Raw genomic sequence first — 57,671 nt, forward strand, 5'->3', positions numbered from 1 at the left:
ACCGCGAAACCGAAGTACTGCGCGCCGCGAAGGCCGGCGCACCCGTTGCAGCTATCGCCGCCGAGCTATTCCTGTCAGCCGGCACCGTTCGCAATCACCTGTCGTCCGCGATGGGGAAGACCGGTGGTGCAACGCGCGGAGAATCTGCCCGAATCGCCGAATCCAACGGTTGGTTATAAGAAGAGCAGGGTCCCCACATAGAGTCCCGTATCCGGCAATTCCGTCGCAATTAATGCCAATCCCTCTCCCGCCTGCAGTTCTGACGCAAATCTTCACGTATCCTGTTACCTGGTTCCACAGCAACACGTTGCGGAACCAAGTAGCGGAGTACCGACCCACCTTTGGTTACCTACCAGTTATCAGATGGTTGAGCGGACAACACAGGGGGAAGGCTCATGGCGAGATTCAGCCAACGATTGAATGCGCTGTTCGAGTCCGCCCCCAATCACGTCACCAACGCCATGGTTGTGCGCAGCATGACCGAAGACGGTTGTCGCATCTCGACTCCCTACTTGTCGCAACTCCGCACGGGTGTCCGAACCAATCCCTCACCCGAAGTTGTCTCCGCCCTCGCCCGATTCTTCGAAGTGACTCCGGACTATTTTTTCAACCCCGACCAAGAAGTGCCATTTCTTGCAAGCGGCGATTCCGACCATATTCTGCTCGCACAGCTTCACAATGATCGCCTACGCAATCTCACGTCCCGGGTCGTCGACCTTTCTCCGGCATCACAGGCCCTGCTTGTCGAAATGGCAGAAAATCTCCGATCATCGGAAAATCTTCCCCGCGTCCCTCCCGACTCCAACTCGTACTCGTGGCGCGCCTAGCCCGTCGACCGAAGGCATACAGGCACTCCTTTTCCTGCTCCGACGCTCGTGGCCCTATGCTGGGCAACGCAGCTGGTTCGCCCGGCGCGGTCATGAGGAGCCCCGAAGACCGTTCCTGGCGTCGAAGCTCCGTCAGCCCAGGCTGACGGAGTGAGAGGGAACCCGGTGAAAATCCGGGACTGTCCCGCAGCGGTAAGCAGGAACGACCGCCGTCTACATGCACTGGGCATCTTGCCTGGGAAGCGACGGCCAGTAGGTTCGATCACCACGATCGAGAGCCCGCGAGTCCGAAGACCTGCCGACTGTGTCGGGCACGCCGTGCCCGACGGTCCACCGCCTCGTGGAATGGGCGCGTAGATCTCGAGAAGTGGTCGCATGTTTGATCGCGGCCTCATGAGGTGTACCCGTCTGCCGGCAGTGGCCATCAGTGCAATGGCAATCTGGAGAAACTCCGTGACAACAACATTCACCGCGACCGTGCTGGGCTCTCCGCGCATCGGTCCTCATCGCGAACTCAAGCGGGCCATCGAAAGCTACTGGGCGGGGCGTATCGACGCCGACGCCTTGGCGCGAGTAGCTCGTGACCTCCGTCGGCAGGGCTTGGCCGACCTTCGTGACCAGGGTCTCGACTCCATCCCGGTCAACACTTTTTCCTTCTACGACCAGATGCTCGACACGGCAGTGCTTCTCGGGGCGTTGCCCGAGCGGGTCGCCTCCGTCGCCGATCCGTTGGACCGCTATTTTGCGGCCGCACGCGGCACCGACACCATCGCACCGCTCGAGATGACGAAGTGGTTCGATACCAATTACCACTATCTGGTCCCCGAGATTTCACCGTCGACGACTTTCGCGCTCGACGCCTCCAAGGTGCTCGGCGAACTGGCGGAAGCACTCACCGACGGAATTCCCGCTCGCCCGGTTGTTATCGGACCCGTCACGTTCCTTCTCCTCTCGAAGGCTGTCGGAACCGAAGAACCTCTTCTGACGCGGATCGATGAACTGGTTCCGCTGTACGCGGACCTTCTCGGCAAGCTCGCCGAAGCCGGGGCCACGTGGGTACAGATCGACGAACCGGCGCTCGTCGGCGACCGCACCGACGAGGAGATCGAGGCCGCGCGGTCGCTCTACGAACAGCTTTCACTGTTGTCGAACCGACCGGCAATTTTGCTGGCGTCGTACTTCGGCTCGTTGGGCGATGCACTGCCCGCCCTGGCGTCCACCGCAGTCGACGGTTTTGCGATCGACCTTGTCGCAGGACATGATTCGATAGGTTCCGTCTCAGACCTCGCCCGAAAATTGGTAGTCGCCGGAGTTGTCGACGGTCGTAACATCTGGCGAACGGACCTGGATTCGGCGCTGTCCACGCTTGGCGGGTTGCTCGGCAGCGTCGAGAGGCTTGCCGTCTCCACGTCGTGCTCACTCCTGCACGTTCCGTACTCGCTCTCGCAGGAACCTGATCTCGACAAAGCCCTTCGCTCCTGGCTTGCATTCGGCGCCGAAAAGGTGCGGGAAGTGGCAACACTTGCCACCGCACTGACCCAGGGTCGCGAATCCGTCGAGGACGAATTCGGCCTCGCTCGCGCCGCCGCGTCGACTCGCAGGGACGACAAGCGACTCAACGACGCACGCGTGCGTGGGCGTCTTGAAGCCGTGCTGAATTCGGCGACCAACCGCGCACCGGCAGCAGAGCGCCGTAAAGCTCAGGCCGAATTGCTGTCGCTTCCTCCCCTTCCGACCACCACTATCGGTTCGTACCCGCAGACATCCAAGATTCGGGTGGCTCGTGCGGCATTGCGCAAGGGCGAGATCGACGGAGGCGAATACATCTCGCGCATGCGCGCCGAGATCGCGGATGTGGTTGCGCTCCAAGAGAAGTTGGACCTGGACGTGCTCGTGCACGGAGAACCCGAACGCAACGACATGGTCCAGTACTTCGCCGAACAGCTCGAGGGATTCTTCGCGACCGCGAATGGTTGGGTGCAGTCGTACGGAACGCGCTGTGTACGTCCGCCGATCCTTTACGGCGATGTCTCCCGACCGAAGCCGATGACGGTCGACTGGATCACCTACGCGCAGTCACTGACCGACAAGCCGGTCAAGGGGATGCTCACGGGACCGGTCACGATTCTGGCGTGGTCGTTCGTGCGTGACGATCAGCCACTTGCCGACTCCGCCAATCAGGTTGCACTGGCGATTCGGGACGAAACCGTCGACCTACAGGCTGCCGGCATCGGCATCATCCAGGTAGACGAGCCCGCACTTCGTGAGCTGCTCCCGTTGCGAGCCGCCGATCAGTCGGCATACCTGGACTGGTCGGTCGGGTCGTTCCGACTGGCAACGTCGGGCGTCGCGGATTCCACGGCGATCCACACCCATCTCTGCTACTCGGAGTTCGGTGCCGTGATCGGCGCGATCGCGGGACTGGATGCCGATGTCACCTCGATCGAGGCGGCCCGCTCGCACATGGAGGTTTTGGACGACCTCAGCGCCGTCGGGTTCGACCTTGGCGTCGGCCCCGGTGTGTACGACATTCACTCTCCGCGGGTGCCGAGCGTCGACGAGATTGCCGGCTCGCTGCGTGAAGCAATCGAGGCTGTCCCGGTGGAACGGTTGTGGGTCAATCCTGACTGCGGCTTGAAGACACGAGGTCCGGTCGAGGTAGAAGCGTCGCTGCGTAACCTCGTCGAGGCGGCAAAGCTGGTGCGAGCGGAGTTGTAGGGGGCTCCGCCCCCCTGTGCGCCTTTTTGGTAGTGGGCACTACTGGAAAGGCGCACAGGGGCCGTAGGCCCCTTTTAGTACATTCATATACAAACGTGCCTCTTGATCGCGCTAGAGTGACGCCATGGAAGCCGCAGCAGAAGAAACTCAGGGAACGGCCGGAGAGCTCAATTTTTGGTCGTTCATCGAGTTGGCGAACAAAAGACTGTCCGACGAGCACGGCTTTCGCCACCACCTCGCCACCGAGGTTCTCCTGACACTCAACCGCGCATCCAACGTGGTCACGTATGACCTCGAGTCGTCGATACACCGACCACGCGGCTGGTCGTGGTCATCCTTCCGCCTGATGTTCGTGACCTGGCTGGCCGGGCCGATCGAGCCGAAAGCCGCTGCCGAGCTCACTGGAATGAGTCGGGCGGCCGTGTCGAACCTGTCCAAATCACTGCTGGCCGACGGCCTGATCGATCGTCGCCCTACCGAGAACGACGGCCGTTCGGTGCAGCTCTACCTGACCGAGATGGGCAGAGACGCGATGGTCGAGGCGTTTCGCGAGCAGAACGAGCGCGAACACGCGTGGGTCAGCGTCCTCAGCGAAGCTGAGCAGCGGATTCTTGTGATGCTCCTGGACAAACTGATCAGCAATCGCAGCCAGTTCGACGTGCGCGGACGGAACTAACAACACAACCCGCACCCCCTGAAGGGTTGCACCTGTCACATCATTTTAGTTAATGTGTTTACTATCTGGTCAACGTGAGTCAGACGGAAACAGCACAGAAGGAGGCCGGACATGGCGTTCTACCGACAACTCGGCAATGTCCCCCCGAAGCGTCACACTCAGCACCGTGACGAAGCAGGAAACCTCTACTACGAGGAGTTGATGGGCGAAGAAGGATTCTCCTCCGACTCGTCGCTCCTGTACCACCGTGAGATTCCGTCGGCGATCGTCGACGCCACGCTCTGGGAACTGCGTGACCAGAGCACCACGCCCAATCACCCACTCAAACCGCGACATCTGAAGCTTCACGACCTGTTCCCGGAAAGTATCTGGGCCGAAACGGATGTGGTGACCGGACGGCGCCTGATCCTCGGCAATGCCGACGTCCGCCTGTCCTACGTCATTGCCGGTGCTGCATCGCCCCTGTACCGCAACGCAATCGGCGACGAGATGGTCTACATCGAATCCGGTGAAGCCACTGTCGAAACGGTATTCGGCGCACTCGAAGCACGCGAAGGCGACTACGTCCTCATCCCGATGTCCACGACGCATCGCTGGATCCCCAAGGGCGACAAGCCACTACGCGCCTACACGATCGAAGCGAACAGCCACATCGTTCCGCCCAAGCGTTACCTCTCACGATTCGGCCAGTTGCTCGAGAACGCACCGTTCTGCGAGCGCGACCTACACGGACCCACGGCTCCCCTGATCGCCGAAGGTACCGATGTGGAGGTCTTGGTCAAGCACCGGACGTCGGCCGGCATCGTGGGAACCCGCATGGTCTACCCGACGCATCCCTTCGACGTGGTCGGCTGGGACGGTTGCCTGTACCCGTACACGTTCAACATCTCCGACTACGAACCCATCACCGGCCGCGTTCACCAGCCGCCGCCGGCGCATCAGGCATTCGAGGGCAACAACTTCGTGATCTGTAACTTCGTGCCACGCAAGGTCGACTACCATCCACTGTCGATTCCTGTGCCGTACTACCACTCCAATGTCGACTCCGACGAGATCATGTTCTATTGCGGCGGCGACTACGAAGCACGCAAGGGTTCCGGCATCGGCCAGGGTTCCATCTCGGTTCATCCCGGCGGACACGCACACGGCCCGCAGCCAGGAGCGTACGAGCGCAGCATCGGTGCAGAGTTCTTCGACGAGCTGGCCGTCATGGTCGACACGTTCCGGCCGCTCGAACTCGGCGAAGGCGCGTTGGCATGCGAAGACGACAACTACGCCTGGAGTTGGGCCGGACGGGGGCCTGCACAATGACCGTCATCTCCCCACTCCTGCGCGGTCTGTGCGACGACGCCGCCCTCTTCCCGCCCGGCAATGCGCCTCTCGCCGAAGCAGTTCCGTCGCATCAGTCGTACCTCGAAGCCGGCTACTCCGCATTGGTCGGCCCCTTCGTCTTTCCCGCACCGCGATTGGACGAACTCTCCGCTCACATCTCTGCCGATCATCCTGTGGCACTGAGCCTCACAGTTCCTGCCGGTCCGGACGCCACTGCGGCGGCGGTGGCGAAGGCCCTGGCCATCCCGGGGGTCGATGTCGTAGCGGTGGAGGTTGGAACACCTTCCGGCGTAGCGGCCGATCATGCTTTCGACGAGCTGGCGCGCATTCACGCCGCGTATCCCTACATCGACATCTTTGTCGAGGTTCCCCGCGACGATCGACGCGACAGCTACATTGCCGCGCTGGAAAAGGCCGGTTACAGCGCGAAGTTCCGCACCGGCGGCGTTCAGGCCGAGGCGTATCCCGACGAGAACGAACTCGCTGACGCCATCATTTCCGTTGTCCGCGCTGGTATTCCGTTCAAGGCCACGGCAGGGCTGCATCATGCCGTCCGGAACACAGATCCCGACACGGGTTTCGAGCAGCACGGCTTCCTCAACATCCTGTCGGCAGTCGGCGCTGCGGCGACCGGCGCAGATCGGTCCGATGTAGTTGCCGCACTGGCAGAACGGGACGGAACCGCTCTCGCACACAGCGTGTCCGAACTCGATGACCAGGACGTGCGTCGACGCTTCCTCTCGTTCGGCACCTGCAGCATCTCGGACCCACTGACCGAACTCGAAGACCTGGGACTGATCAACCGGTCCGAGAAGACAGAAGGAACACTCGCATGACCATGACGACCATCAACATTCCCGCCGACTCGCTCTTCGGGCTCGACAATCTGCCATACGGTGTGTTCTCCCCCGCAGGCGGCGCTCCGCGTGTCGGCGTTCGAGTGGGTGACTCTGTCATCGACCTTGCAGTGGCACTGGGCGATTCCGTCTTCTCGGAACCGACATTGAACGCGTTCATGGCACAAGGCCGCGATCGCTGGGTATCCGTGCGCAACCAGATCACCGAACTTGCAACCGGAGAAATCCCCTCCGACGCAGTCTTTTCCATCGACTCCGTCGAGATGCATCTGCCGATCACAGTGGCCGACTACGTCGACTTCTACGCGTCGGAGAATCACGCCACCAACCTCGGCCGTCTCTTCCGCCCGGATTCCGCTCCCCTGATGCCCAACTGGAAGCACCTTCCCGTGGGCTACCACGGGCGTTCGAGCACCGTCGTCGTATCCGGCACAGACATCATTCGTCCCTGTGGCCAGCGCAAGAGCCCTGACCAGGCGAACCCGGATTTCGGACCGTCGCGCCGCCTCGACATCGAGGCCGAGATGGGATTCATCGTCGGAACCCCTTCGAAGATGGGCGATTCCATCACGCCTGACGAATTTGCCGACCACGTCTTCGGAGCCGTTGTCGTGAACGACTGGTCTGCCCGCGACATTCAGGCGTGGGAATACGTCCCGCTTGGCCCCAACCTGGGCAAGAGCTTTGCCACGTCCATCTCCCCGTGGGTCGTCCCGCTTCTCGCTCTCGAAGCTGCCCGCATCGACACTCCCGTCCAGGATCCCGAACCCCTCCCCTACCTGCGCGGCGAGGAAAAGTGGGGACTCGACATCGACCTCGCTGTCGAATGGAACGGTCACGTCGTCTCCCGTCCGCCGTACGCGCAGATGTACTGGTCACCCGCGCAGATGTTGGCCCACACCACCATCAACGGGGCGGTCGCGAGTACCGGCGATCTCTTTGCGTCCGGAACCATCTCGGGCCCCGAGAAGAACCAGCGCGGCGCCTTCATCGAACTGACCTGGGGCGGAAAAGAACCCGTCGCTGTCGGCGACGAGACTCGCACCTTCCTCGAAGACGGAGATGTCATCTCCATCTCGGCCACCGCACCAGCAGCCGGCGGTTCACGCATCGGGTTCGGTGAGGTCAGCGCACGTATCCTCCCGGCCACGCAGGCAGATCGATAAGCACAACCACATAGCTCGACTCGACGCCGCACAGGTCCCCGCTATTTCGGTGGGACTCCTGTGCGGCGTCGTCGTCGTTCCGGTCGCACCGAGCTCTTCGTTCGCCCCTGGGAGATTCCAGCGGGACCCCCTGACAGCTGCCGCATCCACCTTAGGTAAGGTTCGCCTAACTCACAGGGAGTACACAGCTGGTTCCCAGGTCTCGGACGACTGCGCCTGCTGTGCCGACTCCGTTGGCCGACACCGAGAACGGATTGACGATGACGCTTCTCCAGCGCAGTAGGACTTCACTTGCCCGCACGGTTCTGGGTGAGGACAACTACCGCCGTGTGCTCCGAGTAATCAATGATCGGCGACAGAAGCCGCGCGTCGGCAAGGTGCGTTTCGGCGACCTCCGAAGGATCGAGCCGATCTGCCGTGAATACGGTTTCGAGCGTGGACGTCCGATCGATCGCTTCTACATCGAGAACTTTCTCGAGACGAACAGCCACCTGATCACCGGATCCGTGCTGGAGATCGGCGAGCGGACCTACACCGAGGCTTTCGGTGAAGGTGTCACCCGTTCGGACATGCTGCACGTCGCAGACGTGGAAGACGCGACCTACGTCGCCGATCTCACCGACGCACCGAACGTGCCGAGCAACACCTACGACTGCATCATCCTGACGCAGACGCTGCAGATGATCTTCGACACGAACGCCGCAGTGGCGACGCTCCATCGCATTCTCAAGCCTGGCGGAGTGGTGCTGTGCACCGTGCCCGGCATCAGTCAGATCGCCGACCCGGTGTGGAACTCGACCTGGTACTGGTCGTTCACGGAATTGGCCGTGAATCGACTGTTCGACGGCCCCTTCCCCCGCGAGAGCGTCGACGTGCGGGCGTTCGGCAATGTGCTGTCGGCTACAGCGTTCCTGCACGGCATAGCCGACCGCGAACTGAAGAGGCAGGAACTGAACGTCTTCGACCCCGAGTACCCCGTCATCGTGACGGTCGCGGCACGCAAGGGCGACGATGTCGAGGCGTGACGCCCTCGCCCGGATGCTCCGGCTACACGCCCGGAAACAACGGCGCCGCGGCGGCATCCTGATGTACCACTGCATCAGCGAGGAAACCTACGACCCCTGGGCAATCTGCGTCTCCCCGAACGCATTCGACGACCAGATGGCAGTACTCGCCCAAGCGCGTGCCGCCGTCGACCTCGCGAACTTTGCGGGCAGCGATGCCTATACGCGCACCGGTTCCCAGTTGGCCGTGACATTCGACGACGGTTACGTCGACAATCTTGTCGCCGCATTGCCGGTACTCGAGCGTTACGAGATTCCGGCGACCATCTTTGTCATCGGAAACGCCGTCGGTCGCACCCGCGAATTCTGGTGGGACGGTTTGCAACGCGCCGTGCCGAGCGGTGAACCACTACCGGATCGGCTGGATTTTCCGTTCGGAAAAGGCCGGCGAACCTTCACGCTGAACGAGCGCCCCGGCGACAGCGCGACGAATGCGCGCTGGCGTGCCGACAGCGGCGAGATCACAACCTCCCGTCAAGCGTTGTTTCGCGCGCTCTGGGACGCAATCGTCGTGCTGGAGCCGACCGAGCAGGACGACGCGATCGATCATGTGCTGGCCTGGGGAGGTCGAATGGCGACGACGCCAACGTCGCGAGTGGCCCTCGACGCGGAACAGTTCGCGCAACTCGCAGATCACCCGCTGATCACCCTCGGCAGTCACACGCTCGACCACGTCTCGTTGACAGACCTTCCGGCCGATCGACAGCGCACGCAGATCAGCGCCGGACACCGCAAGATCGAGGAGCTGTCCGGCCGTCCGATCACTCGATTCTCCTACCCGTACGGGCGTTTCGACGACACTGCCCGGGCTGCGGTCCGCGAACTCGGCATCGACGTCGCGTGCACCAGCGTGCCCATGCCTGCGATCGGCAGTGACGACCCCTGCGCCTTACCGCGGGTACAGGCCACCGAGATGGACGGCGACAAGTTCACCCGATGGCTGCGCGAAGACTACGGACTTATCCGAGGGCAGCTGCTCCAGTAACACGATCGGCCGCAGCCGGAAGTACTTACGGCTCGATCACCACCAGCAAGTCACCACCCTCCACCTGTGCCAACGGTGCAACGGCGAGCCTGGCCACCGTACCGGCGCATGGCACGGTGATCGAGGCCTCCATCTTCATCGCCTCGATCGTGGCAACCGTGTCACCAGCCGAGACCTTCTGCCCCGGTTCGACAGTCGTTGTCACCACTCCGGCAAATGGTGCGGGAACGTGCCCAGGAATGCTCCGGTCAGCCTTCTCTGCAGCCGGAACGGTGTCGGCGATGCTCCGGTCTCGCACCGAAACCGGCCTCAGTTGACCGTTGAGGATGCACATCACCGTCCGGAACCCGCGCTCGTCCGGCTCGGAGATCGCTTCGAGTCCGATGATCAGTTCCACGCCAGGTTCGAGTTTCACGCGATGTTCCTCGCCGCGGCGCAAACCGTAGAAGAACTGATTTGCGGAAAGCCTCGAGGTGTCGCCGTAATGCTCGAGGTGTTCCAGGTAGTCCCGTGTCGGACCGGGGAACAACAACCGATTCAACGTCGACCGGACTTCCCCGGATTCTCCGTCAAGCGCTTTCGTATCCTCGACGGACAGCTTCACCTCGGGCTTTGCCGGACCACGGCCTTCCAATGCCCTGGTACGGAACGGCTCCGGCCAACCGGCCGGCGGAGTACCCAATTCGCCACGCAGAAAGCCGATCACCGATTCGGGGATAGCGAACTTCGCAGGATCTGCAGCAAACTCATCGGCGCTCACTCCCGCACCCACCAGGTGAAGAGCCAAGTCGCCGACCACCTTCGATGACGGCGTCACCTTGACGAGACGCCCCAGCATCCGGTCTGCCGCCGCATACTTCGACTCGACATCCTCGAAACGTTCACCTAGACCCAATGCCGTTGCCTGGGTGCGTAGATTGGACAGCTGGCCACCGGGAATCTCGTGTGTGTAGACCCGGCCGGTCGGCGCCGGAACACCGGACTCGAACGGTGAGTACACCTTTCGCAATGACTCCCAGTAGGGTTCCAGGTTGCACACGGCCGCAAGATCAATTCCAGTGTCGTACTCGGAGTGAGCCGCGGCAGCCACGATCGCCGACAACGCCGGCTGACTGGTGGTTCCGGCCATCGGAGCAGAGGCGCCGTCCACCGCGTCGGCGCCGGCCTGCCACGCCGCCAGGTAAGTCGCGAGCTGTCCGCCCGGAGTGTCGTGGGTGTGGACGTGCACCGGAAGGTCGAAGTTGCTCCGCAGTGCGGAAACGAGAGTCGCGGCGGCAGGTGCCCGAAGCAATCCTGCCATGTCCTTGATCGCGAGAACGTGAGCTCCCGCTTCCACGATCTCCTCCGCGAGGCGGAGGTAGTAGTCGAGCGTGTAGAGCTTCTCCGCAGGATTCGACAGGTCACCGGTGTAACTGAGCGCCACCTCCGCGACTGTCGTGCCGGTCTCGCGAACTGCGTCGATGGCCGGTCGCATCTGATCTATGTTGTTGAGAGCGTCGAAGATTCGGAAGATATCGACGCCGGTACGGGCAGCTTCCTCCACGAACGCGGTGGTCACCTTTTCCGGATACGGCGTGTACCCGACGGTGTTACGGCCACGCAGCAACATCTGTAAGCAGATATTCGGAACTGCTTCACGCAACGCCGCGAGCCTCTCCCATGGATCTTCCTTCAAGAAGCGAAGCGCCACATCATAAGTTGCACCACCCCAAGCCTCGATGGACAACAGTTCCGGAGTCATCCGAGACACATGGCCGGCCACCGCGAGGAGACCGCTGGTACGAACCCTGGTCGCGAGAAGTGACTGATGCGCGTCACGGAATGTGGTATCCGTGACGGCCACGGCATTCTGCTGACGCAAGGCAGCAGCAAAACCGGCCGGACCCAACTCCACAAGTCGCTGCTTGGAACCGTCTTTCGGTGTCGTGGTCAGGTCGATTTTCGGGAGTTTGTCGTGCGGATAGCCCTGCGACGGCCGCTTTCCGTTCGGCTGGTTCACCGTCACGTCGGCGAGATAGGTGAGGATCTTCGTTCCCCGGTCTGCCGATACCCGCGACGTGAGAAGCCGGGGACGTTCCTCGATGAACGATGTTGTCACCTCGCCCGCACGGAAGTCCGCGTCGTCTAGAACTGCTTGCAGGAAGGGGATATTGGTGGAAACTCCACGAATGCGGAATTCGGTGACTGCGCGCCTGGCCCGCGAGATGGCTGTGGGGAGATCGCGTCCGCGGCAGGTCAGCTTCACCAACATGGAATCGAAATGAGCGCCGACTTCCGCACCGAGTGTCGTGCCGCCGTCGAGGCGGACCCCGGCACCACCCGGTGTGCGGTAAGCGGTGATGCGCCCGGTGTCCGGCCGAAAGCCGTTTGCCGGGTCCTCGGTAGTGATGCGCAATTGAAGTGCGGCGCCGCGCAGAACGATCGACTCCTGCCGAAGTCCCAGATCGGCGAGGGTCTCACCCGAAGCGATTCGGAGCTGAGCCTGAACCAGATCGACGTCCGTGACTTCTTCGGTGACAGTGTGCTCCACCTGGATTCGCGGGTTCATCTCGATGAACACGTGGTTGCCACGAGTGTCGAGCAGGAACTCGACAGTGCCGGCACACGAGTAGTTGATGGCTTTCGCAAAGGCCACGGCATCGGCACAGATCTTCTCGCGCAGTCCGGCCGGAAGGTTTGGAGCAGGCGCAATTTCTACGACCTTCTGATGGCGTCGTTGCACACTGCAGTCGCGCTCGAACAGGTGGATGACGTTGCCCTCGCCGTCAGCGAGGATCTGCACCTCGATATGGCGAGGGTCGACCACTGCCTGCTCGAGAAATACCGTAGCGTCACCAAACGCCGACTCAGCTTCTCGGGCAGCAGCTTCGATCGATTCCCGCAACTGTGAGCGTTCGGCAACGCGGCGCATCCCCCGCCCGCCGCCGCCAGCGACTGCTTTCACGAAAATCGGGAACTCCATCGACTCCGCAGCTTTCATCAGCGCGTCGATGTCGGTGGACGGTTCGGAAGACTCGAGAACCGGCAGTCCCGCTGTTCGCGCTGCTGCGATTGCGCGGGCCTTGTTTCCCGTCAACTCCAACACCTCGGCCGACGGCCCCACGAACGTAAGACCCGCCTCGGCACATGCTGCCGCGAGTTCAGGGTTCTCCGAAAGAAATCCATAACCCGGATAGACGGCGTCGGCGCCCGCCTTCTTCGCTGCTGCAACCACTTCCGACACTGACAGGTACGCACGAACAGGATGCCCCTTCTCCCCGATCTGATAGCTCTCATCGGCTTTGGACCGGTGGATCGAGTTCCGATCCTCGTACGGGAACACAGCCACCGTTCCGGCACCTAGTTCGTAGGCAGCGCGGAACGCGCGAATGGCAATTTCGCCTCGGTTGGCGACAAGCACTTTGGAGAACATGAAGAAGAAAACCTCGCTGTCGAGTGTGGTTCGGTACCGCGAAATGCGCATAGCCCGCACGGAAATGTGCGGGCCATGCGTGGAGAAGCGTCGACGAGGCCAGGAGACGGTGATGCCAGAACCGAACCTCACCGACGCAGTCTGAAGGTGTCAGGCCACGACCGTTCGCTGCGGCACGCCGGAGTACTGGCTCAGCGGCCTGATCAGGGCGTTGGACTGCCCCTGCTCGATAATGTGCGCCGTCCACCCGGTGATTCGACTCATCACGAAGATGGGAGTGAACATCTCGACGTCGAAGCCCATGAGGTAATAAGCGGGACCCGTGGGGAAGTCGAGATTCGGCTTGATTCCGGTGGCGCTGACCATCGTCTTCTCGAGGATGTCGTACATCTGCACCCACTTCTCGCCATCGGTGACCGCAGCGACCTCGATGAAGGCGTCCTTCATGGTCGGAACCCGCGAGTCACCGTTCTTGTAGACACGGTGTCCGAAGCCCATCACCTTGTCCTTGGCGGCCAACTTGGCCGACATCCATGCCTCCGCACGATCAGGATCGTCGATCTCGAGCATGTCGTGCATGACGGCTTCGTTTGCACCGCCATGCAACGAGCCCTTGAGAGCACCGATGGCCGCCGTGACAGCGCTGTAGATATCGGACAGCGTCGAGGTCACGACACGAGCCGCAAACGTCGAGGCGTTAAAGCTGTGCTCTGCGTACAGAATCAGGGATACTTCGAAAGCCTTGACGATTGCCTCGTCCGGTACCGCGCCGAAGCACATGTTGAGGAAGTTCTCGGCGAAACCCAGTTCGGACTGCGGCGGGGTGGGATCCTGGCCACGACGACGACGGAAGTCGGCTGCGACAATCGTCGGCAGAACTGCCGTCATTCGAAGCGCCTTCGCAAGATTCTCTGGCGCCGAATTGTCGTCCTCCGCTGGATCTTCGGCCCCGAGATAGCTGATGGCAGTGCGGACCACGTCCATCGGATGACAGTTGTCCGGCATCTTCGTCAGCAGTGACAGAAGTGACCGATCAGCGCGACGGGCCGCACGCTCACGTAGACACAGCAATTCGAGTTGCTCCGGAGTTGGCAGTTCGCCATACCAGAGCAGGTACGCAACTTCTTCGAAGCTGCAGTTGGCGGCAAGATCCTGCACCGCATAACCGCGATACGTCAACGAATTCGTCTCGGGCACCACCTTGGAGATCGCCGTCGTGTCAACGACAACTCCCGCCAAACCCTTGTAGATCGTCGGAATCTGTTCGGTCATGTCCTACTCCCCTCCAAGCTGAAATTGAAAATGCCACTGTCGAATTCGTTGTAGCGTTCGTACTCGAGAAGCTCGTAGAGACGGCTGCGGTGCTGCATCTCACCGAGCAGGCCTTCCTGAGTGCCTTCTGCATGAATCTCGCGAAGTCCCTTTTCGATGGCGAACATCGCCAGCCGGAGGGTGGTCACGGGGTAGATGACGGCGTTGAAGCCGATCTCTTCCAACGTCTTTGCCGAGATGAGATTCGACTTTCCGAACTCGGTCATGTTGGCGAGCAGCGGAACGTCGACTGCCGCGCGAAACTTCTCGAAGTCGGCCTCGGTGGCGAGAGCCTCCGTGAAGATCAGATCGGCGCCGGCATCGGCGTAGGCCTTGGTACGCTCGATCGCGGCATCGATACCGTCGATTCCCGCGGCGTCGGTTCGGGCGCAGATCACGAAGTTCGGATCACGGCGCGCAGACACGGCCGCCCGAATACGTCGCACCATGTCCTCGGTAGGCACGATTGCCTTGCCGTCGAGGTGCCCGCAGCGCTTGGGGTTGATCTGGTCTTCGAGGTGCAAACCGGCTATGCCGTCGTCCTCGAAGATCGTGACCGTGCGGGCCGCACTCATGGGTTCACCGAATCCGGTGTCCGCGTCGATGAGCGTCGGAAGATCAGTGACTCGGGCAATTTGCTTGCTGTGGCCGGCCACCTCGGTGAGCGTGGTCAGTCCGATATCGGGAAGCGCCAGCCCGGCAGAATAGGCCCCGCCGGAAACGTAGACACCTTCGAACCCGATTTCCTGAATGAGCTTGGCCGTCAACGGATTGATGGCACCAGGTAGTCGCTGAATCTTACCCGACGTCAAGCCTGCCCGGAAAGCGATACGCTTGTCCGCGGCGGACGTCGAGGCTGCGATGAGGCCCGTCATCAGAAGATCCCCTTGGTGACCTTGGGTGCCCGAGCGAGTACGTCGTCGGAGACCGTGAAGGTGAGCTGGTTCAGCTCACCCGCCTTCAGCTCTGCAGTGCGCTGCGCAGCGTCGAGGAAGCGGTCCTGCTCGCCCGGCTCGATGACGCCCTCGGCGAGGGTGCGGAACTTTGCGATGTACTGATCGCGAGCGAAGGGACGCGCGCCCAACGGATGTGCGTCGGCCACGGCAAGTTCGTCGATGATGACCTCACCGCTCTCGAGAGTGATCTCGGCGCGGGCACCAAATGCCTTCTCGTCCGGATCGATCGAGTGGTAGCGGCGGGTCCATTCGGGGTCTTCACGCGTGGAGATCTTGTTCCACAACTCGATCGTGTCCGGGCGCTGTGCACGCTCGGGAGCATAGGAATGCTCGTGATGCCATGTACCGTCCTGCAAGGCCACAGCGAAGATGTACATCACCGAGTGGTCAAGTGTCTCACGCGAAGCAGTGGGATCGAACTTCTGCGGATCACCGGAACCCGTGCCGATCACGACGTGCGTGTGGTGACTGGTGTGCAGGACGATCGACGCGATCTGATCGAGATCGCCTACGCGGGAACGCATCCGACGTGCGAGGTCGATCGGAGCCTGGCTCTGGTACTCCGCGGAATGTTCCTTGGTGTAGGAATCGAGGATCGCACGCTTCGACTCACCGGTACCGGGCAGCGGAACGTGGTATTCCTTCTCGGGTCCGCCGAGCATCCACGCAATGACGCCGTCTTCGCCTTCCCAGATCGGCGAGGGGGCACCTTCCCCGCGCATCGCACGGTCAACAGCTTCGACGGCAACCTTGCCGGCCAACGCCGGGGCGTATGCCTTCCAGCTGGAAATTTCGCCCTTGCGGGACTGACGGGTGGCCGTCGTCAGGTGCAGTGCCTGACCGATCGCCTGGTAGACCGTCTCGGTGCCGAGACCGAGCAGGGTTCCGATACCGGCGGCGGCAGAGGGGCCGAGGTGAGCGACATGGTCGATCTTGTGCTCGTGCAGGCAAATTGCCTTAACCAGGTCGATCTGGATTTCGTATCCCGTTGCAAGTCCGCGGATCAGGTCCTTGCCGTCGCGCCCCGTGTGCTGGGCCACCGCGAGGATCGGTGGAATGTTGTCACCGGGATGCGAGTACTCAGCGGCGAGGAAGGTGTCGTGGAAGTCGAGTTCACGAACTGCGACGCCATTGGCCCACGCTGCCCATTCCGGTGAGAAGGTGCCACTGACACCGAAGACCGTAGCGCCGGGGGTATAGGGATGAGCCTGTGCCTGCGCACGGGCATTGACGACCGGACGGCGCACCAGGGAGGCCGCGGCGACGGATGCATTGTCGATGATTCTGTTGACGATCATGTCGGCAGTCGCATCGGCAACCTCGACGGAATCTGTCGCAACTTCCGCGATCTTCCACGCCAGATGCTCATCCTTGGGGAACTCTTCGGCCGAGCGGCGAGTGCGTACGAGATGCGTCTTCATGATCCTCTTTCCACGTGTTTCGGTATCTATTTGCACGCTACGCAGCGCGGAGGACCCCACAAAAGGGCTTGCATATGCCGATTTGTGCAACAGCGACCTTGCAAAGTTGCGAACGTTGCGAACTTCGCCTCGGTAGTGTGATCTTTCATCAGTACCGAGGAGATTCGATGAAAAAGATGTATGCGGGTGCCCGTCTACGACGCCTCCGCGACGAACGCAACCTGTCACAGTCCGCACTCGCCAAGGTGCTCGAACTCTCCCCGAGCTACGTCAATCAACTCGAGAACGATCAACGCCCGCTGACCGTCCCGGTTCTGTTGAAACTCAATTCCGAATTCGACCTCGATGTCCAGTTCTTCGCGTCGGACTCCGATGCGCGTCTGGTTGCCGATGTCCACGAAGCTCTCGCCGAGACATCGGAATCCGGTGAGGTATCCCTGGCCGAAGTGGACGAGTTGGTAGCCCGGATGCCGGCCGTCGGACGTACGTTGGTGATGCTGCACAGACGATTGCATGCCGCTACGGAGCAACTCGATCAATTCTCGACACAATTGTCCGGTGATGCAGTACCCGAGACCGCCCTGATGCCCATGCCGTACGAAGAGGTTCGCGATTTCTTCTACGATCGCCGCAATCACATCGCAGCCCTCGACGACGCCGCGGAAAAGCTGTTTGTCGACAACAAATTGACCATCGGAGCACTCGATCTTCAGCTGGCTCGACTGTTGCGCGATCAGCATGGCGTCACAGTCCGCATCCGCACTGACGAGCCGGACAAGTTGGGGCCCAAACGGTTCTACGACGCCGACAAATCAATTCTCACCCTGGCCCGCCGCCTCTCCGCCGGGCAACGCGCATTCCAGATCGCGATGCAGTTGGCCTTCTTCACACAGGCAGAACTCATTGATTCCATTGCAGCAGAAGATGAGTCGCTAACCGCGGAGTCCGCTGCTCTCGCGCGCGTCGGGCTGGCCCACTACTTTGCCGGTGCGCTACTACTCCCCTACAGCGTATTCCTGAACTCCGCCGAGACCTTGCGATACGATATCGAACTTCTGAGCCTGAAGTTCGAAGTCGGGTTCGAGACGATCTGCCATCGCCTGTCCACTCTGCAGCGACACGGCCAGCGAGGTATCCCGTTTTTCTTCGTCCGCACCGACCGCGCCGGAAATATATCGAAGCGTCAGTCCGCCACAGCATTCCACTTCTCACGGGTAGGCGGTAGCTGCCCACTGTGGGTGGTACACGAAGCATTTGCCAGCCCGGGCCGCATCCTGACTCAGGTCGCAAAGATGCCGGACGGGCGTACGTATCTGTGGATTGCGCGCACGACGCACAGCGGCGGGTTGGGATATCTTGCCCCCGAACGTAATTTTGCCATCGGACTTGGTTGCGACATCACTTACGCCGACCGCATGGTCTATTCACGCGGCATTCAGACGGACGACCCGGCCACGATCGTTCCGATCGGAGCAGGATGCAAGGTGTGTGACCGCCCGTCGTGCGCTCAACGCGCGTTCCCTCAGTTGGGCCGACCGGTATCGGTGAGCCAGAACAGCAGCAGCCATCTACCCTATCCGCAGGAATGATCGTCACAACAGTTTGATTCACGCTGATCCGATGTCCGAAATTCCTTGCCACAACATCCTTAACGGATAAAACTAGGGCTCACCATCTTCGAGCGATCGAGAGTCCTGGCTCCCTGACGTCGCAGCAACCCCCTCTGCCGAGGTGTGGGTGCTTTCTGCCAGGTCCGATGGAGGATTTGTGGACGCCGACCGACCCCGTACGTCTGTGGGCGATGCTGCAGTCATCGTGATCGTCGGCGGCGGTCCTCGCGGCACCGGAGTACTCGAACGCATCCTCGCGCAAGAAGCGGTAAACGCAGACCCGACGCCACTCGAGATTCACGTGGTCGACCCGTATCCAGCTGGCGCCGGACGTATCTGGCGTAGCAGCCAAGCCCCTCTCTTGTGGATGAACTCCACCACCGCCGACGTCACGATGTTCACCGACAGCACCACAATCGTCGACGGTCCGATCGTGCCGGGTCCAACTCTGGCCGAATGGGTCGCCGAGAACACTGAAGAACTTGGTTCATTTCCCGAAATTGCCGACGAGATTCCGACCGTCACACCGGCGTCGTTCGCGTCGAGATCCTTGCAAAGCCGCTATTTGCATTGGGTGTTCCAGTCGGCTGTCGACTCAGCACCGCCGCACGTCGTCGTTCGAATTCATCGCCGATCGGTGATCGAGATCGATGACACAGAGGGCGGGCAAAACGTCCGTCTCGACAACGGTGACGTGATCGAAGCAACGAGTGTCTTACTGGCCCAGGGGCATCCGGACGCCTTGGCTGCCCCAAGGGAGATTCAACTGAGCGACTTCTCCGCCGAGCACGGGTTGACCTACGTCGGTCCCGGATACACCGCAGACCTCGACGCCGATGTCATTGCCGAAGGTGAGCCGGTGCTGATCGCGGGCCTGGGACTGGCGTTCATCGACTGGATGGTGCTCCTCGCGGAGAGTCGCGGTGGTGTCTTCGAACGAGCCGACAACGGCAACCTCGTGTACTCGCCGTCAGGGAGGGAACCACTTCTGTATGCGGGATCGCGTCGAGGAGTTCCCTACCACTCCAAGATCTCGTACTCGATTGAAGACGCTCGACCGCCGCTACCGAGGTTCTTCACCGCAGATCTGGTGCCTGGCGATGGCCCACTGAACTTCCACGAAGATATCTGGCCGTTGGCCTCGAAGGAACTGGCGGGCGCGCACTATTACGAACTTTTTGCTGCACATCCGGAACGGACCGTGGGCACGTGGGAAGAGTTCGACTCCGAATTTGCCTCACTGAGTTGGGGATCGCCGCGCCTGGACGAATTGATCGAGAACGCCGTGCCGAAAGCGGAAGACCGAATCGACCTGGAGCAGCTCAACCGTCCGCTCGGCGGCGAACGTTACGACGGATTGGACGCAGTTCAGAAACGGATCGGTGAGTACATTGCCGCCGATATCTCGCGCAGATCGGATCCATATTTCAGCGCCGATGCCGCGGTCTTCTCGGCACTGCTGTCCTCGTACATGACCGTCGGAGAGTTGTTGCGCCGTGGCCGAATTCCGGCCGAATCTGTCGCCAAGGACGTCGAGGGCTGGCTGCATTCCTTCTTCAGCTTCATCGCCAGTGGTCCGCCGCCGGAGCGACTCGAGCAACTGCTGGCGCTCAATGAAGCAGGCGTAGTGCAGTTCCTGGGCCCCGATACCGTTTTCTCCACCGAGATAGATCCGTCGACCGGAGACGGATTGTTTGTCGCGCGCAGCGCGTCCCATACCGACATCGTGGCTACGCGCACCCTCATCGAAGCGCGCTTGCCCGTTGCCTCCATCAGTGCAAGCGGCGACGCACTGCTGCGTTCCCTGCACCGGCGCGGCGAGGCAGTTGAACTACGGGCCACCGTTGACAGCGCAGCAAAGCTGGCCGTGGACGGGACGTCGCGAATCTGCCGCGCCGACAACACAGTCCATCCCCGTCGATTCGCTGTCGGACCTTGGGTTGCCGGCCACAACTGGTCTGCGGCCTTCCCCCGTCCGCGCACCAATGCGGGGTTCTTCCGGCACAACGACGCGCTGGCAGCGGAGATCTTGGGCGCAGCGCGCCTGTGCGCCTTTCCGGTAGCGTCCACTACCAGAAAGGCGCACGGGGGCGAAGCCCCTAGCTGAACACCAACTCACCCTCGTCAACCGCGACGGTGATGCTGCCGCCCTCTACGAGAAGATCGTCGAGCAGCATGTCGGCGATCTTGTCGTCGACAACCCGCTGGATCGAGCGGCGAAGCGGCCGGGCCCCGAACTCCGGCTGGTGACCGTGTTCGGCAATCCAGTCCACCGCGTCAGCTGTGAACTCGATCTCGATACCCTTGGACTGCAACCGCTTACGACTGTCCTCAAGCAGCAGGTCCGTGATCCGGTGCAATTGCTCGGTGTCGAGCTTGCGGAAGATCACGATCTCGTCGATACGATTGAGGAACTCAGGTCGCATCGACTCGCGCAGCCGAGCCATCACACGATCACGCAGCGGCTTCTCAGCCGACTCTGCGTCACCGGTGATGAAGCCGAGTCCACCGGACTTGCTCGAGATGATGTCCGAGCCGAGGTTGCTGGTCATGATCACGACGGTGTTCTTGAAGTCCACCGTGCGACCCTGGCCGTCGGTCAGACGTCCGTCGTCGAGCACTTGGAGCAAGGTGTTGAATACGTCCGGGTGCGCCTTCTCGATCTCGTCGAGCAGGATCACCGAGTACGGGTTACGACGCACCTGTTCCGTGAGCTGTCCGGCCTCGCCGTAGCCGACGTATCCGGGAGGTGCACCGACCAACCTGCTGACCGTGTGCCTCTCGCCGAACTCACTCATGTCGAAGCGCAGCATCTTGTTCTCGTCACCGAAGAGTGTGGCAGCCAAAGCTTTTGCGAGCTCTGTCTTACCGACACCGGTGGGTCCGAGGAACAGGAAGCTACCGACGGGGCGATTCGGGTCGCTCATACCGGTACGGCTGCGACGTACGGCGCGTGCAATTGCGCGCACAGCATCGTCCTGACCGACCACCCGGCTGTGCAGTTCCTCTTCCAGCCGACGCAGGCGATCCTTCTCTGCCTGAGTCATCTGGCTGGCCGGGATACCCGTTGCGCGAGCGACAACTTCGGCAATCTGCTCCGCAGTCACGTCCGGTGTTTCCTCCGCAACGGGAGCCTGGGTCCCCGCCTTTTCGAGACGCTGTGTGACATTGTTGATCTCGTCACGCAGCTGCGACGCCTTCTCGTACAATTCGTCGGCGACGGCTTTCTCCTTGTCGCTCTCGAGCTGCTCGAGACGTTGCTGCAGAGCAGCGGTGTCCACGGTGGCCGTCTTCAAACGAAGCCGGGCGCCGGCCTGGTCGATCAAGTCGATTGCCTTGTCCGGCAAGAACCTGTCACCGATGTAGCGAGCCGACAGTTCCACCGCAGCCGTGATCGCCTCGTCGGTGTAGTGCACCTTGTGGTGATCCTCGTAGCGACTGCGCAAGCCACTCAAGATCGCGATAGCGTCCTCGATCGACGGCTCCCCCACCTGAACAGGCTGGAAGCGACGCTCGAGAGCCGGATCCTTCTCGATGTGCTTGCGGTATTCGTCGAGCGTGGTGGCACCGACGATGTGCAATTCACCGCGAGCGAGCTTGGGCTTGAGGATGTTTCCGGCATCCATCGCACCTTCGGCGCCGCCGCCGGCACCTGCAATGGTGTGCATCTCGTCGATGAACACGATCAGCTCGTCCTTGTTGGCGGTGATCTCGTCGATGACCTTGGTGAGGCGTTCCTCGAAGTCACCGCGGTACCGAGTGCCCGAGACCATGCTGGACAGTTCGAGCTGGACAATTCTCTTGCCCACCAACGAGTCCGGCACTTCACCGTCGACGATGCGCTGAGCCAGACCCTCCACGATGGCGGTCTTACCGACACCGGCTTCGCCCACCAGAACAGGGTTGTTCTTGGTGCGACGCGAGAGAATCTCGATGGTCTGTTCGATCTCGTCGGCGCGGCCGATCACCGGATCGACGCCGCCGTTTCGGGCGCGATCGGTGAGGTCCACCCCGAACTTGTCGAGCATCGGAGTGTCGGAGTCACTCTCCTCGGCAGGCGCATTGGGATTCCGAACGGCGTTCTGCAACTTCTCCGGCGTCACACCGGCGGAAGCGAGCAGACGACCGGGAACGTGATCCATGTCGCCGGCCAACGCGATGAAGAGGTGTTCGGGGTCGATGTAGGTCGATCCCAGTGCCCGAGCCAACTGATGTGCCTCGAGTAATGCTGTTTTTACGGCGCTGCTGAGCACGGGCGCAGTGAAGCCACCCTGCTCACGGCCTTGTGGCAGCCGCTGGTCGATTGCCTCGACCACGGCTTTCGGGTCGGCCCCGGCGCGCTGCATGAGCGTGCGGACCGGGTCCTGCTCCGCCATGACACGGAGAACGTGCAGTGCATCGAGATCCGAATCACCGCGAGCAGACGCTGCGCGAGCAGCCTCAGCCATGAGTTGCTGGGTGGCCCTGCTCATGAGCCGGGAAAGGTCGATGCGACCGGGACCCTCGGGCCCGAAGAATGCTGGCATTCCGAAGCCTCCTAATAGTAAGTTGAGCGTTCTTGACTCAAGTAACGTGCTCGGAGGCCGATCAATTCCCGCGGGCTTGGATTTCTTTCAACAGCGGAAGCAAACTCGAGATTCCCGCTGGACCGACGACGCCGCAGGGCGATTGTGCGGACGCGCGCTCGATCATCCGCGCGGGCGCACATTCGGCGCGCGGGACGGCTCGAGCGAGATCGTTAACAAATCAGACTGTCCGGTACCCGCAAATCCTTGTGATCGTAAAGTGCCCGCATGGCGAGTGGATCGTCGGAAGCGCAGACTCCGGCGATCTCGTCGAGCAGCAGGTCGTACTCCGCACCGGTCTTTCCGTCGTAGGCGTCGGTCATGCGGCCCCACTCGTCCCAAGGCAGGGTTTCGACCTTGTTCACTGCGGCCAGATCCTTCACAGCGTTACCACGGATCTCGGCCGGCCCCCAGTTCTCGGTTCCGTACACCCCGAATTGCGATGCGTCGATCTCGCCGCGCCGATACGCAACCCATGCCTCGCCGCCGCTGAGGAACTCTCCTGGCTGCAGGTCATGCGCGTGAGGAAGTATGTTCTGCCCCAGGATCTCCGAGTCGATGCGGGTCCAACGTCCGCGGTCATCGTCCCGATACTCGGTGATCCAATGGTCGACGCCCTGCCCGGGCTGGAAGTAAGTGGCAAAGCCACAGCGGACACGAGCGGCAATACCGCGGTGACGCAGCAGCGCACAACTCATCACAGCAAAGTGCCGACAGGTTCCGACGACCCGTTTGCCTGGTTCCCGGGCAGTGGTCAACGGAGCTGCATCCAGTGCGAGTAGCCGTTGAAACAGAACGTTTGCCGGTCGGATCTGGTTTTCGTCGAATCTGTCCGCGGACAGATTCAGCGACTGCGCATCGGTGGGTTGGACGACCAGGTAGGGAACTACTCGGCAAATGTCCACGGGATCGACGGCGAGCAGCTCGAGCGACGGCACATCCACCCCGTCGAGTCCGGTTAACGGTCCGGGCATCGTGTAGTCAAGGTCTGGTTCCACGAGGGCGAGCCTAAGCGGGGTTTCTCGTTTGTACTCGATCCCACAGCTTCTCGATCGGCGACGAGAGCAGGAGAAGGAACAACGGGAAATACGACGTCGCCGGAACGAGCACACTGACGAGCAGTGCCACCACCAGTATCAGGAAAGTGACAATCTCGGCCGTGAAATTCGGTTTGGCACCCTCCTCACTCAACGACGGCTTGCGGACCAGACCCCATGCGACCACTGCCAGGCACGCAGCGCTGGCGGCCATCGTCCCGATGTAGAGAGCCCTGGTTCCCAGATCCTGCGAGGGCGCCGCCACCAACGCCGTCGGGAAGGGCAAGAACACGATGGTCAGCACCCACAGCCCCAATCCGCGCACAACCACCTTGTCTGCGTCGATCACAAAACGAAGCAGCCGATGCTGCGACCACCACAGCCGGAAAATCACCAGAAAGCTCAGCGCGAAGGAGTAGAACTGTGCAGCGTTCTCGTGCAGTAATTCGGACGTGGTGCCATGGTGGTCGGTGGTTAGTTCGACCAACGGTAGAACGAGCAGCGTGATCGCGATGGCGACGATCGCGTCGATAAAAGTGACGTAGCGCTCGAAGTAGCGGGTTCGTTCGGCAAGCTCAGCCATTGCGGAAGCATATGCCTCACAACAAGAAACAGACCGGCGACGCCAGATTCACGCGGAACACACATTTAACGAATCGAATTCGCTAGACTTAGTGGTCGACGCGCCGCTCCCCATACTCGACGAATCGCCTCCATCAACTTCCTTCTGCTGGTCCCGCTCGCCTTGGTATCTCGCCTGTCCGCGCGCACCGACGGTGCGTATCGTCACCACAGCGCCGCTGTCACCACCGCCGTCATCGCGTAAGGATCACGAAAAGTCATGAATGAGCGCATCACTCACTACCGCAACGGGAAGATTTTCACTGCCGCCGAGGGCGGCTGGGCCGAATCGCTGGTCGTCAAGGATCAGCAGCTCATTTTCTCGGGAGAGTCCGAGTTCGCGGAAATCCTTGCCCCTGACGCCGAAGTAGTCGATCTCCAAGGCGCCGTTGTACTTCCCGGTTTTGTCGACGCGCATACCCATTTGATCATGATGGGATTCTCACTGCAGAAGCTCGATTTACTCGACGCCACCAGTGTTGCCGACATTCAGGCCGGCATCCGCCAATTCGCGGAATCGAACCCCGATGCACCTCGTCTGCTTGGACGCAGTTGGCTGTTCTCGGCACTCGGTGGGCAACACCCGACGCGGGAAATGATCGACGCCGTCGTGCCCGACCGTCCGGTGTACCTCGATGCCAACGATCTACATTCTGTCTGGGTGAACAGCGCGGCGCTACGAGAACTCGGCATCGATGCCGACACGCCCGACCCGATCGGTGGTCGCATCGATCGAGACCCGAGCACCGGAGAAGCAACCGGAATGCTGTATGAGACCGCGGTGATGCTCTACGTGTGGCCGAAGCTGGCTGAACTCGCAACCGACCAAGACCGGGACACGGCCCTGGCGCTCGCGTTCCGCCGTTATCTCGAAGACGGCGTAACCGGCGCAGTGGACATGGCACTTGGCCCGGACGAATTAGCTTGTCTGGAAAGAGCATTGGACGCAGGGAACGGAACGCTGCCGTTGCGGGTCGCTGCACATTGGCTGATGACGCGTGAGGACAACGACGCCGATAATGTCAGGCAAGTTCATGACGTGATCGAGCTGCACAATCGCGTCCAAGGTCCGTGGCTCGCCGTCGCGGGCATCAAGATCATCATCGACGGTGTGATCGACAGCTGCACTGCTGCAATGAAAGAGCCGTATTCGGACGGCACCAACGCCGAGCCCATCTGGGACCTGGAGTCATTGATACCTGTCGTGACCGCCGCCGACGCCGCAGGCCTGCAAATCGCCATGCATGCCATCGGCGACGAGGCGTCCGAGATCGGTTTGACGGCACTCGAATACGCGATAGCCACCAACGGGGATATTCCCCGGCGGCATCGGATGGAACATCTGGAGTCGATCACCCGAGACAACGTCGAGCGCCTTGCCCGACTCGGTGTGGTCGCCTCGATGCAACCAGTTCACGCGGATCCTGCTATTCAAGAAAACTGGCGGGCAATGCTCGGCGACTACCGTGTGAATCGCGCCTACCCATGGCCCGAATTCACGGAGGCCGGTGCGGTTCTCGCCTTGGGATCGGACGCGCCGACCGCGCCTCATCCACCGCTGCCGAACATGTTCATCGCCACCACTCGTATGTCTGCCATCGACCCGTCACTGCCACCCAACCTGCCGCAGTACGCACTTCCTCTCGCGGAAGCTCTCGCGCACGCCACTCGGGACGCGGCCTACTCGTGCCGGTGGGAAAACCTGACCGGACAACTGGTTCGGGGCAAGGCTGCCGATTTTGTCGTCCTGAAACACGACCCGTTCGCAGAAGGTGCCGACTCACTCCTCACCACTGAGATCGCCATGACTGTTGTTGCCGGGTCGGTTCGCTACGCCAATTCCGCGCAAAACCCTCAGTAGCCCAACTGCATTCACGGCACCTTCGACAAAATTCCCACCAGGTCGGCGGGTTCGTCGACGTACAGGCTGATCCTGTCGACAAATCCGCTCCGGCGGTATCGCGGGATCAACGCCGGAAGTTCGACGTGGATCGGTTGTCGCAGAACCACATCGACGTTGGTTCCGTCGAGATTCGGCAACGTCAACCGACTGCCTTCTAACTCCGGTGTTGTTGTGTCGAATCGACGCACACACGCCGCCGACGCCATAGACTCTCGGTCGATCGAAGCGACAACTGTTCCGGATTGTCGCACCACGAACCGTGTGTCCGTCACGAAATGTGGATGAACCCGATGCAGAGCCAGGTAGCCGAACAGCACCACCAACGACCACACGGACGCCACTGCAAGAATCACACTGAGCCACATCCATGGCACAAGAATGTGCAGCACCGCCATTTCGATGACGGTGGCAACGCCGAAAGCGACAGGAAGAACCAATGATCCACCGCTGGATCGAACAACGACGGCGCCTTGCTCCACAACTGCGTCACGGCCACGAATCCAGAGCCACAACGCCCCAAGTTTTGTGTTCGAGAATGTCATCGCCCCTCACCTTCGTCGACTATTCGCGCCACGAGCGCGCGCTGAACCCGCAGTACTACCTCACGTTGCGCCGGGTCCGGAACAACATCGTCGAGCGAGACGGGCATGCCTAGCCCGACGTCTGACTGGGCCCTCAGGTCCGCAATTGTCTGCTCGTCGAATTGGGCCAGGATGCTGCATGCGAGCTGCCCAATCGCGCTCTCGATCGAAACCGGCTCCTTCCCTTCGATACTCGACCAGTCCGACAGCGACGCGAGGTAACGGGAACGCTTCTCGTCATCCGCGATCACCGACGCATAGGAGTGTAAAAACTGCTCGGGAGCACTTCCCGTCATTGCCAGCACCTCGAGAAGATCTCGTTCACGCTCGAGCGCGCGCTGCACTCCCGGCGACGACGCGGTATCGACGGCCTCGGTCAGAGCTGACGCAACGTCCGTAGGCAAGGCAGACACAGTGCGGCCGCTCTCGGCGTCCGCGAGCATCGACGTCAGTCCGACATGCCGACGCGCCAGTTTTGCCTGTTCGACTTCCACTGCCCCGATCAACGCTCGGAGATCGGCAACGGTATCGCTCACCCCTTCTCCCGAGGTGTCTGCGGCGAACAACGCCGCTATCGAACCCAACGGAACACCCCGCTCGGCCAACCAGCGAATGCGGACCAACCGTACGACGTCATCCATCGTGTACTCGCGGTACCCGTTTGCCCGCCGGACGGGTTCCGCGAGCAATCCGAGCCGATGGTAGTGCCGCACAGTCCTCGGTGTGGTCTGAGCAGCCTCCGCTAGCTGTCCTATTCGCATGAACACAGTGTCAACCATGACGTAGCGTCAAGGTCAAGATTCATTGGCAATATCGCTGGAACACAACTGTGCCCCAGCGACAATGTCGCTGGGGCACAGTCATCCCTCGTACCGAGTTAGCCGTTGACACCCAACTCACGCAGGCGCGCCTTGTACAGTTCGACGTTGCCGAGCTTGACGTCCTCGTAACCACGAACCATGTCCGGGAGAGCCGCGATGTCGACGGCGCGGTCGTAACCTTCGGCGCCCAAGGCGCGGGACAGATCCGCGACGATGGTCTCGTACTGGTCGAGCAGTTCACGCTCGACCTTGCGAACGTGCATGTAGCCGAACGGATCGAGCTTGGTGCCGCGGAGCTTCTTGCCCTTCGCCAGAACCTTCAGCGCGACATGCGACTTCGGCCCGAACCCGATCTTCTTCTTGCGACCCATCACCTTGAGAATCGGCGGGTGCAGTTTGTATGTCAGGTTCTCCCCTGCAGGCACCTGGGACTTGACCTCGTCGATGAAGGCGGGATCGACCAGCATGCGAGCAACTTCGTACTCGTCCTTGTACGCGGTGAACTTGAACAGGCCACGGGCGACCGCTTCACTGAAGTCGGTGCGCTCGGTTGCGGCCCGCTCGGCGGTCCAGACTGCCTGAACCTGATCGATGTACCGCGCAGCGACCTTGACGGACTGGAACTCGATGAGCTGCGCCGCACGCAGTTCCACCAGTCGCAGGGTTTCACCAGCCAAGGTTGTCCCGGCGAACATGTGTGCCGGTGCGACGACCGGTGTGCGGACGGACTTGGCAGGCGTCGTGACTGCCTCGAACGCAATCGTGTCGGCAATTGCCGCGCGGCCCCAGCGGAATGCGGCGATATTTGCTTCCACCGCAACACCGTTGATGCCGATCGCCTCTTCGATGGCCTCAGCCGGAAGACGAAGTCCCCCGCTTTGGTAAGCCGCACCGATGAGCAGGAAGTTGGCTGCTGCCGTGTTACCGAACAACTCCTGGGCCGCGGCAAGTGCATCGAACGAACGCAGCGTCCGCGAGACCTTGTCAAGGCGAGCCAAGAGGGAGGACTCCTCCGGGTAGCGAACATCCTTGTCGTAGACCATGTCTCCGGTCGGCGTCTGCGACGTCGAGGCGATGGAGATGGTCGACTCGTGGTTGCCGTAGTCGAGGTTCTTGTTGTCGGTCGCGGTCAGCAGGTCGAAGGCAACGATGCAATCCGCACTACCCGGGGTGAGCCGGTTGGACGGCTCGAGCGCTCCGGAACTGAAACGCAAGTGGGAGACAACGGGTCCGGCTTTCTGACTGAGACCGATCTGGTCAAGGCTCTCGACCTCGAGGCCGGCGCGCAGCGCTGCTGTTGCCAGCACCTGGTTGACGGTGACGATGCCGGTGCCGCCGATACCTGCGAGGAAAACATTCTGGGTTGTGGTGAGCGGGCCCAGATCAGGATCTGCGACCACTGGCGGGACCGGACGAGCGGCCTTGGGAGCCTTCTTTCCGGGAACCAGTTCGACGGTCACGAACGAAGGGCAATCGCCGTCCATGCAGGTGTAGTCGGTGTTGCACGACGTCTGGTCGATCTTCGTCTTGCGACCGTACTCGGTGTCCACCGGCTGAACAGACAGGCAATTCGACTTCACTCCGCAGTCACCGCAACCTTCGCACACCGCTTCGTTGATGACGACGCGGGTGTTGCGGGTGGGCAACGTGCCACGCTTGCGCTGACGCCGCGCGTCGGCCGCACAGTGCTGGTCGTAGATCAGGACCGTGACGCCCTTGATCTCGCGAAGTTCCTTCTGCGCCTCGTCGAGACGATCGCGGTGCCAGAGTTTGGTGCCCTTGGCCAGGGCACGCTTGCTGTGCCGGCCCGGATCGTCCGCACAGATGATGATCTGCTTGACGCCCTCGGTGGTCAGCTTGTGGCTGAGTTGAGCAACGGAGAGGGCACCTTCTGCGTCCTGCGCACCGGTCATCGCCACTACCTCGTTGTAGAGCAACTTGTAGGTGATGTTCACGCCTGCAGCGATGCACGCCTGAACAGCCAATTGACCGGAATGGAAGAAGGTGCCGTCGCCGATGTTCTGGAACAGGTGAGGCACGTCGGTGAACGGTGCCTGCCCGATCCACTGGCTGCCCTCGCCGCCCATCTGCGTCAAACCGGTGACAGCGCTGTCCTCACGGCCGGACATGGTGACGAGTGTGTGGCAACCGATTCCGCCGCCGCCGATGGAACCCTCAGGGATTGCGGTGGAACGGTTGTGAGGGCACCCACTGCAGAAGTACGCGGTTCGCTTGGCGGAGAGCACGTTCAGCGACAGCGGAGCCGGGAGGGTGCGCTTGAGCTCGACGTGCGGCTTGAGTACGCGGCGCAACGGGGCGAGCAACCGGCCTGCGGTGAGCTCACCACTCGCGGGCATGAGCAGACGGCCCTGGCCGTCGCGCTTACCGATGATGCGAGGCGCATCATCGATTCCGTAGAGGATCTCTCGAATCTGAGCCTCGATGAATGCCGTCTTGTCCTCGACCACGATGATCTGCTCGAGTCCGGTTGCGAACTCTCGCACCGACTCCCCCACCACCGGGTACGGCATACCGATACGGAGCAGCCGAATTCCCGCACGATGCAGGGCTGCGTCGTCGACACCCAGGTCTGTCAGAGCCTGACGTACGGAGTCGAATGTGGTTCCGGTAGCGGCAATTCCGATCTTGGCACCTGACGGATCAACCTCGATCACATCAAGATTGTTCGCGGCGCCGTAGGCCTGCACCAGATCCCACCGGGGTCCGTACAGGTCGGCTTCTGCGATGACGCTGTCCGGCGGCGCTGCCATCTGACGCTGCTTGTAGACAAATGGCTTACCTTCGAACTGCACCTCGGGCACCACGATGTCGAAGTCGGCGATGCTGCCGTCAACCGTCCACGCGCCGTCCGCTACGTCGGCAACGATCTTCAGGGCCACAACACAACCGGATGCGCGTGAAAGCGCCACCGCGTGCATGCCCATCGTGATGATTTCTTCGGCGTTGCGGGGGAACAGAACCGGCACGCCCATTGCTGCGAGGGAGCGCTCACTCACTGCAGGTACGGTCGACGATTTGGATGCAGGATCGTCGCCCACCAGAAGGACGACGCCGCCCCTGGGGTTGACGCCGTACATGTTCGCGTGGCGGATGGTATCGGTAGCGCGGTCGACACCGGGCCCCTTGCCGTACCAGATGCCGGTCACGCCGTCGTGGGTCGCGGTTCCTGCAGGAAGGTCTGTTTGGCTACCCCAGACCGCGGTGGCCGCAAGTTCCTCGTTGAAGCCGGGTACGAAGGTGATGTCGTGCTCGGCGAGCACCTTGGGCATCCCGTGGAGCATCTTGTCCACGCCGCCGAGGGGACTCCCCTGGTACCCGGAGACAAAGGTGGCGATCCGCTTGCCTGCGCGGATGTCGCGGACATGCTGTTCGACGAAGCCACGAGCGATTGCCTGAACACCGGTCAGCAACACCGGACCCGATCCCGACCGGTACCGATCGTCGAGGTCATAGGGCTTGGTCTGGGCTACGCCCGACACCAGTTCAGTCATCGTGACCACCGTTCCTGTCTTCAGCACATTTCGTTCTGTTCAGGTGATCGTTATCGAGGTATGAGAAAGCGTCAACAGAGGGCGCTTGAACTATTCAATACGATCATCAAGTGAGCTGGATCACCCTGGTTAGTTCATCGAATCGGTCAGCTGGAGACGCGTTCGTGACGACCGCGGAAATCAGGTGCAAAATTCCCCTTGACCTTGACGTTACGTCAACTTACACAATGGATACAGCGCACCGATAGAGGAAGGGAGTGGAAAACAGTGACCGAATGGTCCATCCAAGAGCTTGCCAAAGCTGCGGGAACCACCAGCAGAACCCTGCGCCACTACGGCGACCTGGGACTACTGAAACCCCATCGAACGGGAGCAGGTGGATACCGCTTCTACGACGACACAGCACTGGTTCGGCTTCAGCGAATCCTGCTGCTGCGTGAACTCGGCCTAGGACTGCCGGTCATAGCGGAGATTCTGGGCGGCGAACGAGACACAACAACCGCCCTGCACACTCACCTCGAACTGCTCGAACAAGAACGCGCCCGGATTTGTCGCCAGATCGATTCGGTGACAACAACATTGAGAAAAACCGAGAAAGGACTACCACTCATGCCTGAAGAAGTGTTCGACGGCTTCGACCACGCTCAATACAAAGACGAGGTGATCGAAAGGTGGGGTAGCGACGTATACACCAGCAGCGACAAGTGGTGGCGCTCGATGTCCGAGCAGGAGAAGACGTCTCACCTGAACGCGCACAAAGACATCGCCGCGGCGTTCGGCAAAGCCGCAGCAGACGGGCTCGGACCCGAATCCGACACCGTCCAGGCCATCACCCACCGCCAGTTCACCTGGGTCAAAACCGGTTGGCAGGGAAAAACTCCCAGCGCCGACGCATTTATCGGACTGGGACAGATGTACGTCGACGATCCACGATTCCGCGCCAACTACGACGTCCACGGTCCGGGTACGGCAGAGCTGATCCGCGAAGCGATGACCGTGTACGCAGAGACCAATCTACGGTGAGAACCGTTGGCGCACCGGTTCTGCGCCGAGCAAGGAGAGCCGGTGTGCCGCGGCAACAGCCTCGTCACGCGAATGGACACCGAGCTTTCGGTACAACCGCCGAATGTGACTTTTCATCGTGTTCTGGGTGACAAAGAGCTTCCGGGCGATATCGGCGATGGGCAGTCCGTCCGACAATCCGCGGAGCACTTCTGCCTCACGCCTGCTGAGGACCAGGCGTTCGATTGTCGGGGGATACATCTCTACCGCTTCGGATTCGAGAAAAGCGACAACAGAGCTGCTACGTGATGGTGCGCGCGTTTCGAGATCCTCGATCACTCGTCGCGGAATTGTCGAGAACGCGGAAAGAGCACCGGTGCGCTCGACCAATTCACAAGCCCTGGACCATGAATCGCCGGCATCCGACCACTCGCCCAAACTGTGATATGCCGCGGTTTCTACCAGTTTCGCCTCGGTATGCACCCTGGGATAGAAATCTGCGCTCCAGTCGATTGCCCGGCATAGTTGCAGGGCTCGCTCAGGGTTCCCCGTCAGAAAGTAGGCACGTGCCGCCGAGACCTGCACTATCGGCAAGCGGTTCCCGAGAACCGCAGCCTCGCCAATTGCCTTGGCCCCTTCACCGGCGGCCAGGAGCAGATCGATGCGCGCGGCGCTCAGCATTGCGGCACCGCTCGAGACGCCACAATTGACGGGCGGTTCGTTTGCGGCGCCGGCACGTTGAAGAGTGACCAGCCCCGCGAAAGGATCGCGCCGAGCCAATGCCCACCGCGTCCGGGCATACGCTTCGAAGGCCCACACGTCGCCAGCCGGCGAGATACCGTCGAGAATCTCGATCGCCGCAGCAGCCGCGGAAAGATCCAACGTATCCAACGCAATCAAGAGCCGGGCGATTGCGCCGCCGATATGGGACGGCGGTCCCAGCCACCCGGGAACGTCGGGTTCTACCCCTTCCGCGAGAAGCCATTGCGACGCCTCCGAAAGTCTGCCGCGCAGAACCTCATTGAGCGCCGCATTGCCGGCTGAATGTCGCGCAACAAAACGTGGACCGCTGTGAAGCGCATCCTGGTATGCGATCGCCAATTGTGTGGCTGCGTCGTCGACATTGCCGACAAGTTGAAATGCGACACCCCAGATCAGACGCAGAGCTGGTAGCTGACTTCTGAACTCGTCGATCCGGCCGACATCCAGATAGTCCGCGATATCGACGAGAGTGCGTGCGACGTCGGCTGATCGCCCGTGCTCTCCCGATGCGCGCAACACGATAACTTGAACCGTTCCGCTGTTCAGTTGGGCGAGCACGTCGGTCATCGCAGCGACGTCCGCAAGTTCCGAGGACTCCGTGTTGTAGGTGTCGAGATCCACGGAGGGTGTACGCAACCGGAACTCCAGCATGTCGCGCCCGACCTGCATGGAACGACTTGCCGACATGATCTCTTCCGGCATGGACCACATAGCTTTTCGGAGCAACCCGGAATGCGCTACCAGGAGATCCGCCCAGTGCCGGCTGAGAATGGCAGCGACCTCCGACCAGTCCTGCGCGTCGATTGCGTAGTGGACCGCATCGGCGATATCACCGTGGTCGAGGCAATACCGCGACAGTAGGAGCAACCGCTCCCTGGAAGCACCGCCGGTTTCGTCGTCGATCCTCATCAGCGCTTCACGAACGGCAGGAGGAAAATACCAATTCTCCCGATGCCGGTCGCGGAACAACAAGGCGGACGATTCGAGCCGATTCATCAGCGGGGCAACGTCGACCCCCGGGACCAACAACTGCGCTGTTGCCACGGTAACAGTCCGCGCCGCAGCGATTCGAAGCGTGAAATTCGACAACTCGGTACGCGCAGCCTTCGGAGGCACCTGGCGCTTTGTGTAGCCGTAGAGCGCCAGATCGATGCGCTGCATAATTATCTCGCGGCTACGGGAGCGCTCCGGAAGCCCGCTCACGACATCCACAGCCACCTTCATCAGCGCGGGTACACCCGCCAACCGCCCGCAGATCGAGTGGACAACATCGGCAGGCACGGCAATACCGGCTCCGGAAAACAGTGCCACTGCTTCGTCCGGTGTGTATCGCAAATCGTCTACGGTCAGGCTCTCCTCGATGCGGACGTTGTCCAGGACCTCCACGGATGCTCGATCTTGCAGTGTGACAATTATTTTCAATCCCGGCACGTCGTCGATCAGGGCAGTGAGCCGCTCACCGAGGCCATGCCCCTCGATCAGATCCACCCGGTTGAACACCACCACGAACGGCACAGTCGATGCCGCAAGATACTCGCGCATCTCGCGTTCGGGGTGCGCGTGATTATCCGCGAGCCTCGGAACTGCCTCGCAGGAATCCTGAATGACGGTCAGTGCCTTGTCCCAGTAGTCGATGTGATTTGTGGGCGCATCAGGCGCAGGCACCCACACCACCGGCCGATTCGGCAATGGAGCCGGGGCCGACAACCACAATCCGGCGAGTGCGGTTTTACCAAACCCGCGGGGAGCGTCGAGAACAGTCAATCCCGACGGCGATTGCATCAGCTTGACGAGTCGAGCACGGGGCGTCGACGACGCGGCCCCCAGCAGCCTGCGGCGCACGGAGACACGACTTCTGGGCTTGCGGTCGATCGGATCCGACTTCGATCCGGGCACTACGCGAGCCCTACTGCGGGCACGCCCCGAAACCGGGAGGCAAACCCCCGGCCCGAGCAGAAATTCCACACAGATCCGCGCATAGTATCGACCATAGGCCCATGTCCACCGCAGTGTGAATGCGAAGCGTCTCCATTTCATGCCCGCTTTGTCTCACTTTGTGGCGCCGATCACTTATCTCTGCTATTTTCCGGAAAGCGCCCCTGACCTGGCCTATTTCACATAACATCCCCCGCGTGCCCATGATTGAGCCCCGGATTGACATATCCACGGGATTTGTGGACGCGGCGGACCGTGACGACTACTGGCGAGCAGCGACTCGGCCCTTCTACGTCACCGAACGCGCCGGCCGAGATGTCCCACTTCACGGGACGATCTCGGGTACTGCCACCGGGACGTCACTGATCGGCGAGACCACCGTCAACAGTCAGAACTACGTACGAAACCGTCGACTGATCACGGAAAGCGAACTGGACGATCACTACGTGGTCCAGGCGTGGACAGCCGGCGCGATGGGCGGCGACGCCGACGGTGTCGACTTCCTCGTCCGGACGAACGAGGTCTCGTTTGTCGATTTAGGCAAACCGCTTCGCGCGAGCGTCCGGACACACTCGCAGCGCACTGCCCGCACGATCAGTCTGGTTGTGCCGCGTGCACTCGTCGAGGCCTCGTCGCACGGTCGCTCCTTGCACGGCACCGTCCTGACGGGCACGCCCGCGGTAGTTTTCTCGCAGTGCCTGCAGTCGATCTCGGACGCACTCCCCCACCTCGACTTCGCTGGCGCGGCGCAGTACGAAAACGTTGTCGAATCGCTGCTGAAAGCCAGTGTGGGGCACGTTGCACCCGAGCAACAACTTCGAGCACCTCCGGAGGGTCTTCGAGCGCGCGCCCTGGTGTACATTCTCGATCATCTCGGCGAGAGTTGGCTCAGCCCTACGACAATCTGCGTTGCACTGGCAGTCTCCCGGGCGCAGCTCTACCGTGCGTTCAACGACGACGGTGGGATTGCGCAGGTGATCCGCCGTAAGCGACTAGAACATGCGTACCGCGAACTGACGACACCGGATTCCGCCGACGCGTCCGTCGAAGATATCTCTCGCCGTTGGGGATTCACGTCAAAACCGCACTTCGTACGAGCCTTCGAGGCTTACTACGGCACTACTCCGAGCAGAGTGCGGCTCGAAGGCCGGCGCACGATCGGGAATCCGTCGATCAACCGCATTCACCGCCACCTGACATCGTTGTCTACTGGAACTGCTTGAGGGCCCTGATCTTATTCATCACGTCGAGGGCAGCAACCTTGTACGCCTCGGACAGCGTCGGGTAGTTGAAGACCGCATCCACAAGGTATTCCACGGTACCGCCGCACCCCATGACCGCCTGTCCGATGTGGACGAGATCTGTTGCTCCCGAACCGAAGATGTGAACCCCGAGTAACTTGAGGTCGTCCGTGGATACCAGAATTTTCAGCATTCCGTATGAGTCACCGGCGATCTGACCGCGGGCAAGTTCGCGGTAGCGCGACACCCCGACCTCGTACGGCACCGATTCCTCGGTCAAGTCGACCTCGGTTGCGCCGACGTATGACACCTCGGGAATCGAGTAGATGCCGATAGGCTGCAAGTCCATCAACTTCGCGCCAGGTTCTTCGAACGCGTGATACGCCGCCAGTCGACCCTGATCCATGGAAGTGGCTGCAAGAGCCGGGAATCCGATGACATCGCCGACGGCGTAAATGTGCTCGACCTTGGTGCGGAAATTCTCGTCCACGTAAATTCGGCCGCGGTCGTCGGCCTCGAGTCCGGCATTCTCCAACGCCAGAGGCGCGGTAAGACCTTGACGCCCAGCCGAATACATGACGGTTTCGGCTGGAATTTGCTTGCCGCTACCCAACGTGGTGAGAGTTCCGTTGGCGCCGACGTCGACGGCAGTCACCTCCTCACCGAATCGAAACGTCACCGCCAGATCCCGCAAGTGATACCGAAGCGATTCGATGATCTCAGGGTCGCAGAAGTCCAGCATCGAGGTTCGTTTCTCCACGACGGTGACCTTGGTGCCGAGCGCGGCGAACATCGACGCGTATTCGATTCCGATAACACCAGCGCCGACCACGACCATGGTGCCGGGAATGGACGTCAGATTCAGGATTCCGTCGGAATCGAGAACTCGGTGGCTGTCGAACGAGACGCCCGCCGGACGCGCAGGCAGTGTGCCCGTGGCGATCACGACGAACTTCGCGGTAATCGTCATCTTGTCGCCGCGCGAAGCATCCTCGACGAGGATGGTGTGCGCGTCGACAAATGACCCGACCCCGACCAGCAGTTCGACGCGGTTACGCAAGAGTTGTGATCTCACCACCTCGATCTCCTTGGTGATGACATGCTGCGTTCGAGCCAACAGATCCGCCGGTGTGATGTTTCCCTTCACCCGGTAGCTCGCGCCGTACAGTTCGCGCTGATTCATGCCGGTCAGATAGAGAACCGCCTCCCGCAACGTCTTCGACGGAATGGTGCCGGTATTGACACACACTCCCCCGAGCATGTTCCCCTTCTCGACCATGGCCACTCGTTTACCCAGCTTGGCGGCCGCGATTGCCGCCTTCTGCCCGCCCGGGCCGGAGCCGATGACAACCAGGTCATATTCCGTCGAATCGCTCATCGTTCAGAAGTACCGTCCACACGCGTCGGACAGGTGGCAGGCGTGTCAATACTCCGTGAACGACCGCAGGCGTCCAAGATCGATTTTGCACAGCTAGGTTGTGCACAACTAAACTGTGCGCTACAGTATTTCTTGTGACCAACCCGCTCGCCCTCGAACACCAACTCTGCTTCGCCCTCTACTCGGCGTCGCGAGCAACCACGGCCGCCTACCGAACCATGCTGGAGGACCTGGGAATTACGTATCCCCAGTACCTGGTCCTGCTGACACTGTGGGAACGCGACGGCCGCGGCGTTCGGGATATCTGCGACGCCCTTGATCTCGACACCGGCACTCTCTCGCCGCTCCTCAAGCGACTGGAAAGCCAAGGGCTCATCGAGCGCCGACGCCTGACCAGTGACGAGCGCCGCGTCGAGATTCACCTGACCGAGAGCGGTTTGGCACTGCGCAGCAAGGCAGAAGACATACCCCGCACGCTCGCCGAGGCAACGGGACTTGATCTCGACGAACTGGTGAAACTCCGGGAAGTCCTGGTCCGGCTAGGCAAGCACCTTCAAACATCCAACGCTGTCGACGGAAAGAAGAAGCCATGAACATCGTGTACACCGCAGAAGCACTGGCCACCGGCGAAGGTCGCAACGGCCACGCCCGCACCTCCGACGGACGCCTCGATCTCGGCCTGGCCATCCCGAAGGAAATGGGCGGCAGCGGCGACGGCACCAATCCCGAGCAGCTCTTTGCCGCCGGATATGCGGCGTGCTTCCACTCTGCACTGCAGATGGTCGCCCGAGCGGAGAAAGCCAATGTTGCGGACTCTGCGGTAGGCGCTCGCGTCGGCATCGGCCCGAACGACGCCGGCGGTTTCGGACTTGCTGTGACGCTTGAAGTTTCACTTCCCCATTTGCCCCATGAACAGGCCGTCGAGCTGACGGAGAAGGCGCACCAGGTGTGCCCGTACTCCAACGCAACTCGCGGCAACATCGAGGTCACCCTCGAAGTAAGTAAGGACGATTAATGAGTTCCACCCCCACAATCAGCCGCGAGATCCACCTTGCATCCCGGCCGAACGGTTGGCCGACCCCCGAGAACTTCTCCACAGTCGAGGTCGAGCTTCCCGAACTCGAAGACGGCCAGATCCTGGTGCGCAACATCGCGATCTCGGTCGATCCGTACATGCGTGGACGCATGAACGACGTGAAGTCGTACCTGCCGCCCTTCCAGATCGGCGCGGCTCTCGACGGTGGCGCAGTCGGAGAGGTTATCGCCTCGAAGTCCGCCGATCGCACTGTCGGAGACGTTGTCGTCCACGGCCTCGGGTGGCGCGAGTACGCGATTCTCGACGGGACAGCCGTCACTCCCGCTGATACGTCCATTGCCCCGGCCACGGCCTACCTCGGTGCGCTCGGCATGACGGGCCTCACCGCGTACGCGGGACTGACAGCTGTTGCCGAGTTCAAAGAAGGTGACACCGTATTCGTCTCCGGCGCAGCAGGAGCCGTCGGATCACTGGTCGGCCAGATCGCAAAGCTCCTGGGTGCCAAGCGTGTGATCGGCAGCGCGGGTTCTCCGGCGAAGGTCGCTCGTCTCCTCGAACTCGGCTTCGATGCCGCGTTCGACTATCACGACGGACCGGTCACCGAACTTCTCGCTGCTGCCGCACCCGACGGAATCGACGTCTACTTCGACAACGTCGGCGGTGAACATCTCGAGGCGGCTATCGACGCCATGAATTCTGGCGGCCGAATCGCGATGTGCGGAGCCATCGCTCAGTACAACACCACCGAAAAGCCCACTGCCCCCAGCAACTTGGCGGCAGCGATCGGCAAGCAGCTCACATTGCGCGGATTCCTGGTTGGCGGATACCGCCATCTCGGCCCCGAGTTCCGCACCCACATGGCGGGGTGGCTCGCCGACAACAAGATTGCGTGGGACGAGACCAAAGTCGAAGGTCTCGACAATGCCCCGCAGGCGTTCATCGATCTGATGCGCGGCGCGAACACCGGCAAGATGGTTGTCACGCTGTAACAGCGGAACTGATGTAACAGTGCAACTGCTGCAATGGCCGCGAATCCCACTGGGGTTCGCGGCCATCGGCGTCACAGTCCGAACGACACTCCGGTCAACTTCTCGGAAAGCGTCCACAGGCCCGCTGCGGTCTCGGTATCGTGCGATTTCTTGTTCGAGCCAACCACTTTCGGGTATCCACGCTGCTCGAACGGACCGTCCGGGCCGATATAGCTGCCGCCGAATGCATCAGGAACGGTTGCCGCATACAGCTCCGGCAATGCGCCCATCTCCGCAGACTGCGCGATGATCCGGTTGCCGATGCCCATGAGCTTGTCGAAGACGGACTCGGTGTGGCCCTGCAGGTTTGTCGACGCATACCCCGGATGCGACGCCAATGCCTTGAGCGGCGAACCCGACGCAGCCAGTTTGCGTTGAAGTTCGTACGTGAACAGCAGATTGGCGAGTTTGGACTGCCCGTACGCCAGCCACCGGTTGTATTTGCGATGCTCGAAGTTGAGATCATCGAGATCGACGGTTCCCAGTTGGTGCAGTGCGCTCGACATCGTCACGACACGATCCGTCAGCTTGTCCTTCAGCAAGCCGGTGAGCGCAAAATGCCCCAGATGGTTTGTGCCGATCTGCATTTCGAAACCGTCGACAGTCCGGCGAAACGGTATCGCCATGACACCGGCGTTGTTTACCAGAACGTCGACGGCGTCTGTGGCGTCGGCAAATGCCCGCACCGACGCGAGATCCGCAAGATCGAGTTGCCGTACCACCGCGTTGGAACCGATCTCCGCCGCAATGGGTTCAGCCTTCGATGTGTCGCGGCACGCAAGTACTACGGTTGCGCCCGCTTTGCCCAATGCCCGTGCAACTACCTCCCCCAACCCACTGTTGGCCCCGGTCACCACAAACGTGCGGCCGGTCTGATCGACAACGTCTTCTGCAGTCCACTTGGTCATGAAATCCAGCGTACGTGTGTTACCAGCCGGTAGGGAGTGCTGATTTCCGTCACGATTTCCGTTTTGCCTTGGTCGGCTTGGCACCAGGAAGAGGCGCTGTGGACGCGGAGCCTGGCGGGATCTGCACATCTGCCTCGCGCTGCTCCGCCGCAATCCGGCCGTACACAAAATGCTGTTGCGCGAATGTCCAGCAGTTGTTGCTCACAAAATAGATCAGGATCGCGACCGGCACAAACGCACCGAAGGCAACCACTCCGACCGGAAACACCCACAACGCGAGTTTGTTCATGATCGCCGTTTGCGGGTTGACGGTCCCGGTGTCCACCTGCCTCGCGATAGATGCCCGCGACGTGAAGTGCGTCGCCACCGCGGCAAAGATCATCAGCGGAACTGCGACCAGAACTATGGACAGCCGGGTCACATCGCCAAACGCCTCCAATTGCGCGGCCGGACTCGAAATCATCGCCGACAGCGGCGCCCCGAACAGCTTCGCATCGAGAAACGACTGCACATCCGAGGCACTGAAAAAGTAGTTCGCAGTGTTCGCGTTGTCGGCGATGGACATGGGTTCGGTAGGGCTGAGGAACGGGACGTGGGTAGCCGCTCCCGTCCGATTGAACGACCGCAGAACGTGATACAGGCCGATGAAGACCGGAGCCTGAATAAGCATCGGCAAACATCCGAGCAGCGGGCTGTAGTTGTGTTCTTTCTGGAGCTTTGCCATCTCCGCGGCAAGCTTCTGATTGTCGCCGGCGTACTTCTTCTGCAATGCCTTGATCTGCGGTTGTAATTTCTGCATCACCAACTGCGTGCGGACCTGTTTGACAAACGGTTTGAAAAGAATCGCTCGGAGCGTGAAGACGAGAAACACCACGGACAGTGCCCAGACGACACCGCTGTCGGGTGCTCCCGAAACCAGGGAGAAAACCTTGTGCCAGAACCACAAGATTCCGGATACGGGGTAATAGATGAAATCAAGCATGATGAATGAACCTCACCAAGAGGCACGCTCGAGCAGAATGCGAGCGCGGGGAATGGTCGTGGGCTGAGCTTCGCTGACCGACCTACGACGGGTTTCTCACCCGCGCGGTGCCAGACTACAGACCAATTCCCGGAGCTCGGGGTTGTGGACGACCAGGGGCGTCCGGGCTGCTCTGCCTGCGGAAAGACCCACGCAGACAACGCTCGTCACGGGCCGGCCCACTCGACGAGCGCGCAAACAGTTGCAGAAGCTCGCTGCGGGGCGACGTCGCCAATGCGGCAACAACAAACACAGCAATCGCGGTTCCCAGAACCGCGGCACTGCCCGATGAACCGAGCGGTGGAGTAGCGAGCATCGCGATGAACGGCAGCAGAAGCAGCAACAACGATCGCGTCGCCGTTCCCTGCCTGTTCATGGATTCGAAGATACACGGTAGTTGGCGGTCAACCGACGAGTTCTGTGGCCGAATCGGAAAGCACGTGCGTCAATAACTGCCCGAACAGTTCGGCGTCGTCGATCAGCCAGTTGTGGTTGCCACGAACTTCGTGAACTCGAGGATCTACGAGGGCGGCACGAATCGCGTCGAAGCTTGCGCGTGGGATCACCTGATCGCCGACGCTCCACAGCATCGACACCGGCATCGCACGTTCTGCCATCGTTTCGAACAGTGCGATGAGATCGGCGTTCCTGGCCAAGTTCGCCGTGCGCCACAACGAACCGGCATTGCGGACCGCATTGGGAACTACCTCGTCCAACAGCAACTGCATAGGTCCACGGGCCGGGAAGGTCGCAATGGCTTCAGCTATCGCCGAGCCGCACCAATTCAACAGCGGTCGCTGACGGCTCGGGTACTCGCGCCCGGACGAATGTGACCACGCACCACCACCGACCGAGTTCACCAACACCAGCTGGGAAACCAGGGTCGGGCGATCATGTGCCACCGCTGCCGCCACTCCACCACCGAACGAATGTCCCACAACGGTTACCGGACTGTTCACCCCGATCGCGTCGAGAAATCGACCCACCCACTTCGCGTAGCCGTCAAAAGTGCGATCGCTCGGCTCGAGTTCTGCGCTGCCGCCGAGTCCGGGAAGTGTGGGCGCGATCACGCGAAAACCCCTGTTGACCAGCGATGCAAGCGACGAGCGATACGCACGCGGCGACAAGCCCCACCCATGCAGAAAAACAACCAACTCGCCGTCCCCGCCTTCCGCGAAGTCCACGCTTCGCGAGTCGACCACGGCTGTGTCCCATTCGATGGACGCATCGGGGTCGGCGGTGTTGACGGGCATGATCGGATCCAGTTTCTCGGTCGAAAAGTGCGGTTGGCACTCGGTCGACCTCGACACTGCCGTGCATCCGACGTCTGAGCGACGGCCGAACTACCTGGATCGGTACCTGGATTTGTACCTGCATTTCGGGCACTGCGGTGACGACCTGGTGTTTTGCAGTAGAAGCCCTCACGGCCGATCTATGGATCGCGCAGCGCCTTGCGATTCCTCTTCGTGTGCGTGAGAAACTGCCCACGCCGCGATCTGCGCCCGGGAATTGAATCCCAGTTTTGTCAGCACATGCTCCACGTGCCCCTGAGCGGTGCGCACCGAGATGAAGAGGCGCTCTGCGATAGCGCGGTTCGTGAGGCCCTGAGCCACGAGTTCCGCAACTTGCTGCTCGCGGCGTGTGAGTCGAATTGCCTCGCTCGACGATGCAGCCTGGGCACTGCGACGCTCGTCGAGTGCGTATGCGACGGCTTCACCTTCGGTCATCACACTCCCTCTGTGAAACTCCCTGTCGAAAGCACTCTCACCCAGAGCCTTTCGAACACTCTTCATCGCCTTGTCGCGGTGAGCCGACAACCTCGAGAGTCCGGAGAGCGGCCGCCCGATCTTCTGCCAGTACATCGCTGCGGCGCCAAGCAGAACCGCTGCATGTTTCCAATCACGTTGCGCTGCAGCAGTCCAGGCCAACGATTCAACACACCAAGCGGCGTTCATCGAAGAATTGTCAGTCCGTAAGCTACCTGCCGAACAGTCACTCGCGCGCGCGAAGTCACCCCGAAGCCAAGCTACGAGTCCGAGGAACCCCAACGCGTGGGCATGATTCGTCACTTCGTGCAGCGGCACGGTGATCTCGAGACACTCGTCGAAACACTCCACCGAACGATCCAAAGAACCGGCAATTAGGTAGGCGAGCCCGAGGGTGTTCAGAACGATCACCATGTGCTGGAGATCTTCGTCGACTCGAAACATCGCCAGAGCATATTCCAACTTCGCTGTAGCAGTGTCGAATTCACCCGCAGACGTGTCGACGTACCCGTCTGCCCAGGCTGCCAGGGCTCTCGAGCGCACGTCTCCCACGACCTCGGCAAGGCGCCAACCCTCGTCGACCAATTCGCGTGCACGCAAGTAATCGCCCTGCATCGCATGCGCCGCTGCGCCTCCGCACAAGACGTCCGCGCGATACATGTCCGTCTCGGCGGCTGTGGCGTCAAGGGTTCGATCAGCCCAGTACCGCAGCGGGCCGATCAGGCCGTCAGCCACCCACAGTTGGTACAAGGCGGCAACTATTCGAGTCGCAGACCGCACCTGTCCTGGCGTCGAAATCGAAAACTCCAGCGCGTCGTCGACATTGCGCTGTTCACGCCTCAACCATGCGATCCATTCGGCCTGCCTGCTGCTGATCCAGTCGGAATCCGCTCGGACAGCAAGATCTTCGAACCAATCGCGATGGCGGCGATGCACGTCGAACTGTTCCCCGGTGGCCTCCAACTTTTCACTCCCGTACTCCCGGAGAAGATCGAGAAGACGGTAGCGAACGACACCGTCGGATTCCTCACGAATGAGGATGGATTTCTCGACCAAGCCGGTGACGATATCGAGCACTTCCGTCGAACTCATGTCCTGCCCGCACACACCTTCGGCAGCATCGAGGTCGAACCCACCCGAGAACACGCTCAGCCTTCCCCACAACCGTTGTTCCAGCGGCGAGCACAGGTCATAGCTCCAATCGATCGACAAACGAAGCGTCTGCTGACGACTCGGTGCGCCACGTCCACCCAAGGTGAGGAAACGGTAACGATCCGAGAGCCGATTCATGATCTGCTCCACAGACATACCCCGCAGACGGGCGGCCGCCAACTCGATCGGCAACGGCAATCCGTCCAGATCCTGGCAAATCCGAGCAACAGCATCCTTGTTCTCGTCGGTCAGCACAAAGCCCGGAACAACGGACGCCGCGCGCTCGGTGAACAGCGACACGGATTCGTACTGGGCAAGGCCCTCGAATTCGCGCGACTGTTGCTGTGGCGTCGTGAGCGAGGGAACTCGCATCGTCACCTCACCGCCCATTCCCAGCGATTCTCGACTCGTCGCCAGAATCTTCACCCCGGCGCACCGACGCAGAATCTCACCGGCAAACCGCGCAACAGAATCCACCAGGTGTTCACAGTTGTCGAGCACCAACAGCAGACTCCGGTCCGCGCAGTAGTCGATGATCGCGTGCAGCGGATCCGACGAGACCGGCCGCACACCGAGCCTCACCGCGACGTAGTCGTCGAGTAATTTCGGATCAGTCTGCTCGCCCAGTTCCACCAACCAGACCCCGTCGCGGAATGCTCGCTGCACCGTGCTCGCCAGACGGATGGCAAGTCGTGTCTTACCTACTCCGCCGATACCAGTCAAGGTCAGTAGACGCGATTCCTCGAACAACCTTCTGGCCTCGGATAACTCGCGTCGACGTCCGACAAAACTGCTCAGCTCATGGGGCAGATTCCCGATCACGCGCTGATCGGTCGCGCCCCGCGCCGCGGGTACCATCGACCGTCTCACTTCCTTCTCGAACCTTTTCAACGCTACCCCGTTCGTCCACGTCTGCGCCGTTCGCACAGGGAGAATCATCGGCTCGTTCGATTCGTGGCAGCTACGTAGTTGTCACGCACACGCAACATCGAGTTTCTACTCTGTTTCTACGCATAACAGACGAGAAGGGAGTTCGCCATGGCACCGCGCCGTAGATCAGTGCTGCTGACGCAATTGGTGATCGATACTCCCGGAAGTCCCCAGCAAGCAATCCTCGACGAACTGCGTCGAGTCATTCTTTCCGGATCGGCGCCTCCGGGCACACCCATTCCGCTGGCCGAAGTCGCCGAGCGCTTCGGGGTCAGCCGAATACCCGTCCGGGAGTCACTCAAGACGCTGGTCGGTGAATCGCTGGTCGATCACCGACACCAATTCGGATACACCGTCGCGCAACTGACACCCGCCGAACTGCGTGAAATGTACATAGTCCGCGAGACCTTGGAATCTGCTGCGCTCAGCGTTGCCGTCGAACAAGCAACCAAGGAGGACCACGCTCACGCCGTCGAGGTGAACTCGAGACTCGAAATCGCTCTGCGCTACGACGACTCACACTCGTATCACTGCGAAAGCCGTAACTTCCACTTGGCGCTGACACGGCCGTCGAACATGCATCGCCTTCTACACATGTTCGAGGCGGCCTGGAACATCACCGAACCGGTCCAGCCGATGGTTCACGTTGCCGGCGTCGATCGAACCGTCCTCCATTCCGATCACACCGCGATGCTCGATGCGTTCTTGAGACGCGATACGGAAGCACTGCTGGCCGCATCCGAGATTCACCACAACCGACTCAACTCTGTGATCGCAACACTGCCGACCGACACCGGACTGCTCGCCGAAAAAGATATACCGATCTCGCAATAGTTGTGCAACACAAGCTGGATATCTTTCTCTCAACACAATTTTCACCACTGGCGCTGAGAGCGTGTGCACCTTCCCCTGCCTTCTGCCCGATGCACAGGAGCTGTCATGACCGATATCCTTCCGACCACAACCGCAAGCGCCGCGCCGCCGACCGGACCCGGCCACGGGGACCTCGTCGAGGCCGCCGGGCATCCTGTCGGTAGCGGCTTGATCAAACCCGACTACGACCCGCGATTGACCAACGAGGATCTGGCACCGCTACGTAAGCAGACGTGGACGTCGTACAACATCTTCGCGTTCTGGATGTCCGACGTGCACAGCGTAGGCGGGTATGTCACGGCCGGAAGCCTTTTCGCGCTGGGGCTAGCCAGCTGGCAAGTACTGGTTGCACTACTGGTCGGCATCACCATCGTGTACTTCTTCTGCAACCTTGTCGCCAAACCCAGTCAGGCAACCGGCGTTCCGTATCCCGTGATCTGCCGTAGTGTGTTCGGCGTCCTCGGAGCGAATATCCCGGCGATCATCCGCGGCCTGATTGCTGTGGCCTGGTACGGAATTCAAACGTTTCTCGCCTCAGCGGCCCTCGATGTCGTGCTCATCAAGCTCTTTCCCTCCCTCGCGCCATACGCCGTGGTCGAGGACTACGGATTTGCCGGCCTATCGGCCCTTGGCTGGGGCAGTTTCATGCTCCTGTGGGTACTGCAGGCCTGCGTGTTCTGGCGAGGCATGGAGTCGATCCGCAAGTTCATCGACTTCTGCGGACCGGCCGTGTACGTCGTCATGTTCATGCTGTGCGGCTATCTCATCTACAAAGCCGGTTGGAGCGCAATAGATCTCACTCTCGGTGACGTCAAGTACGACGGCTTCGACGCGGTGCCGGTCATGCTCGGCGCTATCGCTCTCGTGGTCTCGTACTTCTCCGGGCCGATGCTCAACTTCGGTGACTTCTCCCGCTACGGTAAGTCCTTTGCGGCAGTCAAGAAGGGCAACTTTCTGGGCCTACCGGTTAACTTCCTCGTGTTCTCCGTGCTGGTTGTCGTCACCGCCTCGCTGACCCTCCCGGTTTACGGCGAACTGATCACCGATCCCGTTGCCACAGTCGCTCGTATCGACAGCACGTTTGCGATTGTTCTCGGCGCCCTGACCTTCACCATCGCCACCATCGGCATCAACATCGTCGCCAACTTCATTTCACCGGCATTCGACTTCTCCAACGTCAGCCCACAGAAGATCAGCTGGCGGGCCGGCGGAATGATCGCGGCAATCGGATCCATCCTCATCACCCCGTGGAACCTGTACAACAACCCCGACGTCATCCACTACACACTGGAAACCCTGGGAGCGTTTATCGGACCCCTATTCGGAATCCTGATCGCCGACTACTACCTCGTGCGCAAGCAGAAGGTGATCGTGGACGAACTGTTCAGCATGTCGCCCACCGGAACCTACTGGTACAGCAAGGGTTACAACCCGGCAGCCGTCATTGCCACCGTGGTGGGTGCCGTTGTCGCCATGGCCCCGGTGCTCGGCAAGGATCTCACCGGGATGTACACCGCAGCGCAGTACAGCTGGTTCATCGGCTGTGGGCTCGGATTTGCCGTCTACTACCTACTCGCCACCCGCACGTCACTCGCGGTCAAGAACGTCCCCGCTCCCGAACCTGCAGAGGTCAGCTGACCATCATGAAGATCAAGGTGATCAACCCCAACACCACGTGGGCGATGACCGCCAAGATCGAGGAATGTGCCCGGGCCGTCGCAGGCCCGGGCATGTTCGTCGACGCGGTCAGTCCCGCAACGGGTCCGGCGTCCGTCGAAAGTCACTACGACGAGGCACTCAGTGTTCCAGGAATTCTCACCGAAATCGCAACTGGCGAGATCGACGGCGTCGACGGCTACGTCATCGCGTGCTTCGGAGATCCGGGATTGGACGCCGCCCGAGAATTAGCCACCGGCCCAGTTGTTGCGATCGCCGAAGCCGCCATGCATTACGCCAGTTTCCTCGGCCGCGGATTCTCCGTCGTGACCACGTTGGGCCGAACCCGTGGCCGTGCAGCTGATCTGGTGGAACGCTACGGCATGGGTCGACATTGTCTCGGCATTCACTCGTGCGAAATCCCGGTCCTCGACTTGGACTACAATCCGGATTCCCGAAAGGTCATCCTGGAAGCATGTTTCGACGCTCTGGATCGTGATGGCTCGGACGCGATAGTTCTGGGCTGCGCGGGCATGGCAGATCTGTGCCGCTCCCTGTCCGACGAACTCGGGGTGCCCGTAGTCGACGGGGTCACAGCCGCGGTGACGATGGTCCAGTCTCTTGTCACCCTCGGCCTGTCCACAAGTGCGCGGAACGAATTTGCCCGCCCGATCCCGAAGCCGTACACCGGCATACTGGCGCCGTACGAACTCTAGCTGCGCAGGACGCCCTCCCTAAGCGGGATGGACAGCCTTCCAATGCTCAGCAATATCGATCCGACGCGTGATCCACACCTTCTCATGTGACTGCACGTGGTCGAGGAATCGCTCGAGGGCCGCAGCGCGGGCGGGGCGGCCGACTATGCGGCAGTGCAATCCGACCGACAGCATTTTCGGTGCCCCGGCGGTCCCCTCGGAGTACAGCACGTCGAAGGCGTCACGCAGATGCGCAAAAAACTGATCGCCACTGGGAAAGCCTGCCGGAGAGGCGAATCGCATGTCATTGGTGTCGAGTGTGTACGGAACCACCAGATGCTTCACCGACTCCTCGCCTCGAGGCACGTCAACCCAGTACGGCAGGTCGTCGGCGTACGAATCCGAGTCGTAGACAAATCCGCCATGCTCTACAACCAGCTCACGGGTGTTCGGTGAATCACGTCCGGTGTACCACCCGAGCGGGGCGGACCCCGTCAGATCCCGCAGGATGTCGACGGCTTCGGCCATATCCGTGCGCTCACGCTCGACGTCCGCCGACTGATACGACAACCACCGCAGTCCGTGGCACGCGATCTCATGTCCCAGTTCACCAAAAGCGCTGACCGCCTCAGGGTTACGTTGCATGGCACGCGCCACCGCAAAAATTGTCAGCGGGAGATTGCGCCGCTCGAAGATCCCGAGAACTCGCCACAATCCGGCGCGAGATCCGTACTCGTACAGCGATTCCATGCTCATGTGGCGATTCGGAAACGCCTCTGCCGGAGTCATTTCCGACAGAAACGTCTCCGAAACGTCATCACCGTCGAGGACGTTACGCTCGCCGCCCTCTTCGTAGTTGAGCACGAACTGGACCGCAATCCGCGCATCGCCGGGCCAATGCGGGTGGGGAGGATTCTTGCCGTACCCCACCATGTCACGCGGATAGTTGTTCATGGCAACAACTTTACCGTCATTGCCCGTCGAGCACAGCTCGAGCTGCCGGTGTCAGAGTTCCGAAAACACGCAGCCGAGCGAGCCCGCCGTCCGGGAAGACATCCAACCGTACGTCGGTTACCGGGACGTCGCTCTCGATCAGGAAGCGATGACGCGTATCCGGCCGGAACGTGGTGCGCGGCAACAATTCGATCCATTCGCCGCGCGGCGTGCGTCCGGTCAGCGCGCCGGCACCTGGAGCGTTGCCGAGGAAGTACGACGTGTCGATCTCGACAAAACTCAACGAACCTTCGCCGGCGAGTTGCACTTGCACCCAATCATTTCCGTCGTCGCGGCGGCGCGCAGTCTCCCAGCCGTCACCCATCGATGCTGCTCGACCGGGGAACAGAATGTTCTGCGGTGAGCTGTAGAACATGTTGGAACAGTCGGTTACTCGTCCACCGTTCTCGAGCGCCGCAAGATCGAGCGGCCCGGCATCGAGGAACCGTGGATCCGGCCGTGCTTCACCGTGCACGCGGAAGCGGGCCACGCCGCCGTCCGGGTAGATGGTGAGCTTGACGTGGGTCCAGCGCTGATCCGAGCTCACGTCGAACGGATTCTCCGAGTCACCGGCGACCGCGGAGCGCTCGACAATCGTCTGCCAGTCGGCCGATTGCGCCAACTCTGCCGGATCCGGATACCCGTCGACACTGATCGCTTCCACCGAAATCTCGGGCGGGTAATTGCCCTTGAACCACGCTGTATCAACCACAACGCCGTGGACGACGCCCGGAACACCGAGTCGGACAATCGCTTCGTCGTGGCCGGCGACGCGACGTCGACGGGTTTCCCAACCGTCGTAGACCTGCCCTTTATGGCCGAATGTCGCGGGTTGGTATCCCGCCTTACCCGGTCGGATCAACGCTTCACGCTCGGCAAATGCTTCGTCATTCGCCCAGATCACAGCGCCGCCAAGCGTCCGCAACGCCAAGTCTGGATAAGCGGTGAAATCAGTGGTTGTCATAGATTCAGTTCACTCCTGTGTTGACAGTGGTTCGTCCCACCAAGCTTCGTAGCGAGGCTGTATCGGCAGAGGGCGCAAGAGCAAGAACGCCGGCCTCGGCAAAGGCACCCGCGTCCAGCCCGCGCAGGACAACGGCAGCCAATGCCTGCGCTGTTGCCGGCTCGTCCATCACACTCCCACCCTGACGATCGAGGTAGGCCTGAATTCGCGGCGCTGCGGCGGTCAAGGCTCCGCGGTAGAAGTTTGTCGTCGCGAGCCATCGCGTCACCAGATGCCCGGGATGCATGTCCCAGCCCTGGTAGTAGCCACGCTCGAGCGATCGCATGACAAGCCGATGATGCCGTGTAATGGCGTCGTGAATCATGTCGGGGGTTCCCACCGGGGCAATCTGCGTGGAACCGTCGCACACCCACACCCCGGTCTGAGCGGCTGCGGCGAGCATCACCGCCTTGGCATGATCTGCAACGGGATGCTCGAGCGATTGAAAGCGCGATGCGATTCCGCATGCGGCACTGTAATCGTAAGTACCGTAGTGCAATCCGGTCAGTCGACCCTCACTGCGATGAATAGCCGGCGCAACCGCAATGGTTCCGTCCGCAGCAATCACAGCCTGCGGACTTTCGATCTGCAGCTCGAATCGCAGGGATCCCGTCGCCAACCCGTGGGCCTTCTCCAACTCCTCGCACAACAGCACCGTCGCGGTAACCTGCTCTACCGCACGAAGTTTGGGAACGGTGAATACAAATCCAGCTGGCACTCCACCGGCGGCGTCCAGAACCAATTCGAGAGTGCGAATGGATCGCCGACGCTCACTCGCCGGCATTCCTTTGAACCTGATGCCGCACCAACTCGGACCGTACGGGTCCGCACTGATCGCTGCCAGGGTCCGACCTGCGTTCCGCGCGGCGGCATCCTCTTCCTGGTCCTCGCGTCGCCCGTATCCGTCTTCGAAATCGATCCGTAAGTCCTGGACGGGTGTGCGACCCAACAGAACACGGACATCGTCGAGTGCATTCTCGGTGTCGAGATCGGCAAAAACATCAACATGGGCATCAAGCAGTTCGATTGCCTGCTCACCCCACGACCGCGGAGTATCGACACCTGCGTCGGCAGCACTGACGTACACGGTGTGCACCGGTTGAATCTCGTCGCGGTTGCCGGGGTACTGGCTTGCGAGTCTCGAATCGACGGGGTCGAGCAACTGTGCCAATCTGTCGTGAACAGCTGTGGGAAGGCGAGGCTCGGTCATCGACCAATAGTCGCAGACTGTGGGTTAGCTCGCAGTTTCGTTCAGGTTACGTCGGCACGCTTATCCGTAACATCAACGCCCGAATACGCAGGTCAGCACTGTGCGGTGTTCGACGTCACAAGCTTGATTCTCGATTACCCACGCCCGATCTGTCGTGGATGGCTCGAATACCCGGCCAGAGCGCTACCGTCGAAGATGTGTCTCGATCTCCGCTCCCCGTCCGCGACGGCCTCAACCCCAGCCGCATCCGTCAACCCGACACGGGAACGTGGGAAACCACGCTCGACTATCTACTCGAGCGGTTCCCGCAGGACGCTGTGCGACTGCGGGAGAAAGTTGCCGCCCGCGAGGTTGTTGACGAGAAAGGCGTCGGAATCGACGAAAGAACCGCGTTTGCGCCTCGCCGCTTCGTCTATCTGTACCGCGACCCGCCCGTCGAAGCACGAGTTCCTTTCGAGATCGACATCCTGTACCGCGACGACAACATCCTCGTAGTCGACAAGCCTCATTTTCTGGCCAGCACTCCGCGCGGACGCTACATCGCGGAATCCGCGTTGGTTCGACTTCGCCGAGACCTCGACCTCCCCGAGCTCAGTCCGGCACACCGACTCGATCGCGTAACTGCCGGGCTGCTCCTCTTCACCGTGCACCAGCAGGCCAGGCGCGGCTACCAGACGATGTTCGCCGATCGCCTCGTCTCCAAGGAATACGAAGCAATCGCACGCTACGACGCCGACGTCGCGACGCCTACCGTCGTGCGAAGCCGCATCGTGAAGGAACGCGGAGTACTCAAAGCCCGCGAGATCGACGGCGATCCCAACAGCGAATCGCGTATCGAACTGATCGAAACTCACGGCGAGTTTGCGCGCTATCGACTGATTCCCCATACCGGCAAGACGCACCAACTCCGTCTGCACATGACATCGGTGGGACTACCCATCCACGGCGACAACTTCTACCCGGATTTTTACGATGTTGCTGCAGAAGACTATTCGAACCCACTCCGCCTGCTGTCCCGTGTGCTCGAGTTCGACGACCCCGTCAGCGGCGAAACCCGCCGATTCGAAAGCCGCCTGACGCTCGCATGGCCAACCTGAAAGCGCTCGCCCTTCCCTGCGCCCTCGTTACCGACAAGGATGGACGCAGTTACATCGCACCGCACAAGGAGATCAGATGAGCAAGACCGATGCAGTACCCGGAGCTGTCCAGGAAGTCGAGCGCAAGTACGAAGCACCTGCAGAGCAGGAAGTTCCGGCACTGGACAACCTGCCCGGGGTAGCCGGCGCACCGGTCCACGACTCGATCCAACTCTCCGCAACGTACTTCGACACCGCCGACTATCGGTTGCTCGCCGAGAAGATCACGCTGCGCAAACGTGAGGGTGGCGACGACGCCGGCTGGCATATGAAACTTCCTGGCGCCGGTGATGCCCGAACCGAAATCCAACTGCCGCCCGACGACGGAACTGTCGTACCCGAAGCATTGTCAACGCTGGTCCGAGCGATCATTCGTGGCAACGACCTGGTCCCCGTCGCCCTGATCATCACCGACCGCGAGCGCACCAGACTCAACGACGCCGACGGCACGCTTCTCGCCGAAGTTGTTTCGGACACCGTAATTGCCTGCAAAGCAGACGGATCCGGAGAGTCCACGTGGCAAGAAGTCGAGGTCGAGCAAGGAGCGGGCGGGCAACCACTGGCCGATGCCATCGAAACCCTGCTGTTCGGCGCAGGCCTCGAGCGCTCGGAAAGCCCGTCCAAGCTGAAACGTGCGCTTGGCACCTCCGTGACACCGCACTCCGCACCCGAAGCCACCACCACGAAGTCACCCACCCCTCGGATACTGCTGCGCAACTACCTGATCGAACAGATCCGCGCACTCACCGACGCGGATCTCGGAACCCGTAGGCGCAGCGAGGAAGCCGTTCACGACTTTCGCGTCGCCGCGCGTCGGATTCGCAGTGCACTGCAGTCGTACGCCGGACAGTCACCGCGGACCGATGCACTTGTCGACGACCTACGGTGGTTGGGCGGCAAGTTCGGTGATGCCCGCGACGTCGAGGTGCAGTGGCAGCGACTGGTCGACCGCCTCGGCGAAATCGACATGCCCGAGCAGGAAGCCGTACGGGCCCGGATCGACGAATACTTCTCTGCCCGAGCAGAAACCGCCCAGGGAATTGCACTCGACACACTGAATTCCGAACGTTATCTGACCTTGCTCGAGAACCTCGACGCGTACGTCGTCGATCTGGAATTCGACGCGATCGGTCGACGCACCGACAAGAAGATCTCCTCCAAGGAACTGGCGAACACCCTGCAGCATCTCTCGCACAAGGTCGGCAAACGAGTCGACAAAGTCGCCGAAGCGACGTCACGCGCGGACCGCGACGAGAAAATCCATCGAGCACGCAAGGGCGCCAAGCGAATGAAGTACGCGATCGAAGTGATGAAGCCGTCGAACAAGCATCGCGCCAAACGAGCGCTCAAGCATTTCAACCACTTCCAGGATGTTCTCGGCGAGCACCAGGATTCTGTTGTCGCCGGTCACCATCTGCTGGAAATGGCGTCGGAGCACGAGCACACCTCACTCACCAGTTTCAGCTTGGGAATGGTGTACCGACGCGAACTCGACATCGCCGACGAGCAAGCCGCACTACTCGAGAAGACATGGAAGGAAGCAGCAAAATCATCAGCAACGCTGTGGCGATGAGACATCATCGCCACAGTTGACGGATCTCGAACCACCTGAGGGAGTAAGCATGGACACACTTGCCGGACACCAGGACATCGTTGTCGGCGTCGACGGTTCCGAGGCATCGATCGGTGCCGCGAAATGGGCCGCGGCCGTTGCTCAGGTGGTCAATGCACGGCTGATCCTGGCGCATGCGCTGCCTCAGGAAGGCCCGATCTACAGCCCCGCCGCCGTGATGTTGCAGTCGCAGTTCCTCAATCAGATCCGCGAGGACGGCGAAGCGATCATCGCGGCGGCGTCCAGCGCTGTGGCAGAGAAATTCCCTTCGCTGGATATCGAGTCCAACATCGCGCCAGGTCCTCCGACAACACATATCCTCGAATCGGCCGGCACAGCTCGGTTGATCGTCATGGGTTCCACCGGAGCCGGCGCGCTGCGCTCACGTCTACTCGGATCGACCGCCCTCAAGGTCGCCAACCATGCAACCTCCCCGGTTACCGTCTGGCGGGGAACCGTCGAAAACCCCGGGCCTGATCAGAGACCCGTCGTGGTCGGTATCGACGGAAGTCCGTTGAGCAAGAAGGCCGTCGAGCATGCCTTCTGGTTTGCCGACGAGTTCGAAGCACCCCTCATTGCGGTGCACACGTGGCAAGGTGCGTCGACCTTCCGTGAAGGTGGCGCCGGAATCCTCATCGACTGGGAAGCCGTCGAACAAGAGGAGTCCGCATTGCTGGCCGAAAACCTCGCCGGAATGGCCGAGCAGTACCCCGACGTTCCGGTCACTCGAATCAGCGAACCCGGCGCAGCGGCCCCGGTCATGCTGAAATACGCCGACGACGCCCAACTTCTGGTGGTCGGCAGCCACGGCCGAAGCGCAATGGCCGGCGCAGTAATGGGATCGACGAGCCAGAACCTGCTGCACCATGCGCCGTGCCCGGTGATGGTCGCTCGCGCCTGACTGCTGTGCGCCTTTGTCAACCGCCCGCGGTTAACAAAGGCGCACAGCTCAATCGAGCCCGGTACCCACCAACTGGCCGACGCCGTACGTCACGGCCATCGCCAGAGCGCCGCCGAGAACCACCCGCAAGATCGCTCGGGTCTTACGGGCGCCGCCGAGCGTCGCGCTGATCGTGCCGGTCAACGCCAGCGCGACAAGCACCGCGAAAAACGCTATGGGAACCCGGGTTCCCGTTGGCGGCAAGAGAATCGCGATCAATGGAATGGCTGCACCAATGGTGAAGGACACCGCCGACGAGATTGCTGCGTGCCAGGGGTTCGTCAGATCGTTCGGATCAATCTTCAACTCGACTTCGACGTGCGCCGCGAATGCGTCGTGTGCGGTGAGTTCCTCGGCTACCTTGGTGGCGGTCTCGGTGCTCAAACCCTTTGCCTCGTAGTTCGAGACAAGTTCCGCGAACTCCTGCTCGGGCATTTCCAGCAGTTCTCGTTTCTCCTTCTTCAGCAGCGCACGCTCGGTATCGCGTTGCGCGCTGACAGAGACGTATTCACCGAGAGCCATCGACACCGCTCCGGCGACCAAGCCCGCAAAGCCTGCGGTGAAGATCGCGGAACGTTCGGTTGTCGCGGCTGCAACACCGATCACCAATCCCGCAGTGGACACGATGCCGTCGTTCGCTCCGAGAACCCCGGCGCGAAGCCAGTTCAAACGGTTGTTGAGGCTGGGGATCTGCGGTTCGGATCCGTCACTCGGCACTTCTCCGGCCACCTGCACGCTATCGGACATAACACTGAGATTAGGGTTCCGCTCCCGTCTGCGATAGCAATCTGAGCCTGTCCTACCCGCGCCAACCAAGCACTTGCTAGGTTGAATGCGAAGACCATCAACCGCGGAACCCGGGAGACAACCATGAATGCAGTGCGCACCGTTTTGATCAGCGGCGGAACCGGCGGTATCGGCTCTGCAATCGCCCGCACACTCGCCGCCCGCGGACACGACGTCGCCTTCACCTATCGCAGTAATGCGGATGCCGCCGAACAGCTGTGCACAGAAATCCGATCACTCGGAGTCCGCGCACTTTCCTACCCGATGGATCTCGATAGCGAATCGTCCATTGCCGCGGCGGCGCGGTCCGCGATCGACGACCTCGGATCATTGACAACTCTTGTGCACGCAGCGGGACCACACGTTCCGATGACCCACCTGTCGCGAGTCTCCCCCACCACGTTCGCCGAGCAGTTGAATCAAGAAGCCGCAGCATTCTTTACCCTTGTACACACGGCCTTACCGGCGCTGCGCGCATCGTCGGGATCCGTCGTGGCAGTCACCACAGCAGCAACCGACCGCTTCCCGGTCCGCGACGGGCTCTCGGCTGGTACCAAAGGCGCTGTGGAACAACTGGTCCGCGGCTTTGCCGCCGAAGAAGGGCGCTACGGCGTTCGCTTCAACGCCGTCGGCCCCGGCATGCTGACCGACGGCATGGCCGAAAGACTCATCGCGTCAGCCGATCTCGATCCAGCCGCTCTCGACATCACCATGAGTCGAATTCCGCTGAAGCGATTCGGGTCCGCGACCGACATCGCCGAAGCCGTACATTTCCTAGCGAGCGATGCCGCCGGTTTCATCAGCGGCCAGAAACTCAACGTCGACGGCGGATACTCCGTCTGACGGGCTACCCGCCCAACTTACGAAACACCAAGCGCACGGCAAGTTCCAAGTGCGCCATCACCTGATCGCTGGTCATCCGGCCGGCGACCCACGACACGAGAGAAGACATCCAGACGTCGTTGATGACCTTCACCGCATCCATCTGCTGCTCGGAAATCTCCTCGACACCGATCGACTTCGCGAACATCTCCGTCACGACGTCACCCAGTGCGTTGAGTTCCGGGGTCGCCGACGCGTCCGCAAACATGTACGCGCGAACCAGCGCCTCGTAACGAGGATGATCGGTCTCGAGGATTTCCGTGTTCTTCCTCAACACGAACAGAATTCGATCCGACGGAGTTTCCCCCGGGATTTCGTAATCGTGAAACCTGTCGCGCAGACCCTCGAACA

General features: G+C 61.2%; 46 protein-coding genes and 1 riboswitch (2 of these 47 cut by a window edge). Of the genes, 24 read left to right on the plus strand and 22 right to left on the minus strand.

Annotated features, from left to right (window positions below; translation table 11 throughout):
- From KYT97_RS30485 to KYT97_RS30525, 9 genes are all read left to right on the plus strand, one after another.
- Positions 1-179: the end of a response regulator transcription factor gene (locus KYT97_RS30485; protein ID WP_033234027.1), read on the plus strand. 430 nt of this gene lie to the left of the window's left edge; the window shows 179 of its 609 coding nt (coding positions 431-609); the start codon falls outside the window, past its left edge; its stop codon occupies positions 177-179.
- A 216-nt stretch (positions 180-395) separates the two neighbouring features.
- Positions 396-827 carry a helix-turn-helix domain-containing protein gene (locus tag KYT97_RS30490; protein ID WP_045068905.1) on the plus strand — a complete coding sequence of 144 codons (432 nt, stop codon included), beginning with the start codon at positions 396-398 and terminating at the stop codon, positions 825-827.
- Between the two features lie 108 nt (positions 828-935).
- Positions 936-1,144, plus strand: a riboswitch (cobalamin riboswitch).
- A 136-nt stretch (positions 1,145-1,280) separates the two neighbouring features.
- Positions 1,281-3,545: a 5-methyltetrahydropteroyltriglutamate--homocysteine S-methyltransferase gene (metE, locus tag KYT97_RS30495; protein WP_219111518.1), complete on the plus strand. Its 2,265-nt coding sequence runs from the start codon at positions 1,281-1,283 to the stop codon at positions 3,543-3,545.
- A 124-nt stretch (positions 3,546-3,669) separates the two neighbouring features.
- The gene (locus tag KYT97_RS30500) at positions 3,670-4,221 is read left to right on the plus strand and encodes a MarR family winged helix-turn-helix transcriptional regulator (RefSeq protein ID WP_033234025.1); all 552 of its coding nucleotides are present in this window, start codon (positions 3,670-3,672) and stop codon (positions 4,219-4,221) included.
- Between the two features lie 111 nt (positions 4,222-4,332).
- Positions 4,333-5,532, plus strand: coding sequence for a homogentisate 1,2-dioxygenase (locus KYT97_RS30505; RefSeq protein ID WP_219111519.1), 1,200 nt, complete (start codon positions 4,333-4,335; stop codon positions 5,530-5,532).
- Positions 5,529-6,389, plus strand: coding sequence for a hypothetical protein (locus KYT97_RS30510; protein ID WP_095888334.1), 861 nt, complete (start codon positions 5,529-5,531; stop codon positions 6,387-6,389). Before KYT97_RS30505 ends, KYT97_RS30510 begins: the two co-directional genes overlap by 4 nt.
- 2 nt (positions 6,390-6,391) lie before the next feature.
- On the plus strand, positions 6,392-7,576 hold the full coding sequence (gene fahA, locus KYT97_RS30515) for a fumarylacetoacetase (RefSeq protein WP_095888696.1): 1,185 nt from the start codon (positions 6,392-6,394) through the stop codon (positions 7,574-7,576).
- A 221-nt stretch (positions 7,577-7,797) separates the two neighbouring features.
- Positions 7,798-8,601 carry a methyltransferase domain-containing protein gene (locus KYT97_RS30520; protein ID WP_245005970.1) on the plus strand — a complete coding sequence of 268 codons (804 nt, stop codon included), beginning with the start codon at positions 7,798-7,800 and terminating at the stop codon, positions 8,599-8,601.
- Complete coding sequence (locus KYT97_RS30525; protein WP_245005971.1) at positions 8,588-9,625, plus strand: polysaccharide deacetylase family protein; 1,038 nt, start codon at positions 8,588-8,590, stop codon at positions 9,623-9,625. The genes KYT97_RS30520 and KYT97_RS30525 overlap by 14 nt, the downstream gene beginning before the upstream one ends.
- A 25-nt stretch (positions 9,626-9,650) precedes the next feature.
- Here the strand turns inward: KYT97_RS30525 and KYT97_RS30530 are convergent, their stop codons facing one another.
- The 4 genes from KYT97_RS30530 to prpD all read right to left on the minus strand — a co-directional run bounded on the left by KYT97_RS30530 (position 9,651) and on the right by prpD (position 16,725).
- A complete protein-coding gene (locus tag KYT97_RS30530; RefSeq protein WP_219113217.1) occupies positions 9,651-13,037 on the minus strand; it encodes a pyruvate carboxylase in 3,387 nt (1,128 codons plus the stop codon).
- 150 nt (positions 13,038-13,187) lie between these two features.
- Entirely contained in the window at positions 13,188-14,309 is a 1,122-nt protein-coding gene (locus KYT97_RS30535; RefSeq protein WP_219111520.1) for a bifunctional 2-methylcitrate synthase/citrate synthase, read from the minus strand.
- Positions 14,306-15,223 carry a methylisocitrate lyase gene (gene prpB, locus KYT97_RS30540; RefSeq protein ID WP_219111521.1) on the minus strand — a complete coding sequence of 306 codons (918 nt, stop codon included), beginning with the start codon at positions 15,221-15,223 and terminating at the stop codon, positions 14,306-14,308. Before prpB ends, KYT97_RS30535 begins: the two co-directional genes overlap by 4 nt.
- A complete protein-coding gene (gene prpD / locus KYT97_RS30545; RefSeq protein WP_219111522.1) occupies positions 15,223-16,725 on the minus strand; it encodes a 2-methylcitrate dehydratase PrpD in 1,503 nt (500 codons plus the stop codon). Before prpD ends, prpB begins: the two co-directional genes overlap by 1 nt.
- Positions 16,726-16,892: 167 nt before the next feature.
- Between prpD and KYT97_RS30550 the strand changes: the two genes are divergently transcribed.
- Positions 16,893-18,314: a short-chain fatty acyl-CoA regulator family protein gene (locus KYT97_RS30550; RefSeq protein WP_095888692.1), complete on the plus strand. Its 1,422-nt coding sequence runs from the start codon at positions 16,893-16,895 to the stop codon at positions 18,312-18,314.
- Between the two features lie 178 nt (positions 18,315-18,492).
- A complete protein-coding gene (locus tag KYT97_RS30555; protein ID WP_245005972.1) occupies positions 18,493-20,442 on the plus strand; it encodes an FAD/NAD(P)-binding protein in 1,950 nt (649 codons plus the stop codon).
- Here KYT97_RS30555 and KYT97_RS30560 read toward each other — a convergent pair.
- From KYT97_RS30560 to KYT97_RS30570, 3 genes are all read right to left on the minus strand, one after another.
- Positions 20,435-22,861, minus strand: a complete 2,427-nt coding sequence (locus KYT97_RS30560) for an ATP-dependent Clp protease ATP-binding subunit (RefSeq protein ID WP_033234017.1) — start codon at positions 22,859-22,861, stop codon at positions 20,435-20,437. The two genes, KYT97_RS30555 and KYT97_RS30560, sit on opposite strands and share 8 nt — an antisense overlap.
- A 212-nt stretch (positions 22,862-23,073) precedes the next feature.
- Positions 23,074-23,898, minus strand: a complete 825-nt coding sequence (locus KYT97_RS30565) for a transglutaminase domain-containing protein (protein WP_219111523.1) — start codon at positions 23,896-23,898, stop codon at positions 23,074-23,076.
- A 10-nt stretch (positions 23,899-23,908) separates the two neighbouring features.
- On the minus strand, positions 23,909-24,520 hold the full coding sequence (locus KYT97_RS30570; RefSeq protein ID WP_095888328.1) for a TMEM175 family protein: 612 nt from the start codon (positions 24,518-24,520) through the stop codon (positions 23,909-23,911).
- A 258-nt stretch (positions 24,521-24,778) separates the two neighbouring features.
- On the opposite strand from KYT97_RS30570, the gene KYT97_RS30575 reads away from it, so the two are divergent.
- A complete protein-coding gene (locus KYT97_RS30575) occupies positions 24,779-26,419 on the plus strand; it encodes an amidohydrolase (protein ID WP_219111524.1) in 1,641 nt (546 codons plus the stop codon).
- Positions 26,420-26,430: 11 nt separating this feature from the next.
- Here the strand turns inward: KYT97_RS30575 and KYT97_RS30580 are convergent, their stop codons facing one another.
- The 3 genes from KYT97_RS30580 to KYT97_RS30590 form a co-directional block, all read right to left on the minus strand.
- Positions 26,431-27,003: a hypothetical protein gene (locus tag KYT97_RS30580; RefSeq protein ID WP_219111525.1), complete on the minus strand. Its 573-nt coding sequence runs from the start codon at positions 27,001-27,003 to the stop codon at positions 26,431-26,433.
- Positions 27,000-27,803: a MerR family transcriptional regulator gene (locus tag KYT97_RS30585; RefSeq protein ID WP_239654769.1), complete on the minus strand. Its 804-nt coding sequence runs from the start codon at positions 27,801-27,803 to the stop codon at positions 27,000-27,002. Before KYT97_RS30585 ends, KYT97_RS30580 begins: the two co-directional genes overlap by 4 nt.
- Positions 27,804-27,919: 116 nt before the next feature.
- Positions 27,920-31,375, minus strand: coding sequence for an indolepyruvate ferredoxin oxidoreductase family protein (locus KYT97_RS30590; RefSeq protein ID WP_219111526.1), 3,456 nt, complete (start codon positions 31,373-31,375; stop codon positions 27,920-27,922).
- A gap of 267 nt (positions 31,376-31,642) precedes the next feature.
- Here KYT97_RS30590 and KYT97_RS30595 point away from each other — a divergent pair, with 267 nt between their 5' ends.
- The gene (locus tag KYT97_RS30595) at positions 31,643-32,398 is read left to right on the plus strand and encodes a MerR family transcriptional regulator (protein WP_095888325.1); all 756 of its coding nucleotides are present in this window, start codon (positions 31,643-31,645) and stop codon (positions 32,396-32,398) included.
- Here the strand turns inward: KYT97_RS30595 and KYT97_RS30600 are convergent.
- Positions 32,390-35,035 carry a helix-turn-helix transcriptional regulator gene (locus KYT97_RS30600; protein ID WP_245005973.1) on the minus strand — a complete coding sequence of 882 codons (2,646 nt, stop codon included), beginning with the start codon at positions 35,033-35,035 and terminating at the stop codon, positions 32,390-32,392. The two genes, KYT97_RS30595 and KYT97_RS30600, sit on opposite strands and share 9 nt — an antisense overlap.
- Positions 35,036-35,277: 242 nt before the next feature.
- Between KYT97_RS30600 and KYT97_RS30605 the strand changes: the two genes are divergently transcribed.
- On the plus strand, positions 35,278-36,297 hold the full coding sequence (locus KYT97_RS30605) for a helix-turn-helix domain-containing protein (RefSeq protein ID WP_219113225.1): 1,020 nt from the start codon (positions 35,278-35,280) through the stop codon (positions 36,295-36,297).
- On the opposite strand, the gene sthA is transcribed toward KYT97_RS30605, so the two are convergent.
- Positions 36,281-37,693, minus strand: a complete 1,413-nt coding sequence (gene sthA / locus KYT97_RS30610) for a Si-specific NAD(P)(+) transhydrogenase (RefSeq protein WP_045068884.1) — start codon at positions 37,691-37,693, stop codon at positions 36,281-36,283. The two genes, KYT97_RS30605 and sthA, sit on opposite strands and share 17 nt — an antisense overlap.
- Before the next feature lie 134 nt (positions 37,694-37,827).
- Here sthA and KYT97_RS30615 point away from each other — a divergent pair, with 134 nt between their 5' ends.
- Genes KYT97_RS30615 through KYT97_RS30625 form a run of 3 tightly spaced genes read left to right on the plus strand, consistent with a single transcriptional unit; the run spans position 37,828 to position 39,718 of the window.
- Complete coding sequence (locus tag KYT97_RS30615; RefSeq protein WP_033234011.1) at positions 37,828-38,286, plus strand: MarR family winged helix-turn-helix transcriptional regulator; 459 nt, start codon at positions 37,828-37,830, stop codon at positions 38,284-38,286.
- Entirely contained in the window at positions 38,283-38,708 is a 426-nt protein-coding gene (locus tag KYT97_RS30620; protein ID WP_033234010.1) for an organic hydroperoxide resistance protein, read from the plus strand. The genes KYT97_RS30615 and KYT97_RS30620 overlap by 4 nt, the downstream gene beginning before the upstream one ends.
- The gene (locus KYT97_RS30625) at positions 38,708-39,718 is read left to right on the plus strand and encodes an NADP-dependent oxidoreductase (protein WP_033234009.1); all 1,011 of its coding nucleotides are present in this window, start codon (positions 38,708-38,710) and stop codon (positions 39,716-39,718) included. The genes KYT97_RS30620 and KYT97_RS30625 overlap by 1 nt, the downstream gene beginning before the upstream one ends.
- A gap of 71 nt (positions 39,719-39,789) precedes the next feature.
- On the opposite strand, the gene KYT97_RS30630 is transcribed toward KYT97_RS30625, so the two are convergent.
- The 5 genes from KYT97_RS30630 to KYT97_RS30650 all read right to left on the minus strand — a co-directional run bounded on the left by KYT97_RS30630 (position 39,790) and on the right by KYT97_RS30650 (position 45,474).
- Positions 39,790-40,665, minus strand: coding sequence for an oxidoreductase (locus tag KYT97_RS30630; RefSeq protein WP_045068879.1), 876 nt, complete (start codon positions 40,663-40,665; stop codon positions 39,790-39,792).
- A 49-nt stretch (positions 40,666-40,714) separates the two neighbouring features.
- Entirely contained in the window at positions 40,715-41,647 is a 933-nt protein-coding gene (yidC, locus tag KYT97_RS30635) for a membrane protein insertase YidC (RefSeq protein WP_141486456.1), read from the minus strand.
- Between the two features lie 115 nt (positions 41,648-41,762).
- Positions 41,763-42,062: a DUF6412 domain-containing protein gene (locus KYT97_RS30640; RefSeq protein WP_033234006.1), complete on the minus strand. Its 300-nt coding sequence runs from the start codon at positions 42,060-42,062 to the stop codon at positions 41,763-41,765.
- 28 nt (positions 42,063-42,090) lie between these two features.
- Positions 42,091-42,939 (minus strand): alpha/beta fold hydrolase, encoded by an 849-nt coding sequence (locus tag KYT97_RS30645; protein ID WP_219111527.1) that lies wholly within the window; start codon positions 42,937-42,939, stop codon positions 42,091-42,093.
- 168 nt (positions 42,940-43,107) lie between these two features.
- Positions 43,108-45,474, minus strand: a complete 2,367-nt coding sequence (locus KYT97_RS30650; protein WP_245005974.1) for an ATP-binding protein — start codon at positions 45,472-45,474, stop codon at positions 43,108-43,110.
- Between the two features lie 168 nt (positions 45,475-45,642).
- Between KYT97_RS30650 and KYT97_RS30655 the strand changes: the two genes are divergently transcribed.
- The 3 genes from KYT97_RS30655 to KYT97_RS30665 all read left to right on the plus strand — a co-directional run bounded on the left by KYT97_RS30655 (position 45,643) and on the right by KYT97_RS30665 (position 48,779).
- The gene (locus KYT97_RS30655) at positions 45,643-46,368 is read left to right on the plus strand and encodes a GntR family transcriptional regulator (protein ID WP_033234005.1); all 726 of its coding nucleotides are present in this window, start codon (positions 45,643-45,645) and stop codon (positions 46,366-46,368) included.
- Between the two features lie 105 nt (positions 46,369-46,473).
- Positions 46,474-48,045 (plus strand): NCS1 family nucleobase:cation symporter-1, encoded by a 1,572-nt coding sequence (locus KYT97_RS30660; protein WP_033234004.1) that lies wholly within the window; start codon positions 46,474-46,476, stop codon positions 48,043-48,045.
- A 5-nt stretch (positions 48,046-48,050) separates the two neighbouring features.
- Entirely contained in the window at positions 48,051-48,779 is a 729-nt protein-coding gene (locus tag KYT97_RS30665) for an aspartate/glutamate racemase family protein (RefSeq protein ID WP_219111528.1), read from the plus strand.
- Positions 48,780-48,797: 18 nt separating this feature from the next.
- Here the strand turns inward: KYT97_RS30665 and puuE are convergent, their stop codons facing one another.
- The 3 genes from puuE to KYT97_RS30680 are packed head-to-tail and all read right to left on the minus strand — an operon-like array spanning position 48,798 to position 51,964.
- Complete coding sequence (gene puuE, locus KYT97_RS30670; RefSeq protein ID WP_095888322.1) at positions 48,798-49,712, minus strand: allantoinase PuuE; 915 nt, start codon at positions 49,710-49,712, stop codon at positions 48,798-48,800.
- Positions 49,713-49,728: 16 nt separating this feature from the next.
- Positions 49,729-50,715, minus strand: coding sequence for an allantoicase (alc, locus tag KYT97_RS30675; protein WP_033234001.1), 987 nt, complete (start codon positions 50,713-50,715; stop codon positions 49,729-49,731).
- Positions 50,716-50,719: 4 nt separating this feature from the next.
- Positions 50,720-51,964, minus strand: coding sequence for a DUF6986 family protein (locus KYT97_RS30680; RefSeq protein WP_219111529.1), 1,245 nt, complete (start codon positions 51,962-51,964; stop codon positions 50,720-50,722).
- A gap of 197 nt (positions 51,965-52,161) precedes the next feature.
- Here KYT97_RS30680 and KYT97_RS30685 point away from each other — a divergent pair, with 197 nt between their 5' ends.
- From KYT97_RS30685 to KYT97_RS30695, 3 genes are all read left to right on the plus strand, one after another.
- Complete coding sequence (locus tag KYT97_RS30685; RefSeq protein ID WP_033234346.1) at positions 52,162-53,061, plus strand: pseudouridine synthase; 900 nt, start codon at positions 52,162-52,164, stop codon at positions 53,059-53,061.
- A gap of 76 nt (positions 53,062-53,137) precedes the next feature.
- The gene (locus tag KYT97_RS30690; protein ID WP_045068866.1) at positions 53,138-54,673 is read left to right on the plus strand and encodes a CYTH and CHAD domain-containing protein; all 1,536 of its coding nucleotides are present in this window, start codon (positions 53,138-53,140) and stop codon (positions 54,671-54,673) included.
- Between the two features lie 49 nt (positions 54,674-54,722).
- Positions 54,723-55,613 carry a universal stress protein gene (locus tag KYT97_RS30695; RefSeq protein ID WP_045068863.1) on the plus strand — a complete coding sequence of 297 codons (891 nt, stop codon included), beginning with the start codon at positions 54,723-54,725 and terminating at the stop codon, positions 55,611-55,613.
- A gap of 48 nt (positions 55,614-55,661) precedes the next feature.
- Here the strand turns inward: KYT97_RS30695 and KYT97_RS30700 are convergent, their stop codons facing one another.
- Positions 55,662-56,399 carry a VIT1/CCC1 transporter family protein gene (locus KYT97_RS30700; RefSeq protein ID WP_051730461.1) on the minus strand — a complete coding sequence of 246 codons (738 nt, stop codon included), beginning with the start codon at positions 56,397-56,399 and terminating at the stop codon, positions 55,662-55,664.
- Between the two features lie 123 nt (positions 56,400-56,522).
- On the opposite strand from KYT97_RS30700, the gene KYT97_RS30705 reads away from it, so the two are divergent.
- Positions 56,523-57,281, plus strand: coding sequence for an SDR family NAD(P)-dependent oxidoreductase (locus KYT97_RS30705; protein ID WP_033233997.1), 759 nt, complete (start codon positions 56,523-56,525; stop codon positions 57,279-57,281).
- Positions 57,282-57,285: 4 nt separating this feature from the next.
- Here KYT97_RS30705 and KYT97_RS30710 read toward each other — a convergent pair whose 3' ends face one another.
- A protein-coding gene (locus KYT97_RS30710) for a TetR family transcriptional regulator (protein WP_219111530.1) crosses the window boundary here: on the minus strand, positions 57,286-57,671 show its 3' portion. It continues 247 nt past the right edge of the window; only the last 386 of its 633 coding nucleotides appear in the window; its start codon lies off the right edge, out of view; its stop codon occupies positions 57,286-57,288.

The sequence above is a fragment of the Rhodococcus globerulus genome (assembly GCF_019334125.1).
Classification (GTDB): domain Bacteria; phylum Actinomycetota; class Actinomycetes; order Mycobacteriales; family Mycobacteriaceae; genus Rhodococcus_F; species Rhodococcus_F globerula.

What these genes read in the sequence shown, in the direction of transcription:
- KYT97_RS30490 (WP_045068905.1), top strand. Translation starts at nt 396, where the DNA reads ATGGCGAGATTCAGCCAACGATTGAATGCGCTGTTCGAGTCCGCCCCC.
- KYT97_RS30500 (WP_033234025.1), top strand. Translation starts at nt 3,670, where the DNA reads ATGGAAGCCGCAGCAGAAGAAACTCAGGGAACGGCCGGAGAGCTCAAT.
- KYT97_RS30505 (WP_219111519.1), top strand. Translation starts at nt 4,333, where the DNA reads ATGGCGTTCTACCGACAACTCGGCAATGTCCCCCCGAAGCGTCACACT.
- KYT97_RS30510 (WP_095888334.1), top strand. Translation starts at nt 5,529, where the DNA reads ATGACCGTCATCTCCCCACTCCTGCGCGGTCTGTGCGACGACGCCGCC.
- fahA (WP_095888696.1), top strand. Translation starts at nt 6,392, where the DNA reads ATGACGACCATCAACATTCCCGCCGACTCGCTCTTCGGGCTCGACAAT.
- KYT97_RS30525 (WP_245005971.1), top strand. Translation starts at nt 8,588, where the DNA reads ATGTCGAGGCGTGACGCCCTCGCCCGGATGCTCCGGCTACACGCCCGG.
- KYT97_RS30530 (WP_219113217.1), bottom strand. Translation starts at nt 13,037, where the DNA reads ATGTTCTCCAAAGTGCTTGTCGCCAACCGAGGCGAAATTGCCATTCGC.
- KYT97_RS30535 (WP_219111520.1), bottom strand. Translation starts at nt 14,309, where the DNA reads ATGACCGAACAGATTCCGACGATCTACAAGGGTTTGGCGGGAGTTGTC.
- prpB (WP_219111521.1), bottom strand. Translation starts at nt 15,223, where the DNA reads ATGACGGGCCTCATCGCAGCCTCGACGTCCGCCGCGGACAAGCGTATC.
- prpD (WP_219111522.1), bottom strand. Translation starts at nt 16,725, where the DNA reads ATGAAGACGCATCTCGTACGCACTCGCCGCTCGGCCGAAGAGTTCCCC.
- KYT97_RS30550 (WP_095888692.1), top strand. Translation starts at nt 16,893, where the DNA reads ATGAAAAAGATGTATGCGGGTGCCCGTCTACGACGCCTCCGCGACGAA.
- KYT97_RS30560 (WP_033234017.1), bottom strand. Translation starts at nt 22,861, where the DNA reads ATGCCAGCATTCTTCGGGCCCGAGGGTCCCGGTCGCATCGACCTTTCC.
- KYT97_RS30570 (WP_095888328.1), bottom strand. Translation starts at nt 24,520, where the DNA reads ATGGCTGAGCTTGCCGAACGAACCCGCTACTTCGAGCGCTACGTCACT.
- KYT97_RS30575 (WP_219111524.1), top strand. Translation starts at nt 24,779, where the DNA reads ATGAATGAGCGCATCACTCACTACCGCAACGGGAAGATTTTCACTGCC.
- KYT97_RS30580 (WP_219111525.1), bottom strand. Translation starts at nt 27,003, where the DNA reads ATGACATTCTCGAACACAAAACTTGGGGCGTTGTGGCTCTGGATTCGT.
- KYT97_RS30585 (WP_239654769.1), bottom strand. Translation starts at nt 27,803, where the DNA reads ATGCGAATAGGACAGCTAGCGGAGGCTGCTCAGACCACACCGAGGACT.
- KYT97_RS30590 (WP_219111526.1), bottom strand. Translation starts at nt 31,375, where the DNA reads ATGACTGAACTGGTGTCGGGCGTAGCCCAGACCAAGCCCTATGACCTC.
- KYT97_RS30605 (WP_219113225.1), top strand. Translation starts at nt 35,278, where the DNA reads ATGATTGAGCCCCGGATTGACATATCCACGGGATTTGTGGACGCGGCG.
- sthA (WP_045068884.1), bottom strand. Translation starts at nt 37,693, where the DNA reads ATGAGCGATTCGACGGAATATGACCTGGTTGTCATCGGCTCCGGCCCG.
- KYT97_RS30620 (WP_033234010.1), top strand. Translation starts at nt 38,283, where the DNA reads ATGAACATCGTGTACACCGCAGAAGCACTGGCCACCGGCGAAGGTCGC.
- KYT97_RS30625 (WP_033234009.1), top strand. Translation starts at nt 38,708, where the DNA reads ATGAGTTCCACCCCCACAATCAGCCGCGAGATCCACCTTGCATCCCGG.
- KYT97_RS30630 (WP_045068879.1), bottom strand. Translation starts at nt 40,665, where the DNA reads ATGACCAAGTGGACTGCAGAAGACGTTGTCGATCAGACCGGCCGCACG.
- yidC (WP_141486456.1), bottom strand. Translation starts at nt 41,647, where the DNA reads ATGCTTGATTTCATCTATTACCCCGTATCCGGAATCTTGTGGTTCTGG.
- KYT97_RS30640 (WP_033234006.1), bottom strand. Translation starts at nt 42,062, where the DNA reads ATGAACAGGCAGGGAACGGCGACGCGATCGTTGTTGCTGCTTCTGCTG.
- KYT97_RS30645 (WP_219111527.1), bottom strand. Translation starts at nt 42,939, where the DNA reads ATGCCCGTCAACACCGCCGACCCCGATGCGTCCATCGAATGGGACACA.
- KYT97_RS30655 (WP_033234005.1), top strand. Translation starts at nt 45,643, where the DNA reads ATGGCACCGCGCCGTAGATCAGTGCTGCTGACGCAATTGGTGATCGAT.
- KYT97_RS30660 (WP_033234004.1), top strand. Translation starts at nt 46,474, where the DNA reads ATGACCGATATCCTTCCGACCACAACCGCAAGCGCCGCGCCGCCGACC.
- KYT97_RS30665 (WP_219111528.1), top strand. Translation starts at nt 48,051, where the DNA reads ATGAAGATCAAGGTGATCAACCCCAACACCACGTGGGCGATGACCGCC.
- puuE (WP_095888322.1), bottom strand. Translation starts at nt 49,712, where the DNA reads ATGAACAACTATCCGCGTGACATGGTGGGGTACGGCAAGAATCCTCCC.
- alc (WP_033234001.1), bottom strand. Translation starts at nt 50,715, where the DNA reads ATGACAACCACTGATTTCACCGCTTATCCAGACTTGGCGTTGCGGACG.
- KYT97_RS30680 (WP_219111529.1), bottom strand. Translation starts at nt 51,964, where the DNA reads ATGACCGAGCCTCGCCTTCCCACAGCTGTTCACGACAGATTGGCACAG.
- KYT97_RS30690 (WP_045068866.1), top strand. Translation starts at nt 53,138, where the DNA reads ATGAGCAAGACCGATGCAGTACCCGGAGCTGTCCAGGAAGTCGAGCGC.
- KYT97_RS30695 (WP_045068863.1), top strand. Translation starts at nt 54,723, where the DNA reads ATGGACACACTTGCCGGACACCAGGACATCGTTGTCGGCGTCGACGGT.
- KYT97_RS30700 (WP_051730461.1), bottom strand. Translation starts at nt 56,399, where the DNA reads ATGTCCGATAGCGTGCAGGTGGCCGGAGAAGTGCCGAGTGACGGATCC.
- KYT97_RS30705 (WP_033233997.1), top strand. Translation starts at nt 56,523, where the DNA reads ATGAATGCAGTGCGCACCGTTTTGATCAGCGGCGGAACCGGCGGTATC.